Origin of the sequence: Mycobacterium asiaticum, assembly GCF_001673315.1 — a bacterium.
Classification (GTDB): Bacteria; Actinomycetota; Actinomycetes; order Mycobacteriales; family Mycobacteriaceae; genus Mycobacterium; species Mycobacterium asiaticum_B.
The window spans coordinates 1-56,409 of sequence record NZ_LZLQ01000058.1 but is presented as its reverse complement, the minus strand read 5'-3'; the positions used below and the strand labels follow the sequence as shown (position 1 = coordinate 56,409).

58 protein-coding genes and 3 pseudogenes (1 of these 61 only partly in view) are annotated in these 56,409 nt (G+C 65.6%); 34 read left to right on the top strand and 27 right to left on the bottom strand.

The features are described from left to right. On the top strand, window positions 1-712 hold the 3' portion of the coding sequence (locus A5636_RS08835) for an ABC transporter permease (protein ID WP_367592426.1). 80 nt of this gene lie to the left of the window's left edge; 712 of the gene's 792 nt are visible here — the last part of the coding sequence; the start codon falls outside the window, past its left edge; its stop codon occupies window positions 710-712. Window positions 713-739: 27 nt separating this feature from the next. Here the strand turns inward: A5636_RS08835 and A5636_RS08830 are convergent, their stop codons facing one another. Continuing rightward, window positions 740-1,771 carry a fused (3R)-hydroxyacyl-ACP dehydratase subunits HadA/HadB gene (locus A5636_RS08830; protein WP_065158294.1) on the bottom strand — a complete coding sequence of 344 codons (1,032 nt, stop codon included), beginning with the start codon at window positions 1,769-1,771 and terminating at the stop codon, window positions 740-742. A gap of 229 nt (window positions 1,772-2,000) precedes the next feature. On the opposite strand from A5636_RS08830, the gene A5636_RS08825 reads away from it, so the two are divergent. From A5636_RS08825 to A5636_RS08815, 3 genes are read left to right on the top strand one after another with little or no spacing between them, the layout of a single operon-like run. After that, entirely contained in the window at window positions 2,001-2,816 is an 816-nt protein-coding gene (locus A5636_RS08825; protein ID WP_065158293.1) for an SDR family NAD(P)-dependent oxidoreductase, read from the top strand. Between the two features lie 57 nt (window positions 2,817-2,873). Next, the gene (locus tag A5636_RS08820; protein WP_065158330.1) at window positions 2,874-3,215 is read left to right on the top strand and encodes an ArsR/SmtB family transcription factor; all 342 of its coding nucleotides are present in this window, start codon (window positions 2,874-2,876) and stop codon (window positions 3,213-3,215) included. 2 nt (window positions 3,216-3,217) lie between these two features. Beyond that, on the top strand, window positions 3,218-3,703 hold the full coding sequence (locus A5636_RS08815) for an SRPBCC family protein (protein WP_065158292.1): 486 nt from the start codon (window positions 3,218-3,220) through the stop codon (window positions 3,701-3,703). Between the two features lie 54 nt (window positions 3,704-3,757). On the opposite strand, the gene A5636_RS08810 is transcribed toward A5636_RS08815, so the two are convergent. From A5636_RS08810 to A5636_RS08800, 3 genes are all read right to left on the bottom strand, one after another. Further along, a complete protein-coding gene (locus tag A5636_RS08810) occupies window positions 3,758-5,413 on the bottom strand; it encodes a catalase (protein WP_065158291.1) in 1,656 nt (551 codons plus the stop codon). 90 nt (window positions 5,414-5,503) lie between these two features. Beyond that, complete coding sequence (locus A5636_RS08805; protein WP_065158290.1) at window positions 5,504-6,610, bottom strand: glycosyltransferase family 4 protein; 1,107 nt, start codon at window positions 6,608-6,610, stop codon at window positions 5,504-5,506. A gap of 97 nt (window positions 6,611-6,707) precedes the next feature. Further along, window positions 6,708-7,763: an NAD-dependent epimerase/dehydratase family protein gene (locus tag A5636_RS08800; RefSeq protein WP_065158329.1), complete on the bottom strand. Its 1,056-nt coding sequence runs from the start codon at window positions 7,761-7,763 to the stop codon at window positions 6,708-6,710. Window positions 7,764-7,895: 132 nt separating this feature from the next. Here A5636_RS08800 and A5636_RS08795 point away from each other — a divergent pair, with 132 nt between their 5' ends. From A5636_RS08795 to A5636_RS08785, 3 genes are all read left to right on the top strand, one after another. Continuing rightward, on the top strand, window positions 7,896-9,416 hold the full coding sequence (locus A5636_RS08795) for a PucR family transcriptional regulator (protein ID WP_065158289.1): 1,521 nt from the start codon (window positions 7,896-7,898) through the stop codon (window positions 9,414-9,416). 134 nt (window positions 9,417-9,550) lie between these two features. After that, window positions 9,551-10,183, top strand: coding sequence for an Rv1733c family protein (locus A5636_RS08790; RefSeq protein ID WP_065158288.1), 633 nt, complete (start codon window positions 9,551-9,553; stop codon window positions 10,181-10,183). Window positions 10,184-10,297: 114 nt separating this feature from the next. Then, window positions 10,298-10,759 (top strand): GreA/GreB family elongation factor, encoded by a 462-nt coding sequence (locus A5636_RS08785; RefSeq protein ID WP_065158287.1) that lies wholly within the window; start codon window positions 10,298-10,300, stop codon window positions 10,757-10,759. A 1-nt stretch (window position 10,760) separates the two neighbouring features. Here A5636_RS08785 and A5636_RS08780 read toward each other — a convergent pair whose 3' ends face one another. Together A5636_RS08780 and A5636_RS08775 are read right to left on the bottom strand one after the other, a co-directional pair. After that, window positions 10,761-11,330: a DUF2231 domain-containing protein gene (locus A5636_RS08780; protein ID WP_065158286.1), complete on the bottom strand. Its 570-nt coding sequence runs from the start codon at window positions 11,328-11,330 to the stop codon at window positions 10,761-10,763. Between the two features lie 49 nt (window positions 11,331-11,379). Further along, window positions 11,380-12,279, bottom strand: coding sequence for a class I SAM-dependent methyltransferase (locus A5636_RS08775; protein ID WP_065158285.1), 900 nt, complete (start codon window positions 12,277-12,279; stop codon window positions 11,380-11,382). A gap of 162 nt (window positions 12,280-12,441) precedes the next feature. Between A5636_RS08775 and A5636_RS08770 the strand changes: the two genes are divergently transcribed. Continuing rightward, window positions 12,442-13,182, top strand: coding sequence for an SDR family NAD(P)-dependent oxidoreductase (locus A5636_RS08770; protein WP_065158284.1), 741 nt, complete (start codon window positions 12,442-12,444; stop codon window positions 13,180-13,182). Here the strand turns inward: A5636_RS08770 and A5636_RS08765 are convergent. After that, window positions 13,149-13,781, bottom strand: coding sequence for a hypothetical protein (locus A5636_RS08765; protein WP_065158283.1), 633 nt, complete (start codon window positions 13,779-13,781; stop codon window positions 13,149-13,151). The two genes, A5636_RS08770 and A5636_RS08765, sit on opposite strands and share 34 nt — an antisense overlap. Window positions 13,782-13,867: 86 nt before the next feature. On the opposite strand from A5636_RS08765, the gene A5636_RS08760 reads away from it, so the two are divergent. Next, entirely contained in the window at window positions 13,868-14,446 is a 579-nt protein-coding gene (locus A5636_RS08760) for a TetR/AcrR family transcriptional regulator (RefSeq protein WP_065158328.1), read from the top strand. A gap of 4 nt (window positions 14,447-14,450) precedes the next feature. On the opposite strand, the gene A5636_RS26490 is transcribed toward A5636_RS08760, so the two are convergent. Next, the gene (locus A5636_RS26490; RefSeq protein WP_172827190.1) at window positions 14,451-14,618 is read right to left on the bottom strand and encodes a hypothetical protein; all 168 of its coding nucleotides are present in this window, start codon (window positions 14,616-14,618) and stop codon (window positions 14,451-14,453) included. Window positions 14,619-14,731: 113 nt separating this feature from the next. Here A5636_RS26490 and A5636_RS08755 point away from each other — a divergent pair, with 113 nt between their 5' ends. From A5636_RS08755 to A5636_RS08730, 6 genes are all read left to right on the top strand, one after another. Beyond that, entirely contained in the window at window positions 14,732-16,201 is a 1,470-nt protein-coding gene (locus A5636_RS08755; protein ID WP_065158282.1) for an amidase, read from the top strand. Window positions 16,202-16,295: 94 nt separating this feature from the next. Continuing rightward, a complete protein-coding gene (locus tag A5636_RS08750) occupies window positions 16,296-17,513 on the top strand; it encodes a cytochrome P450 (protein WP_065158281.1) in 1,218 nt (405 codons plus the stop codon). A gap of 119 nt (window positions 17,514-17,632) precedes the next feature. Then, on the top strand, window positions 17,633-18,706 hold the full coding sequence (locus A5636_RS08745) for a GGDEF domain-containing protein (protein WP_065158280.1): 1,074 nt from the start codon (window positions 17,633-17,635) through the stop codon (window positions 18,704-18,706). A 22-nt stretch (window positions 18,707-18,728) separates the two neighbouring features. Beyond that, window positions 18,729-19,181 (top strand): PaaI family thioesterase, encoded by a 453-nt coding sequence (locus tag A5636_RS08740; RefSeq protein ID WP_367592419.1) that lies wholly within the window; start codon window positions 18,729-18,731, stop codon window positions 19,179-19,181. 128 nt (window positions 19,182-19,309) lie between these two features. Continuing rightward, complete coding sequence (locus A5636_RS08735; protein WP_155763707.1) at window positions 19,310-19,783, top strand: hypothetical protein; 474 nt, start codon at window positions 19,310-19,312, stop codon at window positions 19,781-19,783. Between the two features lie 96 nt (window positions 19,784-19,879). Continuing rightward, entirely contained in the window at window positions 19,880-20,329 is a 450-nt protein-coding gene (locus tag A5636_RS08730) for an ATP-binding protein (RefSeq protein ID WP_065158326.1), read from the top strand. Here the strand turns inward: A5636_RS08730 and malQ are convergent. Further along, window positions 20,263-22,320: a 4-alpha-glucanotransferase gene (gene malQ, locus A5636_RS08725; RefSeq protein ID WP_253900541.1), complete on the bottom strand. Its 2,058-nt coding sequence runs from the start codon at window positions 22,318-22,320 to the stop codon at window positions 20,263-20,265. The genes A5636_RS08730 and malQ overlap by 67 nt on opposite strands. Before the next feature lie 173 nt (window positions 22,321-22,493). Between malQ and A5636_RS08720 the strand changes: the two genes are divergently transcribed. Then, a complete protein-coding gene (locus A5636_RS08720) occupies window positions 22,494-22,916 on the top strand; it encodes a nitroreductase family deazaflavin-dependent oxidoreductase (RefSeq protein WP_065158278.1) in 423 nt (140 codons plus the stop codon). Between the two features lie 6 nt (window positions 22,917-22,922). On the opposite strand, the gene A5636_RS08715 is transcribed toward A5636_RS08720, so the two are convergent. Then, window positions 22,923-23,699, bottom strand: a complete 777-nt coding sequence (locus tag A5636_RS08715; protein ID WP_065158277.1) for a DUF1684 domain-containing protein — start codon at window positions 23,697-23,699, stop codon at window positions 22,923-22,925. Between the two features lie 135 nt (window positions 23,700-23,834). On the opposite strand from A5636_RS08715, the pseudogene A5636_RS08710 reads away from it, so the two are divergent. Beyond that, a pseudogene (locus tag A5636_RS08710) lies at window positions 23,835-25,037 on the top strand (DNA polymerase); the annotation flags it as partial. Here A5636_RS08710 and A5636_RS08705 read toward each other — a convergent pair. Together A5636_RS08705 and A5636_RS26045 are read right to left on the bottom strand one after the other, a co-directional pair. Then, window positions 25,022-25,825, bottom strand: coding sequence for a DUF1206 domain-containing protein (locus A5636_RS08705; RefSeq protein ID WP_065158275.1), 804 nt, complete (start codon window positions 25,823-25,825; stop codon window positions 25,022-25,024). The pseudogene A5636_RS08710 and the gene A5636_RS08705 overlap by 16 nt on opposite strands. A 30-nt stretch (window positions 25,826-25,855) precedes the next feature. Continuing rightward, the gene (locus A5636_RS26045; RefSeq protein ID WP_155763705.1) at window positions 25,856-26,002 is read right to left on the bottom strand and encodes a hypothetical protein; all 147 of its coding nucleotides are present in this window, start codon (window positions 26,000-26,002) and stop codon (window positions 25,856-25,858) included. Window positions 26,003-26,139: 137 nt separating this feature from the next. On the opposite strand from A5636_RS26045, the gene A5636_RS08700 reads away from it, so the two are divergent. The 5 genes from A5636_RS08700 (at window position 26,140) to A5636_RS08680 (ending at window position 31,637) form a co-directional block, all read left to right on the top strand. Further along, window positions 26,140-27,033 (top strand): alpha/beta fold hydrolase, encoded by an 894-nt coding sequence (locus A5636_RS08700; RefSeq protein WP_065158274.1) that lies wholly within the window; start codon window positions 26,140-26,142, stop codon window positions 27,031-27,033. Window positions 27,034-27,066: 33 nt separating this feature from the next. Next, complete coding sequence (locus A5636_RS08695; RefSeq protein ID WP_065158273.1) at window positions 27,067-28,494, top strand: WS/DGAT/MGAT family O-acyltransferase; 1,428 nt, start codon at window positions 27,067-27,069, stop codon at window positions 28,492-28,494. Between the two features lie 38 nt (window positions 28,495-28,532). Next, a complete protein-coding gene (locus A5636_RS08690; RefSeq protein ID WP_065158272.1) occupies window positions 28,533-29,828 on the top strand; it encodes an alpha/beta hydrolase in 1,296 nt (431 codons plus the stop codon). 67 nt (window positions 29,829-29,895) lie between these two features. After that, on the top strand, window positions 29,896-30,885 hold the full coding sequence (locus A5636_RS08685) for a methylenetetrahydrofolate reductase (protein WP_065158271.1): 990 nt from the start codon (window positions 29,896-29,898) through the stop codon (window positions 30,883-30,885). Next, on the top strand, window positions 30,882-31,637 hold the full coding sequence (locus tag A5636_RS08680) for a class I SAM-dependent methyltransferase (protein WP_065158270.1): 756 nt from the start codon (window positions 30,882-30,884) through the stop codon (window positions 31,635-31,637). The genes A5636_RS08685 and A5636_RS08680 overlap by 4 nt, the downstream gene beginning before the upstream one ends. A gap of 63 nt (window positions 31,638-31,700) precedes the next feature. Here the strand turns inward: A5636_RS08680 and A5636_RS08675 are convergent, their stop codons facing one another. Beyond that, window positions 31,701-32,189: a MarR family winged helix-turn-helix transcriptional regulator gene (locus A5636_RS08675; RefSeq protein ID WP_065158269.1), complete on the bottom strand. Its 489-nt coding sequence runs from the start codon at window positions 32,187-32,189 to the stop codon at window positions 31,701-31,703. A gap of 28 nt (window positions 32,190-32,217) precedes the next feature. After that, window positions 32,218-32,634, bottom strand: coding sequence for a DUF5313 domain-containing protein (locus A5636_RS08670; RefSeq protein WP_065158268.1), 417 nt, complete (start codon window positions 32,632-32,634; stop codon window positions 32,218-32,220). Between the two features lie 197 nt (window positions 32,635-32,831). On the opposite strand from A5636_RS08670, the gene A5636_RS08665 reads away from it, so the two are divergent. Further along, entirely contained in the window at window positions 32,832-33,551 is a 720-nt protein-coding gene (locus A5636_RS08665) for an NUDIX hydrolase (RefSeq protein ID WP_065158267.1), read from the top strand. Between the two features lie 8 nt (window positions 33,552-33,559). On the opposite strand, the gene A5636_RS27570 is transcribed toward A5636_RS08665, so the two are convergent. Further along, window positions 33,560-33,691 (bottom strand): hypothetical protein, encoded by a 132-nt coding sequence (locus A5636_RS27570; protein WP_301336696.1) that lies wholly within the window; start codon window positions 33,689-33,691, stop codon window positions 33,560-33,562. Between the two features lie 153 nt (window positions 33,692-33,844). Between A5636_RS27570 and A5636_RS08660 the strand changes: the two genes are divergently transcribed. Next, the gene (locus tag A5636_RS08660) at window positions 33,845-34,609 is read left to right on the top strand and encodes an acyl-CoA thioesterase domain-containing protein (protein WP_253900544.1); all 765 of its coding nucleotides are present in this window, start codon (window positions 33,845-33,847) and stop codon (window positions 34,607-34,609) included. 1 nt (window position 34,610) lies between these two features. Here A5636_RS08660 and A5636_RS08655 read toward each other — a convergent pair whose 3' ends face one another. Beyond that, window positions 34,611-35,792 (bottom strand): MFS transporter, encoded by a 1,182-nt coding sequence (locus A5636_RS08655; protein WP_065158266.1) that lies wholly within the window; start codon window positions 35,790-35,792, stop codon window positions 34,611-34,613. Between the two features lie 92 nt (window positions 35,793-35,884). On the opposite strand from A5636_RS08655, the gene A5636_RS08650 reads away from it, so the two are divergent. After that, window positions 35,885-36,694 (top strand): crotonase/enoyl-CoA hydratase family protein, encoded by an 810-nt coding sequence (locus A5636_RS08650; RefSeq protein ID WP_065158265.1) that lies wholly within the window; start codon window positions 35,885-35,887, stop codon window positions 36,692-36,694. A gap of 24 nt (window positions 36,695-36,718) precedes the next feature. On the opposite strand, the gene A5636_RS08645 is transcribed toward A5636_RS08650, so the two are convergent. Genes A5636_RS08645 through A5636_RS08620 form a run of 6 tightly spaced genes read right to left on the bottom strand, consistent with a single transcriptional unit; the run spans window position 36,719 to window position 41,880 of the window. Then, a complete protein-coding gene (locus tag A5636_RS08645) occupies window positions 36,719-37,285 on the bottom strand; it encodes a DUF998 domain-containing protein (RefSeq protein WP_253900540.1) in 567 nt (188 codons plus the stop codon). A 29-nt stretch (window positions 37,286-37,314) separates the two neighbouring features. After that, window positions 37,315-37,743 (bottom strand): hypothetical protein, encoded by a 429-nt coding sequence (locus A5636_RS08640; protein ID WP_065158323.1) that lies wholly within the window; start codon window positions 37,741-37,743, stop codon window positions 37,315-37,317. A 36-nt stretch (window positions 37,744-37,779) separates the two neighbouring features. After that, entirely contained in the window at window positions 37,780-38,991 is a 1,212-nt protein-coding gene (locus A5636_RS08635) for an acyl-CoA dehydrogenase family protein (protein ID WP_065158263.1), read from the bottom strand. Next, on the bottom strand, window positions 38,988-39,659 hold the full coding sequence (locus tag A5636_RS08630; RefSeq protein ID WP_065158262.1) for a TetR/AcrR family transcriptional regulator: 672 nt from the start codon (window positions 39,657-39,659) through the stop codon (window positions 38,988-38,990). Before A5636_RS08630 ends, A5636_RS08635 begins: the two co-directional genes overlap by 4 nt. Window positions 39,660-39,718: 59 nt before the next feature. Further along, complete coding sequence (locus A5636_RS08625; RefSeq protein ID WP_065158261.1) at window positions 39,719-40,663, bottom strand: NAD(P)/FAD-dependent oxidoreductase; 945 nt, start codon at window positions 40,661-40,663, stop codon at window positions 39,719-39,721. Window positions 40,664-40,665: 2 nt separating this feature from the next. Next, complete coding sequence (locus tag A5636_RS08620; protein ID WP_065158260.1) at window positions 40,666-41,880, bottom strand: GNAT family N-acetyltransferase; 1,215 nt, start codon at window positions 41,878-41,880, stop codon at window positions 40,666-40,668. Window positions 41,881-42,119: 239 nt separating this feature from the next. On the opposite strand from A5636_RS08620, the gene A5636_RS08615 reads away from it, so the two are divergent. From A5636_RS08615 to A5636_RS25340, 3 genes are read left to right on the top strand one after another with little or no spacing between them, the layout of a single operon-like run. Then, window positions 42,120-43,091, top strand: a complete 972-nt coding sequence (locus tag A5636_RS08615) for a metal-dependent hydrolase (protein WP_081287683.1) — start codon at window positions 42,120-42,122, stop codon at window positions 43,089-43,091. A gap of 8 nt (window positions 43,092-43,099) precedes the next feature. Then, on the top strand, window positions 43,100-43,276 hold the full coding sequence (locus A5636_RS25345) for a ferredoxin (protein ID WP_253900538.1): 177 nt from the start codon (window positions 43,100-43,102) through the stop codon (window positions 43,274-43,276). Window positions 43,277-43,279: 3 nt separating this feature from the next. Continuing rightward, the gene (locus A5636_RS25340) at window positions 43,280-44,482 is read left to right on the top strand and encodes an NAD(P)/FAD-dependent oxidoreductase (RefSeq protein ID WP_081287681.1); all 1,203 of its coding nucleotides are present in this window, start codon (window positions 43,280-43,282) and stop codon (window positions 44,480-44,482) included. Window positions 44,483-44,545: 63 nt separating this feature from the next. Here the strand turns inward: A5636_RS25340 and A5636_RS08595 are convergent. Together A5636_RS08595 and A5636_RS08590 are read right to left on the bottom strand one after the other, a co-directional pair. Next, window positions 44,546-45,970: pseudogene (locus A5636_RS08595) on the bottom strand (FAD-dependent monooxygenase); the annotation flags it as partial. Beyond that, the gene (locus tag A5636_RS08590) at window positions 45,967-46,368 is read right to left on the bottom strand and encodes a hypothetical protein (protein WP_065158255.1); all 402 of its coding nucleotides are present in this window, start codon (window positions 46,366-46,368) and stop codon (window positions 45,967-45,969) included. The pseudogene A5636_RS08595 and the gene A5636_RS08590, both read right to left, overlap by 4 nt. 91 nt (window positions 46,369-46,459) lie before the next feature. On the opposite strand from A5636_RS08590, the gene A5636_RS08585 reads away from it, so the two are divergent. Beyond that, window positions 46,460-47,020 (top strand): TetR/AcrR family transcriptional regulator, encoded by a 561-nt coding sequence (locus A5636_RS08585; RefSeq protein WP_065158254.1) that lies wholly within the window; start codon window positions 46,460-46,462, stop codon window positions 47,018-47,020. Between the two features lie 44 nt (window positions 47,021-47,064). Here the strand turns inward: A5636_RS08585 and A5636_RS08580 are convergent, their stop codons facing one another. Together A5636_RS08580 and A5636_RS08575 are read right to left on the bottom strand one after the other, a co-directional pair. Next, window positions 47,065-48,519 carry a flavin-containing monooxygenase gene (locus tag A5636_RS08580; RefSeq protein ID WP_065158253.1) on the bottom strand — a complete coding sequence of 485 codons (1,455 nt, stop codon included), beginning with the start codon at window positions 48,517-48,519 and terminating at the stop codon, window positions 47,065-47,067. After that, a complete protein-coding gene (locus tag A5636_RS08575) occupies window positions 48,516-49,079 on the bottom strand; it encodes a PadR family transcriptional regulator (protein ID WP_065158322.1) in 564 nt (187 codons plus the stop codon). The genes A5636_RS08580 and A5636_RS08575 overlap by 4 nt, the downstream gene beginning before the upstream one ends. 57 nt (window positions 49,080-49,136) lie before the next feature. On the opposite strand from A5636_RS08575, the gene A5636_RS08570 reads away from it, so the two are divergent. Together A5636_RS08570 and A5636_RS08565 are read left to right on the top strand one after the other, a co-directional pair. Continuing rightward, a complete protein-coding gene (locus A5636_RS08570; protein WP_081287680.1) occupies window positions 49,137-49,631 on the top strand; it encodes a nuclear transport factor 2 family protein in 495 nt (164 codons plus the stop codon). Between the two features lie 2 nt (window positions 49,632-49,633). Next, window positions 49,634-50,674: an LLM class F420-dependent oxidoreductase gene (locus A5636_RS08565; protein ID WP_065158252.1), complete on the top strand. Its 1,041-nt coding sequence runs from the start codon at window positions 49,634-49,636 to the stop codon at window positions 50,672-50,674. A gap of 9 nt (window positions 50,675-50,683) precedes the next feature. Here A5636_RS08565 and A5636_RS08560 read toward each other — a convergent pair whose 3' ends face one another. After that, on the bottom strand, window positions 50,684-51,238 hold the full coding sequence (locus tag A5636_RS08560; RefSeq protein WP_065158251.1) for a TetR/AcrR family transcriptional regulator: 555 nt from the start codon (window positions 51,236-51,238) through the stop codon (window positions 50,684-50,686). Window positions 51,239-51,406: 168 nt separating this feature from the next. Between A5636_RS08560 and A5636_RS08555 the strand changes: the two genes are divergently transcribed. The 3 genes and pseudogenes from A5636_RS08555 to A5636_RS08540 all read left to right on the top strand — a co-directional run. After that, the gene (locus A5636_RS08555; protein WP_065158250.1) at window positions 51,407-52,621 is read left to right on the top strand and encodes a cytochrome P450; all 1,215 of its coding nucleotides are present in this window, start codon (window positions 51,407-51,409) and stop codon (window positions 52,619-52,621) included. Window positions 52,622-52,741: 120 nt separating this feature from the next. Further along, window positions 52,742-56,008, top strand: coding sequence for a formate dehydrogenase (gene fdh / locus A5636_RS08545; protein WP_081287688.1), 3,267 nt, complete (start codon window positions 52,742-52,744; stop codon window positions 56,006-56,008). Then, window positions 56,008-56,349: pseudogene (locus A5636_RS08540) on the top strand (4Fe-4S dicluster domain-containing protein); the annotation flags it as partial. The gene fdh and the pseudogene A5636_RS08540, both read left to right, overlap by 1 nt. Window positions 56,350-56,409: the final 60 nt, after the last annotated feature.

The following is a 56,409-nucleotide window of genomic DNA, read 5'->3' as shown; positions in this document are numbered from 1 at the left end:
TCTCACGTTCTCGATGCCGGCGGTGATCTGTGTGCTGCTCGGTTCGATCTTCTCGACCAAACTGCCCAACAGCGAAACCAGCACCGGTGCGGTGATCGCCGCGAGCATGCTCGCCTACGGGATTGTGTCGACGTCGTTCATCAACCTGGGAATCAGCATCGCCGCCGACCGTGACACCGGCGCTTTGCGACGGCTCCGGGGCACCCCGACAACCGCGTCTTCCTACTTCATCGGCAAGATCATGCTGGTCGCCATCGTCACCTTCGCCGAGGCTGTCATTTTGCTGGCGGTCGGCGTCCTGGTGTTCGAACTGCGCCTGCCGACAGACGTGGCCGGATGGTTCACGCTGGCGTGGGTGTCGCTGCTGGGCATCGTAAGTTGTTCACTGCTGGGCATTTTCATCAGCAACCTTGCCAGCAATGCGGTGTCGGCCGCGGTCATCACGAACGGCCCGGCGGTCGCCTTGCAGTTCGTCTCGGGCACCTATGTGCCGGTGATGGCGCTCCCGACGTGGATGTTGATCGTCGGCTCGGTGTTCCCGGTCAAGTGGATGGCTCAGGGATTCCGCTCTGTGTTGCTGCCGCCCGAAATGGTGATCTTCGAGCCGGCCGGCAGTTGGGAGCACTGGCGGATATTTTTCGTACTGGCGGCATGGAGCATCGGGGGCCTGATCGGATGTCTCGCCGTGTTCCGCTGGTCAGACCAGGATTGAGCCAGGGCTGGCCTGGCTCGCAAAAGGTCAGCGGAAGCGAATGTTCATCGTTGCCAAGCCGAAGATCTTCTTGCCGGCGGACTTCGCGCCGACGACGACAACCCCGGTGCGGGTGGCCGGGTCCAGCGACTTGATCCGGCCACTGAACTCGATGTCTGCGCCCTCGGCCGCCGACACGATGGCCGGTGCGGACAGTCGGACCGCGTAGCGGGTGACCGCGCCGGGGTCACCTGACCATGCCGACACGAAACCGGCACCCAGGCCCATGGTGAGCATGCCGTGTGCGATCACGTCCGGCAATCCGGCCAGTTTTGCCAGGTTCTCATCCCAGTGGATCGGGTTGGCGTCACCGGCTACGCCGGCATAGTTCACCAGGTCACCGCGAGACAGACGGGCGTGGCGTACGGGTAGCTCGTCGCCGACTTGCACGTCCTCCAGCGACGGTGTTCCCGGCGCGCGGGCGGGATCTTGTGCCGAGACCCGAACGTCCCCTTCGGGACGTGTCGTCTTCTCGTATGTCGACTCGGATTCGCTGATTTCGATGATGTTGAAGTCGTGCATCATCGCGTTCTGAACGGCGGACTTGACTGCCGGATCGATATCGTCCGCGGTGACACCGACGACGGTGGTGTGCAGGGTGTGCACGCGCTCACCGGCGGTGTCCGTGAAGGTGTTGGTCACCGTGATCAAATCTCTGCCGGCGATCCGGCGCACCGAGGTCAGTTCGACGTCGACGTGCAACTCATCGCCGGCCACGATCGGGCGGTGCTGCTCGAAAACCTCTTCGGTCTGCACGTAGGTGTCGTAGCCGACGACCACCGATTCGAACATGCGACGGTTGCAGGCCATGCCGGGGACCGAGGTGAACGTCAACGGCGCCACCAGTTCCGGATAACCGAGCGCGGCGGCCGCGGCGACATCCCAATGGGCGGGGTGATAGTCCTGCACTGCGCGGGCATACTCGCGCACCTTTTCCCGGCCGACCAGGTAGGTACCGTCCATCTGGTAGTGGTGGCCGACCCGCGATTCGAGCGCCGACGCTTCTGCTGCTGCGGTCATATTTGCCCCACTTTTCTATCGGCTTGTTCGCTGAGGCCGACCAGAGCACAGTAACGCCAACGGACCGCAGCCCAGCTGCTGTACCCGCTCTGTCGAGACGGTGACAGTGCACTCGGGCCCGCGACACGGATCGGTCGGTGGAGAAATCGCGCCAAGCCGCCAGGCGCGGCAAATGAACGGGTATAAGAGCTATCAGACCGCTTCACCGAGACGCCGAAGGAGAACAGCCATGCAGTCCGTCAAGGGGCTCAATGTTTTAGTCACCGGGGCCGCCATGGGCCTCGGCAAGCTGTTCGCTACCCAGGCCGTCAAAGAGGGCGCCGCCGCGGTTGTCCTGTGGGACGCGAACGAAGCCGCGTTGAAAGAGACCGCCGCCGAGTTAGAGGCGGCCGGCGGCACGATCCACTTCGAGACCGTGGATGTCACCTCGCAGGACGTAGTGGGCGAGGCCGCGGAGCGGGTCCGCGCCAGCGTCGGCACGATTCACGTGCTTTTCAACAACGCCGGCATCGTCCGCGGCAACGGCTACTTCTGGGAGAACGACCCCCGCGACTACATGCTCACCATGCAGGTCAACTCCATTGGCCCGATGGTGGTCACCCGCGAGTTCTTGCCGGCGATGATCGAGTCCAATACTCACTGTCGCGTCGTGAACATTGCATCGTCGGCCGGGCTGAACGCCATCCCCCGCATGGCCGCATACGCCGCCTCTAAATGGGCGGCAATCGGCTTTTCCGATTCGGTGCGGCTAGAACTCGAGCAGGCCGGCTACGAGCAGGTCAAAGTCACCACCGTGTGCCCGACCTACATCAACACCGGCATGTTCGACGGCGCGAAGGGCATCTTGTTCACCCCGATGCTCGAGCAGGAGGACGTCGTCGAGGCGACGTGGACGGCGATGCTGAAGGGCGACCCGTTCGTGGTCATGCCGTGGACGTCGAAGATGAACAAGGTGCTCAGCGCTGTATTGCCGATTCGGTTGCGCGACCTGTACCTGCGACGCGTCGGTGTCTACAACTCCATGGACGATTTCAAGGGGCACTAGGTCCAGGCGGCCGGTGCGGCTTGACAACATACAACCATTTGGTTGTATGTTGTGGCGGTGACCGTGGATACCGAGGACCGGGCGGACGCCCTGTTCCACGCACTTGCCGACCGAACCCGTCGGGACATCATGCGTCGGGTGTTGGCCGGGGAACACTCGGTTTCCACCCTCGCCGCGAAGTACGAAGTGAGCTTTGCCGCGGTGCAAAAGCACGTCGTCGTGCTGGAGAAGGCCGGTCTGCTCACCAAGCGCCGCAGCGGTCGCGAGCAACTGGCCAGTGGTGACGTGGCTGCGGTGCGCTCGGTTGCCTCCCTGCTCAATGAGTTGGAGCAGGTTTGGCGTGATCGCGTCACGCGCATCGACGAACTCATCTCATCCGACGCACCCAAGGAGGACTGATCATGCCCGTAACCGACGTCCGGCAGGACCTGGAGAATTTGACCCTGACCATTACCGCCGACTTCGCTGCGCCGGTCGAGCGGATCTGGCAGGTGTATGCCGACCCTCGCCAACTGGAAAAAGTGTGGGGGCCGCCGAGCTATCCCGCGACCGTCGTCGAACACGATCTGACACCGGGCGGCCGGGTCACGTACTTCATGACGGGACCAGACGGCGACAAGCATGGCGGGTACTGGGAGATCACGGACGTCGACGAACCGAGGAGCTTCTCCTTCCTCGACGGCTTCGCTGATCAGGATCTGAACCCGAACCCGGCGATGCCGGTCTGCAGGAACGTCTTCACCTTCGCAGAGCACGACGGCGGCACCCGGGCGATCTTCGTAAGCACCTACGAATCCGCCGAGGCGCTGCAGCAGGTGCTGGACATGGGCGTCGTCGAAGGCTCCTCCCAGGCGATCAACCAGATCGACGACCTGGTTGCGTCCTGAGACGCGCGGCCGGCGGCACCTCTGCGTCTGCGTACGTCTGCGCCACCCACACTTCTAGGCCACCGACACGCGCTCATTGGGTACGCAGTGGGTCATCGTCAGACCCTCGACGTCACGCGGTCCGTTCTTGCCGAGGTTGGCCCGGCGCTGCTCTTCTTCCTCTGAGAGCGTCTGAGACTTCAGCGGTTCCAGGTGACGCACGTCGTCGGGCGTGATCCCCAGCCCCTCGCCGACCCGGATGCCCAGCTCGTCGTCGCACATCAGGAAGTGCCACACCATGCGTTCCTGTACTTCGCGCACCGCCTCGGAGATGCCGTCCACCAGGTTGAGCACCAGATCGTCCTTCTCCCACTGCTCCAGCAGCTGGTAACGCTGTCCGGCCTGGGTGTAGTCGTTGGTGCGCGGAATTCGCTGCGTGGTCAGGCGGCCGCGAATCTCGGGACCAACCTCGTCCGCGCGCGGACTGCTCGCTTCGCGCAGGCCGCCGGTGATGGAGGGCTCGTAATTCACGTGCGGGTTGGTCCCGTTGTTGTCGACGCCGTATTGCATCGGGCCGCCCTGCTGGTTGGTCGACACTTTGGCGTTCTTGGGCCGGTTCACCGGTAGCTGCAGGTAGTTCGCACCCACCCGGTAGCGCTGGGTGTCGGAGTACGAGAACGTCCGGCCGACCAGCATCTTGTCGTCGGAGAACTCGAGTCCGTCGACCAGCACACCCGTGCCGAAGGCGCTCTGCTCGTTTTCATTGAAGAAATCGGAGACATTGCGGTTGAGCACCATGGTGCCGACCAGCTTCGGCGGGAATTCGTCCTCCGGCCACACCTTGGTGTCGTCGAGTGGGTCGAAGTCCAACTCGGGGTGATCATCGTCGCTCATCAGCTGCACGAGCAGCTGCCATTCCGGGTAGTCGCCGGATTCGATCGCCTCGTAGAGGTCTTTGCTGGCGTGACCCAGGTCCTGAGCCTGGATCTTCGCCGCGTCCGCCTCGGTGAGGCTCTTCACGCCGATCTTCGGCATCCAGTGGTACTTGACCAGGTGGCTCTCCCCGTCGGCGTTGACCCACCGGTAGGTGTTGACCCCGAAGCCCTGCATGGTGCGGTAGTTGGCCGGGATGCCGCGCGGCGAGAAGAGGTTGACCAGCATGTGCATCGCCTCCGGCGTCTGGGACATGAAGTCGAAGATGCGGGCGGGTTCTTGCCGGAAGGTGACCGGATCCGGTTTGAGCGCGTGGATGACGTCCGGGAACTTCACCGCATCGCGAATGAAAAAGACGCCGAGGTTGTTGCCCACCAGATCCCAGTTGCCGTCCTCGGTATAGAACTTCACGGCGAACCCGCGCGGGTCACGTGCCGCCTCCGACGAGTCGCGGCCGCCGATCACTGTCGAGAAGCGGATGGCCACATCGGTGCGCTTGCCGGCGTCGGCGAAGACTTTCGCCCTGGTGTACTTCGCGATCGGCTCGTCGCCCCACTTCCCGGTCGACTCGAAATAGCCGTAGGCGACGAAGCCGCGGGCGTGCACGACACGCTCCGGTATCCGCTCCCGGTCGAAGTGGCTGATCTTTTCGAGGTAGTGGTAATTCTCCAGGGTCGCGGGTCCACGCGCACCGATCGTGCGTTGATTCTGGTTGTCGTAGATCGGGTGACCCTGCCGGTCGGTGAGAATGTCGCGGCTGTCGTCCGGGTCGGGGGAAGTGGCGGACACGTCGGTCATCGCGCTCCTTGATCGTTGGGTGGCTAGGTCGATTAGGGACTATCTAGGGGACTATGTCCGACGGCTTACCCGCGGGCACCGCACTGAAACTCATGCGGATCGCCGGCGGGCCCGTGCGCCGGAGTCGACAAGCAGATTGCGGTAGAGCGCAACGTATTTCGCGGCCATGGCGGCGACACCGTGCCTGGCGATGGCGGACCGGCGGACCTGGGTACGGTCCAGCTTGCTGACGACGGGAATGGCCCGCGCCATGGCAACGACGTCCTGCGGCGCCACCAGACGGCCGCAGTGTTCGTCAACCAGTTCGGGTATGCCGCCACGAGCGAACGCCACCACCGGGGTTCCGCATGACATTGCCTCGGCAGCGACCAAACCGTAGGGCTCCTCCCACAGCGGGGTCACCAGCGCTGCGGCGGCGCCACCCACCAACGAGGCGAGCAGATGCTGGTTCAGGTGACCCGCATAGGTCACCCCGTCACCAAGATGGGGTGTGATCTGGCGACGAAAGAATCCGGCGTCCACGACGGGGCCGGCAAGTACAAGGCGCCAACCGGCCCGCCGCGCCGCCTCGATCGCCAGGTGCGGCCCCTTCTCCGGCACGATCCGGCCTGACCACACGAGGTAACGTCCGCCGCGCCCTGCCGGCCAGCGCGCGAGGTCAATGCCGTTGGGCACCACCGCGAGCCGCTCGATTCCGACGTGAGCCCAGGTCGCGGCAGCCGCTCGGCTCACCGCGGCGAAGGTGAGGCCGTTACCGCGCACCGCGCCGACCGCGGCTTCCAGCAGGGGGAACGGCGGCGTATGCAGCGTGGTGAGCACCGGCGTGCTCAGTCGCGCTGCGGTGATGATCGGGACGTAGTGCAGGCTGTGGTTGTGGATGACGTCGTATTTGGCGGCGTTCTTCCCGGCGAGGCGGGCCATCAGCGTGACGAAGGCTTGGTGGTCGGACTCCTTGACTGCTCCCGGCAGTGGAAACGGAACCGAGGCGGCGGTGCTGCGTTTGAGCGGTTCGACGGTCAACGACGGATGGGCGATCCCGACATCGGATCCCGCCGCCGCGAACAGCGTCACCTGGTGACCCGCGTTTACCAGCGCACGGGTCAGCTGTCCGACGTGTGCCTCCAGCCCTCCGGCGTACGGCTCCCGGATCGGGAAATGATTGTGGGCGATTACGGCGATACGCAGGGGTGGACGCACAGGGTGTACGTACCCGCCGCCGGACCGACCGACTCGCAGGCATCCGAGCGTGCGCGCTGCGCGGGACTTCGGTTGGTCGCGCCCGACAGCCTTCTTCTCACACCTCGACGCCGCTGGACTCCTCCCCGACCTGGCCGCGCGCAAAGGATGCAACGATGGCTTCGACGGGGGAGCGCCACCGCATCCCGAAGTCCTGCAGGGTGCGGGAATCGTCGGTCGGAGTAGCCGCGATCAAGAGCAACGCCGCCTCATAGCTCAATCCGTCGCCAAGGGGCACGATCCCCGACAGCGCGTCGCCGATTCTGCTCAGCGCACGGAAGACCCGGTGGTCCAATGGAATTCGAATGAATCGTCGGCCCGACCCACGTTCCAGTGCGTTGATCATGCCGTCGAACGTGACGAGTTCCCCACCGCACACGTAGCGCCGCGGGCCACGGCCCGGCACCATGGCGGCGGCATGAACTTCAGCCACGTCCCGGACGTCGATCATCTGCATGCCGCCGCGCAATCTGGGCGCTATCCCGAGTCGCACGATCGGTGCCCAACCGCGCTCGGTGACGCCCGGCGCCGTGTGAAAGGCCGGTCCCACGACGCTCGACGGATACGTGATGACCACCGGTGCGCCGTTGTCCTGCAGTTTGCGGGCTACCCGATCGGCATAGCCCTTGGTCTGCGCGTAGGGGCTGCGGCCGGGCGCGGTGGGGGTGTCCGGCCCGATGATGCCGTCCGGCGGTGGGAACAACGCGCTGTAGCTGCTCACCATGACGACGGGGTCCAAACCCGTCCGCACGGCGTGCTGCAGCAGCGACTCCGTTGCGTACGCGTTGACCTCCCACATCAGCTTCGTGCGACGGTTGTCGGTCCCGACGACTCCCGCGGCGTGCAGGACCGCATCGCAACCGTCCAGCAGTGCCTCGATGACGCGCTGCCGCCGAATGTCGCCCGGCATTACCTCGACCTCGCCGAATTCGGGGCTTAATTCGAGGCCCGATTCGGGGTCTAATTTGGCGCCCAATTCGGCGAACTTGCGCAGCACCGGGGCCGTTTCCGCACCGGGTTCGACAAGCAGACGCACGCGGTGGCCCTGGGTCAGCAGAGCCCGGACGCAGTGGGCACCTAGATATCCGGTCCCGCCGGTGACGCCGATCAGCATGGGTCCTCCCATCACGATGGCCGTCGGGGTGACAGCCACCCGGCCATATTATGGCGCCAGTGGCATCGAAATACGAATCTCGTAGCCCCGTTTGCCGATTACGCTGGGACCAATCCGGATGGGGAGCGACTCGTGATCACTTTGGATCGCCTGGTCAACGTACTGGGCAGCTACGGGGTCCGACTGCGATCCACCACGATTCCCAGGTCGACCGAACTAGGTAGCGTCGTCATCCACGAAGCCGCGCCCAAGGGCGCCGTGCTGGGCGATGTATTGCTGGCCATCGATGCCACCTCGTACCAAGAAGCGATGCACTGGGCGGCGTCCGCGCATGCTGTCGTGGTCCTGGCGCGCGCCGGTGCTATGCCGGCCCCTTCGGACGACGAGCAGGCTGGCGCGCTGATGCTGGTCGACGACGCGCTCTCGTGGAGCGAATTGGCAGCGGTCGTCTACGGGTTGGTGCTCGAGGGCCGCGAGACCGCCGCCGGGCGGGGACCGACCGATCTGTTCGCGCTCACCGACAGCCTGGCCGATGCCATCGGTAGCGCGGTGGTCATCCACGATCGCCTCATGCAGGTGCTGGCGTACTCGCGGCGTCAGCAGCACGCCGACCCTGCACGGGTCGAGACCATCCTGGTTCGGCAGACACCCGAACGCTTACGCAAGTTCTTCGAGGCCGACGGAGTTTTCGCCCACTTGGCCGTCTCTGACGATCCCTTGTTCATTCCGCAGGACGCTGAGCAGGGCTTGACGGGCCGCATGGTGGTCGCGGTGCGCTCAGGACGGGAACTGATGGGCTCGGTGTGGGTGGCCTGTTCGGCGCCGTTGGACGGTGCCGCGCGCATCGCGCTGGCTGACGGCGCGCACACCGTTGCCCTGCATCTGCTGCGGTCGCGGGCCAGCGCCGACCTGGAGCGCCAAGTCGAATCCGATCTGGTGATCCGGTTATTGGAGAACACGGCTGATGCCGCAACCGTCGCCAGCAGGTTGGGCCTGCCGTACGGCCCGCTGCGGGTGATCGCGCTGCAAGCCGCGATCGCCGGGGAACGCGATGCGGCCTTGCTGCTGGCGTTCGAACGCGCCACGGCCGGATTCGGCTGGTCACGGCCGGGCCGAAGCGCGTTGGTGGGCAAAACGGTCTACACACTGCTGCCGGGTGATGATGCGGGGACTGCGCGGCGCTGGGTTGCCGGCTTGCGGGCCGCACTGCCGGACGGGGCGACGGTGATCGCCGGCATCAGCGAAGTGGCCGACGTGTCCGACTTGGCCACCGCACGCCAGGAGGCCGACGAGTGCCTGGCCCTGCATGAGTCGGCACCGTCGGCAGTGACACCGGTTTATGACGAATCGTGGGACGACATCCTGCTACAGCGGCTGCGCACCGCGGCGCGCTCGGGTCGAGCCCCGGACCGGGGGCCGGTAGCCGAATTGCGCCGCCACGACCACTCGAATGGCACCGACTACACGGCCACGCTGCGAGCGTGGCTCGAGGCACAGGGTGACCCCACGGAGGCAGGTGAACGCCTGGGAGTGCACGAGAACACCGTGCGGTACCGAATGCGCAAGATGAGCGAGATCACCAATCTGGCGCTCGATGACGCCAAGAAACGCCTGGCCATGATGATTCAGCTCGCCGCCAGCGACGTCGACTGATCGTCCTGTCGAAACAGGACAACGCGCGGGCGTGCGATTGTTCGGCTCCGTCAACGCGGGGGAGGGCCGGCCGGACCACCATTGAATTGGCGGCGAAAGCCGAACCCGATAGCCCTGCGACAGGAAGCCCACCGATGACGAGTCCGCAACCCGATCAGCGTCGGCGTGACCGCCGCCGTCCGGATGCCGGCGCCGTAACGGAAACCTTCACCATGGGCCCGCCGCGGTGGTTCCGTGTGCTGTTCAGTCGCAATCCTCTGATCCGCAGAAGCGACCGCATCGAGGCGCTGGCCCTGGCGTTGGCCGTGGTGGTGACGCTGCTCGCCGCGCCAGTCGCGGCTGCGGTGGGAACCGCGATCTACGACTCGCGTTCTCGCTCGTACGCCGAACAAGCGCAGAGCCGGTTCGCCGTCAGCGCGTCCGTCGTCGCAGGCCCGGCCCGCAGCGACAGCACCTGGGTGCAGGCCCGGTGGTTCGCCGCCGGCGCCGAACACACTGGCCGCGTCCAGTCGGAAGCAGCACCGAAACCCGGTGAGGTGATTGACATCTGGGTGAACAAGGACGGTACCTATGCCGGACCGCCGCACATGCCGGCGGCTCGGGAGGCGGTGCTGGTGGCCCTGGCGATCTGGTTGAACGCGGCGACGGTCGCGTTGGCCCTGTTCGCGGGCACCCGGGCATTGTGCAACCGCAGTCGAGCGGCCGGCTGGCGCCCGGAGCTGGTACACGGCCTCGGCGAAGGCAAGGAGCACCCTAGCCGGCACTAACGAAACTCTGCCCCCGGAAGGGGTGGCCGAGTCGTCAGGGGCGGTTGCCGCCTCCCCGCCCGCCCCTGACGACGACAACTCAGGAGACAACTTGGAGATGAAAGGACACCCCTAGTGACTGCTCAACGCTATGCGCAACCGGTGTGGATCTCGCAGCAAGCCCACGAGCGGCTGCAAAACGAGCTGGCCACCCTGCGCGGACTGTGCCTCGCCAGCGGCAATGACGAAGACCGCGCAGACGAGGTGCAGCGCTGGCAGGCGCGCATCCAGGAAATCCACGATCTGCTGGTCGATGTCAGCGTGGGCCAGGACCCGCCGGATGACGGCATTGCCGAGCCGGGCATGGTTTTGACGATCCGTTATGACGACACCGGGGATGTCGAAACCTTCCTGCTGGGACTGCGAAGTGCCGAACCTCCCAACATCGAGGTCTACTCCGTGCAGTCCCCGCTGGGTGCTGCCCTGGAAGGCGCACGTCCCGGCGAACAGCGAACCTATGTGGCGCCCAACGGCAAGCAACTCACGGTCACGCTGCTCAAATCGGTGCCTTACAGCGTGTACGTAGGCGCGGGGTAGGTTATGCGGCGCGCTGGTATTCGATCGGACCGCGGTGCGTCACCGCGCGTACCGGATCCCACCGGAACATGCCCGCACCCTGGGCATACGACAGGTGGCCACCGAGGGCCACGCCGACACTGATCGCGGTCAGACCGATGAGGGTGTACACCCGTGCCGCCCGAAGCCGATCCTTGCGGTAAGCCCGATAGGACAGTGAGAACATCACCACGCCGACGAAGTTCGACAGCGCATGCACCAAACCCACCCGCTGTTGCCGGCGGTTGAGCAAGGTGTAGTCGGCCCACCCGGCCAGCAATGTGGGCGGTGTGGCAGCCAGGCCCACGGCGACGAGTCGCCGCGCGGTAGCGGCGTCTTTGAACAGGATGTCGAATACTGCCGATGTCATCCAGGTGCCGACGGGGATCGTTATCAGCAGTGGGTGGACCGGGTGGCCAAGCCAGGATCCGCGCAGGATCCGGGACAGACTGCCGCGGCCGACCACCCGGCCGGCAACCCGAGAGGTGACTTCAGCGGGCCCGTCGAGTACCTCGAGACGCTCAACGCTGCCCAAGACATGATGCAGGTTCATTGCGCCTGTCTACCCGGTTGCGCGACGCCGAATCACTGCGGCGAATTTTTCAGGGCAGGATCGCCGACAGGTATCCCGAACCATCTCCGAACGAGGCCAGCTCGTCGTCAGGCACCGCGAATCCATGTGCGGCATAGGCCTGTTCGGTATTGCTGACGTTCACCTGCCACCCGTGTCCGGTCAGATATTCGGCGGCAGTGTTGCGTTCCCCGCTGTAGAACAACTCGGCCAGGTTGATGTTGGAGCCGATCCGCCGAGACCGCTCGGTCAGCTTCTGCGCCCAGTCCGACGGGATCTTGCGCATGTCCATGTGTTCAGTCGCGATCCGACTGCCGGGTGCCGACAGCGCCGAGATGTTGTCCAACAACCGGTCCTGCGCCTCCGGCGGCAGGTAGACCAGGAGACCTTCGGCGATCCAAGCCGTGGGCTGCGCGGGGTTGAATCCCGCGTCTTTGAGGGCAGCCGGCCAGTCCTCGCGCAAATCAATCGCGACGGTACGGCGCTGCGCTGCGGGTTCGGCGCCCAAACCGGTGAGCGTGCGCGTCTTGAATTCGATGACCTCGGGCTGGTCGATCTCGTAGACGACCGTGCCCGTCGGCCACTGCAGCCGGTAGGCACGCGTGTCCAACCCGGAGGCCAGGATCACTACCTGACGGATTCCTGCCTCGGCGGCGGCGTAGAAGAAGTCGTCGAAGAACCGGGTGCGCACGGTGATCTGCTCGTTCATCGCCCGCCGACTCAGCAGCGGATCCTCGGTATCTCCGATCTCACCGTCGAGGAGCTTGATGAACGTATCGATCCCTACCGCACGCACCAGCGGGGCAGCCCAGGGATCGTCGAGCAGCGGCTCCGGTCCTTGTGAAGCGATAGCGCGCGAGGTGGCGACGGCCGTGGCAGTCGCTCCCACGCTGGAGGCCAGATCCCAGGTGTCGTTGTCGGTCCGGGCCACAGCCCACTCCTCTCAGCGGATCCTCCACCGCTTAGTTAGCGTATATAACTTCCCGCTCCACTGTACGCGTGTGGGCGCCGGGCGAACATGGAACGCCAGTCACCCGGGGTGCCTGTGCCACACTGCGCTGGGCAGATGACGGGGATAGCGGGAAGGCCACCAGTGACAGCTATGCAGGGCAAGGTCGCGTTCGTAACCGGCGCATCGTCGGGCCTGGGTGCCGAAACTGTGCGAGTGCTGTCCCGCAGTGGTGCAACGGTTTTCGGTATAGCTCGTGATACCGGCCGGCTGGCCCAGGTGTTCGCGGCCGTGGAGCTCGGCGCCTACGCCGTGGCCGACGTCGGGTCGCCGCAGGCGTGCCAAGACGCAATACAGAAATGCGTCGAACGGTTCGGCGGCCTCGATGTGCTGATCAACATCGCAGGGCGACACCAGATGCGCCGGACCGAGTCGATGACCGACGACGACTGGGCGGAAGACCTCGCAGTCAACCTCAGCGGCCCGTTCTATCTGTGCCGGGCCGCGCTACCCCACCTGCTGGCACGCGGCGGCAATATCGTCAACGTCGCCTCCATCGCCGGTGTCGAGGGCCAGGCCTATTCGGCCGGTTACTGTTCGGCCAAGCACGGGTTGGTCGGGCTGACCCGTGCACTGGCGGTCGAATACACATCGGATCGGTTGCGGGTCAATGCGGTGTGTCCGGGTGGCATGCTGACCCCGCAGATCGAGCAGTTCTCCGCCCCGGAGAACCCCGACTACGCCCTCATCCTGCGCTCGGCGGCGCCGCGCGGCATGATGCAGCCCCACGACGTCGCCAGCGTGATCGCATTCCTTGCCAGCGACGCCGCCGCCGCGATCCACGGCGCTGTCTACCGGGTGGACAACGGCAAAGGCGCCGGCTGAGCCAGTTGCGGCAGCAGATACTCCAACTGACCGACCTCTTCGATGTTGTGCTTGACCCAAGCGTGCAACATGTCGTCGGGGAAGCGCCGGGTGATGATGCGGTTGATCGGCGCGAAGAACGGCGTCCGCGCGCCCACGTCGAGCACCGAGACGTAGTGCGCGCCGTCCGACCCGGCCGACCAGGTGTGCTCGAGCTGAATGACGATGACGCCCGCGTACCTGGTCACCAAGCGAATGCCGGTCTCGTCCAGCTTCTCCACCCGGTCGACGACGTCGACGCGAAACTCCGGCTGGGCACCAAAGGCCTCCACGATGCGGAAGCGGGCACCCTCCGCGGCACCACCGCCGGGCGCCGGACGGGCCAGTTCCCAACGGATGTGGTCGATCGGATGCCAGGCGTGGTAGCGGTCGATGATCTGTCCGCCGTAGGGCATTGTGCCGCCCAACTGGGTGAACCAGTCCAGCAACATCGGCGGGGTGACTCCGGTTAGCACTCTGTGGTCGATGGTGACACGACGACGATGGTGCGGGGCTCGGGTCACACGCACGGTTGCGCTGTCCACCGGCCGCAGCGGATACAGAACGGGGCGAGCCTCCATCACAACCTCCAAGATACGGTAACGTTTCTTGCGCCAAAGGCTAAAGCGGTTGAGCAAGAAACGCAAGCGTTTCCTTGGAGGTGGTGATGGCGCGGCGGTACGGCGCGGAACTCGACGCGGCGATCAGGAACGCGGTGTTGCGGCTGGTCGCCGAAGACGGGCTGACCGGAGTAACCATGGAGGCCGTCGCCGGTGCTGCGGGAACCAGCAAGGCCGTGCTGTACCGGCGGTGGGCCGATAGCCGGGCGTTGCTACGGGACACGCTGCTGGGAACGGCCGTCGCCGCGATTCCGCATCGGGATACCGGCAGCTATCGCGAGGACATGCTGGCAGTCCTCCGGGGGTGGGCCGAGTTGTTCACCGGTCCGCAGGCCCCCGTCATCCGGGCTGGGATCACTGCCGCCGCAACCGATCCCGAACTCGCCGAAGCCTTTCGGGACGAGGTCATCGGCTGGCGCAAAAAAGAGATGGCAGATCTGCTCGCCCGGGGAATCGCACGCGGCGATGTCCGAGCCGACGTGCCCGTCGAGATCGCCCGCGAACTGGGTCAGAGCGTGCTGTGGCATCGCCTGCTAGTAACCGGGGATCCGATCACCGACGAGTTGATCGTCCAACTTGTCGACGAGGTGCTGGTCCCGTTCGCCGCTCCGCGTGCTCGGATGTGAGCGGTTACCGCCGGCTTTCGTCGGCGACCTGGTCCGCCGATTGCTGTGCACCCGGGGCGTCCGGGTCTGCATTCTGGTGCTCCAGCAGCGCTTCTTCGGCCCGTTGCTCTTCCGTCGCCTCTCGGGCGTCTGCCGGCACGGCGTTCGACCCGGCGTCGTTGTGCTGATCCACGCGAGACCTCTCTAAGTGGCTGGAATTACCGCACTCTGGCATTACCGCACTCTGGACTTACCGCACTAAGGATCTCCCGATTCAGTCCGGTCGAAACCCGCTACGGTCCAATCATGAACTTCGAGGAATACCGGAAATACGACGCCACCGGGCTGGCGAAGCTGGTCGCAGACAAGGAAGTGTCCGCCGACGAGCTACTGTCGCTGGCCCGGGACCGGGCGTCGGCGGTGAATCCGCGGATCAACGCCATCGTGCGTGACGTCCCCGCGACTACCACCGACCAGCCCACCGGTCCGTTCGCCGGGGTTCCGTTCCTCATCAAGGACATCGCGCAGGACTACGCCGGTCTGCCGACCTCGCAGGGGTCCCGCGCGCTGATGACAACGCCCGTCCCCGAGCACGCGACCGTCGTCCAGCACTGGATCGATGCGGGGCTGGTCATCTTCGGGAAGACCAACCTGCCGGAGTTCGGAGCCAAGGGCATCACCGAATCCGACGCTTGGGGCCCGGCGCGCAACCCATGGAATCTGCAGCGGACGCCCGGTGGCTCGTCGGGCGGGTCGGCGGCGGCCGTGGCGGCCGGGATCGTGCCATGCGCGGGCGCGAATGACGGTGGGGGCTCGATACGCATCCCCGCCGCGTGTTGCGGTCTGGTAGGGCTGAAACCGGGACGCGGGCTAACGCCGCTCGGCCCGGCCGTAGGTGAGGCAATGCACGGTGCCGCGGTGCAGGGCGTCGTTTCCCGAACGGTGCGTGACACGGCCGCGATGCTCGACGTGATCAGCGGCGGTGAGCCTTTCGGGCCTTACCTGCCGGAACTGCCGTCAGAACCCTTCGCTTCATGGGTGGGCCAAGATCCGCCGAAACTGCGGATCGGGGTCCGGGTGCCGTCGGCGATCACCCCGAAGCCGCATGCCGAGGCTTTCGCAGCGGTCGATGCGACCGTGCGAGCCCTCACCGAATTGGGACACCACGTCGACGAACTGCCCCAAGCGCCGTACGACGACGCCGCGCTCGCGCGCGACTTTCTGTTGACCTGGTTCGTCCACTTGGCATGGGACGTCGACCGGGCCAAGAAGCTCACCGGCGCAGGCAACGAGTCGTTCGAGCGGGACACCCTCATCATGGCCGCAATCGGCCGCGCCACCAGCGGAGTCGACTATGTGGACGCCGTCGAACGGCGCCACGAGCACACCCGCCGACTGACCACCTTCTTCGATTCCTACGACCTGTTGCTGACCCCGACGCTGGCCACACCGCCGCCCAGGATCGGTGAGTTCGACCTACCCGCTGCGCTTCAACGGGCATCCGATGCGTTGATCAAGACGCGCACCGCCAGTCTGCTGCGGTACACCAAGATCGTCGACGATTTGGTGGACAAGAACCTGGGCTGGGTGCCCTATACCCAGCTGGCGAATCTCACTGGCCGCCCGGCGATCTCACTGCCGCTGCACTGGACCGCGGACGGTATTCCGCTCGGTGTGCAATTCGTTGCGCCGCTAGGTGGCGAAGCGCTACTGATCCGATTGGCCGCCCAACTCGAGCAGGCGGTCCCGTGGGACGGGCGGGTAGCGCCGATGTAACTGCGGCCGTCAAAAGTGGCTGCCTTTCCAGCGGGGCATACTGTAATGTCTACGGTAAAGGGCAGTGGCCCGGCGCGTCCGAAGGGTTTGAGCGTTGCCAGAACTTGTTGTGCCGCAGCGGAAATCACGTCCTGACGTCGATCTGACCGACGGTGAGTTCTACGCCGGCGAGTCACGATCGTTCTACAAGTGGATGCGTGAGCACGAACCGGTGTTTCGCGACAGCAAAGGCTTGGCTGCCGCGGCCAGTTACCAAGCGGTGATCGAGGCTGAGCGGACCCCGGAATTGTTCTCCAACGCCGGCGGAATCCGACCCGACCAGGCCGCGCCACCGATGATGATCGCAATGGACGACCCGGAACATCTGTTGCGGCGCAAACTCGTCAACGCGGGCTTCACCCGCAAACGCGTGAAAGACCGGGCACAGTCGATCGGTGGGCTGTGCGACACACTGATCGACGCGGTGTGTGAACGGGGCGAGTGCGACTTCGTCCGGGACCTCGCGGCACCGCTGCCGATGGCCGTCATCGGCGACATGCTGGGGGTGCTGCCGGAGGAACGTGAGATGTTCCTGCGTTGGTCCGACGACATGGTCAGCTTCCTCAGCAGCACCACCGCCGAACAGGATTTTCAGGTATCGGTGGACGCGTTCGCCGCCTACACCGAGTACATGACCAGCATGATCGCGGCGCGCCAGGCCGAGCCGACCAACGACCTGGTCAGCGTGTTGGTGCATGCGAAAGTGGACGGGCAGAAACTGGCCGACCACGAAATCGTCACCGAGGTGCTGTTGCTGCTGATCGGCGGCGACGAGACCACGCGGCACACCTTGTCCGGTGGTACCGCGCAACTACTGCGAGAACCGGAGCAGCATCAGCGACTCGTAGCGGACCCGGGGCTGTTGCCCGGAGCGATCGAAGAGATGCTGCGCTGGACTTCACCGGTGAAGAACATGGCGCGAACGGTCACCGCCGACATCGACTTCCATGGAGCGCAGCTCAAGACGGGGGAGAAAATCATCCTGCTGTTCGAGTCGGCGAACTTCGACGAGAAGGTGTTCGGCGACCCCGAGAACTTCCGGATCGAAAGGCAGCCGAACCAGCACATGGCATTCGGCTTCGGGACCCACTTCTGCCTGGGCAATCAATTGGCGCGCCTGGAGCTGTCGATGATGCAGGAACGGTTGTTGCGGCGACTTCCCGATCTGCGGTTGGCCTCGGACGACCCGCTGCCGTTGCGGCCGGCCAATTTCGTCAGTGGTCTGGAGAGCATGCCGGTCGTATTCACGCCGTCGGCGCCGGTCGGTACGTAGGCCCCGTTTTCGGAGGATGCCGGCCCAGGGCGGATGACCAGCGGTTAAGCTCCTCGGTAGCCTCGGGACAGCCTCGACGGGTCAGCACCACCGAGTGTGGTGGCGATGGGGAATCAAAGATGACTGCGATCTTTAGCCGCTGGCAACGGGGTGATCAGTATGACTGGCTCTCCGGTTACCTGGCTGCGCGGGGAATCAGCGGTGCCACCCGGGCCCTGATGGCGTTCATCTCCGCGTCGATGGTGTTGTGCCTCTTCGCGTTGATGGCCGGGTCCGACGGTCCGGCCGGGCCGGCGGGGATCGCGATGACCTGGACCGCGGTCGCGGGAGGCGTCGCGGCGACATTGCTCTGGATCTGGCGTTGGCCGACGCGCACCCAATCGGTGGTTTACGCGGTCACGTGCAACACCGCGGTCGCGCTGGCGTGTCTGGCGCACCCCAACCCGTTGGCAGCGCTGATCGGTTGCATCGCCTTCGCTACCTTCGGCGCTTACATCGCGTTCTTCCACACGACGGCCTTCGTGCTGTACAACTTCGCCGTCGCCGCCGCGGTCGCCGGCTACGAAGCAGTGCAATTGGCGGCATCGGGGCACCCCTCCCTGGCGGGCGTGGACTTGTGGCTGGTGCTCGAGGTGAACATCGCCTTGCCGCTAGCCATTCGCATCCTGGTCCGCGCGCTGGCGGGTGATCTGCTGCGAGCCGATCGCGACCCGCTGACCGGGCTGCTGAATCGGCGGGCGTTCCAGCACAATGCGCTAGGCATGATGCTGGCCCGCCGGGGCATCGACGCGCATCTGGTGGTGCTGGTGATCGACTTGGACAACTTCAAAGGCCTCAACGACAACCGTGGCCACGCCGCCGGTGACTACGCGCTGGTCCAGGTCGGCCAGGCGCTGCTGGCGGCCGCTGACGACCAGGCTGTGGTGGCGCGAAGCGGCGGCGAAGAGTTTCTGGTCGCCGGCACGTCGGTGAAGTGCAACGCCGAGTCATTGGCTACCCAGATGTGCTTCGCCATCTCCGACTCGACCGCGGAAGTCACCGCCAGCATCGGCACCGCGTGTGCCCTGTTGGACGAAGCCCCGGCGGGTGAACACCAGGCGCTGCTCGCGCGCCTGATCACTGCCTCCGATGCCGCGATGTACCAGGCGAAGCGCCTTGGCGGGAACCAGTGGTACCACCACGATCTGTGCTGAACCGTATGCAACGATCAACGCTGTGGCGGATCAGCTGGTCGAAATGATGAATGCGAGTCTGGCGTCGACAATTCCGATCGCCGACCGTATGGGTGTACGGGTACTAGAGGCTGGGCGGGGTTTCGCCGCGACGAGTGTTCCGGCCGAAGGAAACGGCAACCACTTCGGCGTGATCTACGCCGGCGTGCAGTTCACCGTCGCTGAGATTCTCGGCGGAATCGTCGCACTGTCCACGTTCGATGCGGGCAAGTATTTCCCGTTGGTGAAGAACGTCGACATTTCGTTTGTCGGAATGGCCAGCACGCCGCTGCGCGCCGAAGCAAAGCTGGACGAGGACACCATTGCCCGGGTCGAAGCCGAGGCCGAGTCCAACGGCAAAGCCGACTACACGCTCGAAGCGGTGGTCACCGACGCCGCAGGCGCAGTCGTAGCCGTCACCAAGGGGCTCTATCAATTGCGTGCCCACCGTCGCTGACGGGATGCTCCCCGGTTACTCAAGCCGTTTATCGGTCTCGCACATCGGGTAACAACGTTTGCAACGACTTGACTCGACGGCGGGCGAAGAGTTGTCGGACGTGTAACCGGAGCAATTAAGGAATTACCGTGAGCGCCAGACACCGCCTCATCGAGCAATCGAATTTCAGATTGCCCGGTGTGGGCGCGGCATTCTCCGCGTCACTGCTGGCAGTGGCATTGTTCGCCGTCATTTTCAGCGGGACGTTATTCACTCCTACCGGCCCGGACAACGGGCCGGATGCCGCCCCGCCGAATGCGGTGCCCCCCGCCACCGAACAGGTGAGTCAAGAGGGAACGCTGGTGGCCGTCTCGTCCGCCTCGTTAACGGCGCGCAGTGCCGACGGTTACACCCGAACCTATGTCGTTACCCCCGACACACTCGCCATCACCAAGGGCGGCAGCGCGCCGATCACCAACGCTCCGATGTTTTCGATCAACGACGAAGTCGCAATCGTCGGGACCATCAGCAACGGGACCGCGATGGTTACGGCCGTCGCGCATCGGGGCTTGGGGCATGGGGACGCGCGCCCCATGGATTACCTCGCCGCGGCCGCGAATTGATTGTGGCCAAATAGAAACGCCGCCAACGTTATCCCCCGCCCCCCTGATGGGTATGCCGTAAACATGAGCGTCCTGACATCCACTGCCACCGAACCCATTCGGTTGACATGCGCGGGTGCGGCCGACGCGACGACTGCGGCCGCCTGGCGCCGCTCCCTGGATCGCTGGTTGCAACAGCGGGTCGGGGGAGCGGCGGAGATTCGCGACGACATCGTCCTGAGCGTGAACGAGGCCTTGGCCAACTGCGTGGAGCACGCCTACCGGGACCGGCACGCAGCCGGAGCCATGCGGTTGTATGCCGACTTCGATCCTGCGTCGCAAACCATGCGTGTGAGAATCAGCGACCGTGGCACCTGGCACCGTCCGGTGCGCCGTCGACCAGAGGACCCGTTCGCATCCCGGGGCATAATGCTGATGCACACACTGGCGGACCACTGCACCATCAATGCCCGCTCCACCGGCACCACGGTCTGTCTGAACTACACCATCCCAGTCGAAATCCCAGTCGAAATCCCGGTCGAATCCGTTGGTGCCGGCGAAGATTGAGCAGAGCCGCCGAACAGCGCGGTGATCGCGGCCACCCTGGGGTCGTCACGAAGCTCTTCCAGAGTCTCCGGCAGCGGAAGCCGCCAGTTCGGGTATTCGTCAACCGTGCCAGGCAAATTCGGCTGCCGCGTCTCCCCGAGCACGTCGTAGGGTGAGATCAACTTCAGTCGGCTCGGGGTAGCCGCGAGGAAGCGGTGCATCGCCACGATGATTTCTGTCTCGTCGGGTTCCGCAGCGGTGTTCTCAGCGGGCAACAGGTTTTCCGAACGCAGCAGGGCAAGCCATTCGGTGCGTTCTCGCTCTGCCGCGGCCTGTTCGGCCGGCACATCGTTGAGCAGTCCCAGGTCTGCGCGCGTCCGTACGTGCTCCGCGCGTAGAAAGCCGGCCGCGGTGGGCAGGTCGTGGGTGGAAAGGCTGGCGGCCGCCCGCGATGGCCACTTCCCCGGCGGCAGCAGTGGTTCACCGGGGGCTGACTCGTCGCGGGTGAACCACGCCACCGCGCAACCGAGCATCCCGTTGCCCGCCAGCGCCTCGGTGACCACCGGTTCGACGGTGCCGAGGTCCTCGCCGACCACCGTGGCCCCGGCCCGGTGGGCTTCCACGGCCAGGACGGCCAACATGACGTCGGCGTCGTAGTGCACGTAGGTGCCGCGATCGGGACCGTCGCCGGGCGGAATCCACCACAACCGCCACAGGCCCGCCACGTGATCGATCCGCAGGCCGTCGGCATGGACCAGCACGGCGCGCACCATGTCCCGCAACGCGACGTACCCGGTTTTGGCGAGGCGATCGGGCCGCCACGGCGGGAGCCCCCAGTCCTGCCCGCGGGGCGTGAAATTGTCCGGCGGCGCCCCCACGCTGACACCCGTCGCCAGCACGTCAGCCAGCGCCCAGGCGTCGGCGCCGGCCGGGTCGACACCTACTGCGAGGTCGTGCAGCACACCGAGTGCCATCCCGGCATCACGCGCGGTATTGCGTACCGCCATGAGCTGCTCGGCGCAGCGCTGCTGCACCCAGGCGTGGAATGCCACCCGCGGCGCCAACTCTGCGCGTGCCGCCGCCACGGCCGACCCGCCGACATCCCGTAACGGCTCAGGCCACCGGGTCCAGTTACCGCCGTGCACCTCGGCCAGCGCGCAGTAGGTCGCGAAGTCCCGCAGGCCCTGCGCGGCAGAGGGGTCGTCCAGCGGAGTGGGCCGGCCACCGGCACGCCAGAGCAACTCCAACGCCGAACGCTTGGCGGCCCAGACCAGGTCGTGATCGATCCGCGGGGTGCTCGCCGACACCCGTAGGGCGTCTACCTCGGCGCGCGTGACGGGATCGGCCCGCCGGTAGCTGTCGAGGTCTTCGATGCGGAGTGCCAGCGGGTTTGCGAAGCGCCGGCTCGACGGGGTGTACGGCGAAGGCTGCACGGGATGTGTCGGGCCGGGGGCATGCAGGGGATTGAGCAGAATCGCGCCGGCGCCGTGCTCGGTGGCAGACCACTGCACGAAGTCCTTGAGGTCGCCCAAATCGCCGATCCCCCACGAGCGGGCCGAGCGCAATGCGTAGAGCTGCAACATCCATCCCCAGGTGGCCGGGGTGGGCGGCACCTGTGGTGGGGCGGCGACCACGGTGACCTGCTGCCCGTCCCGGGTGTGCAGCCGGTACCAGCCCGGCGACAATTCGGCGGGCAGCTCATCGCGCAACTCGGTCTGGCTGCCGTCCTCGCCGACCAGCAAGGCGGCTCCGGGGACCGGACGCGGACGCCCGGTGTTGCGCACGGCGATGGTGGGTGGCACCACACCGGCGCGGTCGTGTTCGGCGAGCCTGGCCAGCTCGCGGCGGCGATCGGCTTCGGTGAACGCCTCGACATCGAGCAGCCCGAGCACTCGGATCACCACATCGGCGTCGACGTGCACAGGTTCGCGTCGCTCGTTGCGGTAGGAGGTGGCGACCCCGTGCGCGGCGGCCAGCCGCCGCAGGTCGTCGGGTATCGAGTTGCGGGACACGGCGCTTATATACCCGCGCCCAGTAACCTCACACCGATTTGCTTGCCGCCGTGGTGTTTTGCCACTTGAGAGCACTGCGAGGGTGGTTCCCGTCGGCGCACCCACAGCCGCGGCTCCGCACCAATACCGCCGCCGGGGAATGGACCAGCAGTGCCGGGTTGTTGCCAATCGGTATGGCTGACCAGATCGAGCTGAGCCCCACCGAGTGGGTACGTAAGCAGACCGAACAGATCCTGAAACAAGGCACCACCGATGGCGTCGAGATTTTCGACAAGCCGGTCGTCCTGGTGACGATGACTGGTGCGAAGTCCGGAAAGCAACGGTATGTGCCCCTCATGCGCGTCGAGAAGGACGGCAGTTACGCGATCGTGGCGTCCAAGGGCGGCGCACCCGAGCACCCGTCCTGGTACTTCAACCTCAAAGCCAACCCTGCTGTGACCCTGCAGGACGGTACGAAGGTTGTCACCCTGACGGCGCGCGAGGTTGAGGGAGCCGAACGTGAGCAGTGGTGGCGGCTGGCTGTAGAGGCCTACCCGCCATATGCCGAGTATCAGACGAAGACGGATCGGCTCATCCCGGTCTTCGTGCTGGAGTAGACCCGCTCAGCGGGGGTTCTTTTCACCGGCTTCAACAGCGATCGGCAGCCGGTTCTCCGGCGGCGCGACCGGGCAGGTCGCGTAGTCGGTGAACGAGCACGGCAGGTTGGATGCCCGGTTGAAGTCCAGCGTCACTCTCCCTTCGGCGTCCGGCTGGCTGACCGAAAGTGACCGAGCGCCAGGGTATGTCGTGACTCCGCTGGTGGCGTCGGTGAACAACACCTGCAGTGTGCCGTCTTTGGCGCTGAACGCGACGAGTTGCAGCGACTCACCGGCCAGCTGGAAATCGATGACCCCGACCGCACTCAAGTGGTGTTGAAGGCCTGCCACGACGGCACCGGCGGTCACCGTCTCCGCCTGCTCGTACTTGGTGAAAGTGCCTGTGATGCACCATTGTTCGTTCGGCGGATAGGTAGGTATGCCGCGGTACTTGGCGAGGTGCGGCGATTTAGGGTCGTGGACGCGCAACGCCGCCGAACCGGTGCGGCGAATCACTTCGATGCGGCGCTCCCCGACATCGACCAGCAACCCCGGCGCCCCTTCGATGGGTTCGAGCCGGTCGGTTCCCTCGATGCCCTGGACGTACACAGCCTCGGCATCGGCGCGCCAGCGACCCGGCAGGTCGGCGACCGTCGTGAATTCGTCGGTGAGCCAGTACAAGCCGGTCAAACTCACCCAACCCAGCGGGTCGCGGTAGTAGCTTTCCCGCTCTTGGTGCCACCGCTCCCACGCCGTATGAAAGGTGTCCGCTGTCGCATCTGCGGTATTCGTTGTCGTGGTCATGGGTTCCAGGCTACGAGCTTGCGGGACCGGGTACGACGTTAACCTTGTGCCCGAAGCTGAACGGACCAGGGAGGCGGCGTTGAGCATGGCGACGGCAGGCCTGATTCGGGTTGCCGGATGAGCCTGTCCAGAGATTTCGACGTACGAGGGCGGGTGTTGCAGGTCGGTGAACTTGCCGCCTGGCTCTCCGAACACAGTCTGGGCAATCGGTTCGGTCTGGCCGTCATCGGCACCGGTCCCGGCTATGACGCCCAGGCCGTCGCGTTGGCCATCGTGGCGGCCGACGGGGACGGCCGCTACATCGACGCCGGCGCACTCACCCCGGATGACCAAGAGGCATTGGCATCCTGGTTCGCCGACCCGGGTCCGCCCAAGGCTGTGCACGACGCGAAGCCGGCGCTGCATGCGCTCCGGGGTCGTGGCTGGACCTTGCGCGGAGTTACCTCCGACACAGTGCTGGCGGCGTACCTATTGCGTTCCGAGCGCCAATCTTGTTCGCTCAACGACCTTTTGGTGCGGCACATGCGCTGCGCGTTGCCCTCGGAAGCTGTCCAGGGAGACACACCGCACACACCGCACACACCGAAGGGGTTGATCCTGCAGGCTTGTGCGGTGCTTGATCTGGCGGACGTGCTGGATGAGGAGTTGGCGCGGATCGACTCCTCGTCGCTGCTGGGCCGGCTGGAGTTGCCCGCCCAGCGGGTGCTCGCCGAGACCGAGTCCGTAGGTATAGCCGTGGACCGGCGTCTGCTGGGTCAAGGCGCCGGCGAATTGGTGAACGCCATTGCACCGGACGGGCGCATCCACGCCGCACTCCCCGCAGGTGTCGGACCCGACGAGCGCGGCGCGTTCGTCGCGGGCGAAGACTACGCCGAGTTGATGACCGCGCACTATGACCAGCTGGAGACCCGAATCCTGGCCCACCGGAACGGCGAGCGCGGTGTGCTCGACGAGGCTCGTGAGGCCGGATACGCGTCCACTCTGCTCGGCCGGCGACGCTATCTGGCGGATCTGGGCAGCGACGACGCCTGGGCGCGCCAGAGCGCCGAGCGCGCCGCCCTCGCCATGGCGATCGACGGGAGCGCCGCTGACATCCTCAAGGTCGCGATGATCGATGTTGCCCAGGTGATCAAAGCGGCCGGCCTGAGGTCGCGGCTGGTGCTACAGGCTGCCGATCAGCTGGTGTTCGAAGTTGCCTCTGGCGAACGCGACGGATTGGCCGCATATGTCCAAGAAAGTATGTGCGGCGCTTATCCGCTGGACGTGCCGTTGGAGGTGTCGATCGGTTGCGGCCCTACCTGGGGCGCGGCGGCATCGGCGAGTCACATCCGCGAGTAACGGGTCAGCGCAAGGCTGTACAAGCCATAGGCAGCAAACCCGAACGATGCGAAAACCAGCAACACCATCCCGATGCGGGTTGCGGCAAGCGTTTTCACGGCAGCGTCCAGACCCGCCGCCTTCGCGGGATCGACTTCGATCGATGCCGTCACCAGCAGGACTCCGGCGATAGCCAGCACCAAGCCTTCCACGACGTAACCGCATCCGCCGAGGACCGTCACCGCCTTCGGCCGATCAGTCAGGTCGGAAAGGAATTTCTTCGACGCCCCCTTGTATGCGTGGTAGCCGCCGACCACGACGATGGCCACACCACCGAGAATCAGGGCCACCCGACCCGGTCCTGATTGCATCAATCGCGCGCTGAGGCCGGCGGTCTGCTGACCGCTCGGCTGGCGGTCGCCGAGCGCGAAACGCACCGCGGTCAGGCCCACTCCGCAATAGACCGCCATCAATCCCAACGCTTTCAAGCGATTACCCGCGCTCGTGTCCTGCGGGTCGGCATCGAAGCCCTCGGCCGGGTGCAGCCCAATCAACGCCTCGACGAGCCGCCACAGCGTCAACGGGACCAGAGCCAACGCAAGGCCCCACAACGCCGCCTCCCCGCCGCCGCTCGACGCAACCGTCGCCAGGGCGCCGGACGGGTCGGCGTTCGCGGAACTGCCGCACGCGATGCGTGCGATCAGGTAAGCGATAAGCAGATGAATGACGCCACTGACGATGAATCCTGTTCTGGCGGCGAACCGTAAGCCATCGTGCCGAGTCGCATCGTGCAGGAGCTGTAACCGCATGATCTCACTCAGGGTCGGCTCTCACTCGGCTTACTTGTCGGGACCGCTACCTCCGCCATCGGCGGCCGAGGCGGGGTCAGCGGCGAATTCTTTGGAGGTGTCGTCCAACCCCTGGCCCTCGGCGGCCTGGGGTGGTTGCTCGGAGCCTTCCGGGGGCGGTTGTTCCGCAGTCGTCACGATTTCTCCGTTTCCAGGGGTGGGTGTTCCTCTCAGCTACCCCGCTCCACTTCGCCGGAAACCCGGCCCGGCCGTGAGCGCCTGTCGTCCCGCACGTGTTTGAATAGCCCATCGACAGCTTCCGGCGAGGTCTTTCCATGATGCGGTTACCGAGGGTGCCCGCACTGGCTTCGGTCGCAAACGTCCCGTCCGGCGAAGTGGTGGACCTTCCGGGTCGGGGCAGCACCTACGTCTTCGACTCGGGCCCGTCCGCGGACTTTGACGGGCCGACGTACGTCCTGCTGCACTCGCTGGCCTGCACCGGGTTGATGACCTGGTATCCCGCGTTGGACGCGATACGCGAGTTCGGCCGCGTGGTCGTCTTCGACCAGCGCTGCCACGGCCAGGGCATATCACCGCCGCGGATGCTGCTCGAGGACTGCGCCGACGACGTCGCCGCACTGGCCGACGTCCTGGGTATCGATACGTTCGTGCCGGTCGGCTACTCGATGGGATCGCTGATCGCGCAGTTGGTGTGGCGGCGGCACCGTGAACGGGTGGACGGGTTGGTGCTGTGCGCCGCCGCGGCGGCGGTGAGTCGCGCTCAGTACGAGCGGGTGGCCACCGGCTTGTTCGCGGCCCTCATCGAGTCACTTACCCCGGCGCCGCGTCGCTGCCAGCCCGCCGGGTTGGTGCCAAACGGTGGGTTCCTGCCCGACCACCAGTGGGTTCTGGGTCAGTTTCGCGCCACGTCGCCGGGCGGCATCACGCGCGCGGTTGCCGAAGTGGTCCGGTTCGACTCGACATCGTGGGTCGGGGACATCGACGTGCCGACGGCCGTGGTCGTCACGATGAAAGATCGCGCCTTCGGAGTGAGACGCCAGCAGTGGCTGGCAGAGCAAATCCCGGGCGCCGAGATGGTAGCCATCGACGCGGGCCACGCTGGGTGCACGTTCACGCCGTCGGCATTCGTTCCGGGGGTTACCCGGGCTATCGAATCGGTGCACCGTCGGCTGCCTGCGTGCCAACATGGCAGGCGGGCGGTCCCTTAGCTCGAGGGTGTCGATGCGCTGAGAGGAGCGGCGGTGAAGCGACTCAGTGGGTGGGATGTGCTGATGCTTGCCAGCGAGACGCCCAACGTCCACCAGCACACCCTCAAGGTGGCGGTGGTCGACACCTCCAATTTCCAGGGTTCGGAGGGCCGGGCGACGTTCGAGGCGTTCCGGGATGTGTTCCGGGACCGCCTGCCGGGCCTTGAACCGATGCGCTATCAACTGGTGGACACTCCGTGGCGGCTACATCGTCCGATCTGGCGTGAGGACGCCGAACTCGATCTCGACTACCACCTGCAGCACGTCGAAATCCCCGCGCCCGGCGGGCGACGTGAACTCGACGCCGTGATCGGTGCGATCGCCAGCACACCGCTTGACCGGAGTCGTCCCCTCTGGCAGTTCTATTACGCGGAGGGGCTCAGCGACCAGCGCGTCGCAGTGATCGGCAAGGTGCATCACGTGCTCGCCGACGGCGTCGCCTCGGCGAATCTGATGGCGCGAACCCTGGACGTTGGCGATCCCGAATATACACAGCAGCAACACAATTCGGCTTCTGTTGCCCCGTCGACCGGTGAGGTGCTGCGCTTCGCGGCGCGCGACCATGCGGCGCGGATTCGGACTTTGCCGTCGGCGGTCCGGGACGGAGTGGTCGGCGCCTATCGGTTGCAACGCCGTGCGCGGCAACGGCTGAGCCATCCCGGGCTAGCCGAGCGATTCGACCCGGCGCCCACCTTCCTCAATCACAAGCTCTCGCCGGGAAGGACTTTCGCGAGTGCGGCCCTGCCGTTGGCTGACGTGAAATCGGTCAGCAAGAGACTCGAAGTCACCCTCAACGACCTGGTGCTGACCGTGGCGGCGGGGGCCTTGCGGCGGCTGCTGCTCGATTACGGCGAAGCCACCGATAGACCGCTCGTCGCCTCGGTACCGACCGCTACCGATACTTCACCGGACCGGATCACCGGCAACGCACTGGCCACCATGTTGGTGTCGCTCCCAGTGCAGGTTGCCGATCCGATGGGGCGGCTCGGTTTGATCCGAACGTCGACACGCATCGCCAAAGAGGATCACCAGCTACTCGGACCCACCCTGGTGGGCCGCTGGCTGGAGTTTGTGCCGCCCACCGTCACCCGTGCCACGTTCGGCTGGATGTCGCGGCGTGCGGCACCCAATCAGCTGTTCAACCTGATCGTCTCCAACGTTCCGGGTCCGCGGGATCGCGGCGAGGTCGCGGGAGCGGTGGTCAGCGAATTCTATTCAGTGGGACCGCTGGCCGCCGGAGCCGCGCTGAACATCACCGTCTGGAGCTACGTCGACCAGCTGAGTGTCTCAGTGCTGGCCGACGACGCAACGTTGAACGACACGCACGAGGTGACCGAGGCCTTCGCCGCCGCGTTCACCGAATTGCGGGAATTGGCGGGATTTCCGGGGGCTGCCGACGTCGCGCCGGCGCCGACGGGCTGATTACGTGGCGCGGCAGCAGGAGTGGGTACCCACCCGGCATGTTGGAACGCGCCTCGCTGATGCATGGCGTCATCCCGGCGATGGTGCAGGCTCTGGCGGCCGCGGCATTGCTCTACGCGGTCGGGTGGCGCGGACGGCGCTGGCGCACGCGGTGGGTGCCGCTGGCCTTCGCGGTGGCAGCGATCACCGGCGGGCTGGCGTACCGCTATTACGGGACGTTGGGCCTGGCCAGTGAGCCGGCACCGTGGACGATGTGGCTATGGGTGTCGCTGGTGGGGCTGGCTGCCGCGCTGGCCGTCTTCGGCTGGCGGGCCGCCGGATGGTGGCGACGGAACGTGCTGGTCTTCGCCACGTCGTTCTGCCTGCTCAGCACCGGATTGATCATCAACGGTTGGCTCGGTTACTTCGCGACCGTTCACTCCGCATGGAGCCAGCTGACCAACCGGCCGCTGCCCCACCAGATCGACGTCCAGACCATGCGGGTGATGCAGCGCGAAGGTGTTGCACCACCGCACGGAGCGCTGGTGCCGGTACACACGAGCGCACGCGTGTCGGGGTTTGCGCACCGCACCGAATGGGTCTACCTGCCGCCCGCCTGGTTCACCAGCACGCCGCCCCCGGCGCTGCCCGCGGTGTTGATGATCGGCGGTGAATTCAACACCCCGGCGGACTGGGTGCGCGCCGGCGCCGCCGGGACGGCCCTCGATGCCTATGCCGCAGCGCACTCCGGTAATGCTCCCGTAGCCGTCTTCGCCGACGCCACTGGCGGATTCACGTCCGACACCGAGTGTGTGAACGGCCCACGCGGTAACGCCGCCGACCATTTGACCGCAGAGGTGATCCCGGAGATCACCGAGCAGTTCGCGCTGGGCGGGCAGAGCAAGTGGGGCGTCGCGGGTTTTTCCTCCGGTGGCACGTGCGCCGTTGATCTGGCCGTCATGCACCCCGGGACATTCAGTGCGTTCGTCGACATCGGCGGCGACATCGCCCCGAATGCGGGCACCCGACAGCAGACGATCGACCGGTTATTCGGCGGTGACGCCGCGGCGTACCGCTGGTTTGACCCGCGAACAGCGATTACCCGCCATGGTGATTACCACGACCTGTCCGGCCTGTTCGCGGTCCCGGGCGCTTCCCCACACCGCAAGGCGGTGGGCCAGCAGGCGGCTGAGGAACTGTGCGAAATCGGTACCGCCAACGGCATCTCCTGCAAGGTCGTCGCACTCCCCGGCAAACACGACTGGCCGTCGGCGGCCACGGCTTTCTCGCTCACCCTGCCCTGGCTCGCCGAGCGACTGGACACGCCGAACGTGGCACCGGCGGCCGCGCCATAGTTCCTCGCGCTTGCGCCTGCGGTCCGCTGGGTATCCGCCTGCAGGTACCGATCAGGAAGGGGCGCCTATGCCGGCGGAGCTGGGTTGTCCGAAACGAATGGAGTTCGGGCCCTGCGGCGGAGTGCGTCCCGACGGTCAATGCGAAATGCGTGCCGGTGCATGCGCATTCGATGACGTCGTGCCCTGGGCGGGACCTGTGTCAGACGAGCGACTCACCGCCCGGCCGCACCTGCCTCCGTTGGTGCTCACCGACTTCAGCTGCACGCCCTTCGACCGCGCTGACGTCGCGGCGACCGCGTCGATCCTGGCGCCCGCCTGTGATGCCGTTCTGGTGGGTGAGCATCAGAACAAACCGGACTTTCCGCCGACGCTGATGGGGGCCTTGCTGCTCGACGTGGGGGTGGCACCGTGGATCACGTTGTCCTGCCGTGATCGCAACCGCGTCGTGCTCGAGCAGGAACTTCGCGGCTTGAAGAGCATTGGCGTGGACACGGTGCTGTGCGTGACCGGTGACGGGCGGGGATACGACGTACGCCCGGACGTGACGCAGACCTTCGACCTCGACGGGCCACGCCTGGTGTCGCTGGCGGCTTCCGTCGGGGTCACACCGGCGGTGCCGGAGACTCCCACAGCACCGCCCGTGCACGGCCGACCTATGCGATTGGTGGAGAAGCAGCGGGCCGGAGCCGGCGTGGCGGTGCTCAACCACGTCCCGTTTCCCAAGATGATCCAGGACTTCATGACCACGGCGCGATCAGCGGGCTTGTCGATCCCGGTCATCGCCGCGGTAGCAGTGTTCACCGACAGCGTGTCCGCGGCCGTCTTGCAGGGATTGCCCGGCCTCGAACTCGACCCGGCCGTCACGGAGGAGGTCTTGACCGCGGCGGATCCGGTGTCGGCGGGTATCTCGGCCGCGGTCGCCGAGGCCCGCGCGTTGCTGTCGATCGAAGGTGTTGAGGGCGTGAATGTTTCCGGACTCGCCTCGGCGTCCGGTGCCCATATCGGTGCAGAGATCAAGGCCGAGGTCGGCCGTCGGGTACGGGAGGAGGCGCGATGACCGACGCGATGCAGGCGGAGTTCGACACGGTGGCGGAATGGACTGCGCGAGTGGCGGCCGACCTGGGACCGGACTATCACATCCCGGCCGGTTGCCGCGGCAGCGGCAGTCCAGCCGCGCTGGACTGGCTCATCGAGCACATGCAATTGCAGCCAGGCAGTTCGTTCTTGGACTGCGGCGCGGGTGTCGGCGGTCCGGCCGCGTACGCCGCACAGTCACGCGAACTGCGTCCAGTGCTGTTAGAGCCGGAGGCCGGCGCCTGTCGCGCCGCAAGACGACTGTTCGGCTATCCGGTGCTGTGCGCGTCGGGATCCCAATTGCCGCTAGCTGACCGCACGTTCGATGCCGCCTGGTCGCTGGGAGTGTTGTGTACGACTCCGGATCAACATGAATTGATGGAGGAACTTCGCCGCACCGTGCGGCCCGGCGGATACATTGGCCTGCTCGCCTTCGTCGCCCACGACGAGATACCGGGCGATCAGCTTGAGGGCAACCACTTTCCGAGCCCGGACAACCTCGCCGAACTGATACGCAGGTCCTCGTTGCGGGCCGAGGAGTGGCTGAGGACCGCGGACCTGCCCGCCATACCCGAGACGTGGAATGAGCGGGTCGACACCGTGACGCAGGCGCTCACCGACCGGTACGGCCATACCGAGGCGTGGCAACTGGCCGAACGGCAAAGCGGGCGGATAGGGCAGTTGCTCGAGGACGGCATATTGACGGGCGAGTTGTTGGTGCTCCGCCACGCCTGAGCCGTCAGCGCTGCGGCAGGTCATCGAGTCCGGCGAACCGGCCCATTGCCGAGGCAGGCGGACTCACTGCTGTGCGTCGAGGGCGCCTGCGGCCACCGCGGCCGTGTTGACCTTGGTCAGCACCTCCCGCAGATGCTCGAGTTCGGCGAGGTCGACGCCGAGGCGCTCGACAACAGCCAACGGAACCTTCAACGCTCGACGGCGTAGGTTACGGCCCCGCGCGGTCAATTCGATGTGGGTGGTGCGCTCGTCGGTGACACTGCGGGTCCGCGTGACCAAGTCCTGGGCCTGCAGCCGTTTCAACATCGGCGACAGGGTCGCCGAATCGATCTGCAGCATTCCGGCAATCTCCTTGACCGACAAGGCTTTTCTGTCGGATCGCGCATTATCCCAGAGGGCCAGCATCACCAGATACTGGGGATGGGTCAGGCCGAGCGGCTCCAGCAGCGGCCGGTATACGGCCAGCACGGCACGATTGGTGACGGCCAGCGCGAAACACACCTGCTGTTCCAGTGACAGTGGGTCGACTTCCGCAGCGATTCCAGTTCGCATGGCGTCCTCTGAGGTCTGGGGGTGGTGCTCAGAAGGGGCTGCTGTTCGCCTGCCACTCGGCCGATTCGGGACGCGGCCCGAAGCGTCGCGCGTAATCCTCGTGGATGTGCGCCTGCTTCTGGCGCGTGATCACGTCGACCAGGTTCGGATCGAGGCCGTGCTGGGCCAAACGGTGCCGTCGCCACACTTTGTTCAATGCCATCGCGACCAATAGCGACCAAATGTAGATCGGTGCCGTCATCTCCAAATGCACATAGAACGATGCCGGCAACAACCAGAACGGGGCCAGCACCAACAGCGGCGGTATACCGACACGGATCATGTGACGACGGATGGCGCCCTCGCCGGCAAGGTCGTTGGCGACCCATTCGTGCATCGAATCGGGCAGGCGGCGCCCATACGAATAGGCGATGTATTGCCAAAAGTTTGGGCGATCGGCGGCCATTTCTGCTCCCTGGAGGCTCGGCATCGCTTACCACCGTAGCCTAGTAGTTAGTGCGCTAACTATGTATGTTTGGTCACTATCGCCATCCCACGCCTGGGTTCGACGTGCCACGACCGATGCCTTGACTCTGGGCCAGTGGCAGTGGACCCGACGGAGGTCCACCGGGATCGTCGGACGGCCCCGCCTATGGTCGAGCGGTGACCATCGCATATGACGACGCGCTGCGTGACCAGATCCGCGCGCGATTGGCCGATCACCACCGCCGCACGGTGACCGACTCGACGAAACGCCGTGCGGCTGTCGCGGTCGTATTAGTCGACTCCGAGGTCGGGGAAGACCGCATCGACCCGGCGCCGGTGGACGAATGGATCGGGGGACGCCCGATGCCGGAGGCCGGCTTGGACGGCCATATGGTCGACGTTGCCGGCGGCGCCGCTTTCCTGTTGTGCCGCAGGGCTACTCGAATGACGTCACACCCCGCGCAGTGGGCCCTGCCCGGTGGCCGGCTGGATCCGGGCGAGAGTGTTGTCGACGCGGCGCTGCGCGAACTGGACGAAGAGTTGGGCATCGCGTTGCCGGAGTCCACGGTTCTGGGATTACTGGACGACTACCCGACCAGATCGGGATATGTCATTACGCCGGTGGTCATCTGGGGCAGCGGTCGGCTGGATCCGCGCCCTGCGCCAGACGAGGTGATGGCCGTCTACCGGGTGGGGCTGCACCAGCTGCAGCGTGCCGATTCACCGCGCTACATCAGCATCCCGGAGAGTCCGCGCCCGGTCGTCCAGATTCCATTGGGGCATGACTTGATTCACGCACCGACGGGTGCCGTGCTGTTGCAGTTGCGGTGGCTGGGTCTGGAAGGCCGGGACGACCCGGTAGACGAACTCGAACAACCGCCGTTCGCTTGGAAGTAGGGCCAGTACTAGCCGTCCTGGTCGTTGTTGTCTGATTTGCGACGGGATGCGAACTTGGCATACCCCACCAATCCGATGAAGAAGATCACCATTGCCCCCAAGGCAATCAGCACCATATTCGTTGGATCAGCGCCGCCCATGCGCCAAGGTTACGCTGCACGGACCCTCGGCAGCTGGATCCCTGTGCGCCGGGACAACCCGCGGTGCTGTACAAACACGGGGTGCACGCCAATTCCGACGACGATGTCACGGCGGACTCGCCGCCCTACTTCCGGTACGAGGAAAACCGCTACGTGCCAACCACAATTGCGCGCGGCGGTTGGGGGCCGTCGCTGAGTGGGCACGTCGTGGGTGGTCTGTTGGGCTGGGCGGTGGAGCGCGCGGTGGACGACCCGCATTTTCAGCCAGCCCGCCTCACCGTAGACCTGCCCCGTCCTACAGCGCTGAAACCGCTCGAGGTCCGCACCCACGTACGACAGGACCGGCGGCGGCTGCGTCTCGTCGAGGCCGCTGTCATTCAGGACGGGAACACCGTGGCACAGGCGAGCGCGTTGTTCCTGCGACGTGGCGCCCAGCCCGGCGGGCGGATCTGGTCGCAGCCCGTGCAGATGCCGCCGCTGCCGGCCGCGCAGGATGCCGAGTCGCTATTCATCCGAACCTACGGGTGGGGCGCGGAGTTACAGAATCCAGATCCCGACTGGGCGCAGACGTTCGGCCCGAAATACACCTGGCTGCAGGAAACCCGGCCGCTGATCGACGCCCAGCCGATGACGGCCTTCACCCGCGCTGCGATGGCGGGTGACATCACAGCCTCCATCGCCAACTGGGGCACCGAGGGTCTGCAGTTCATCAACGTCGACTACACGCTCACCCTGAGCCGATTGCCCATCGGCCCGCACCTCGGGTTGGCGTCCCTCACCCATTACAGCGACGACGGTATTGCGACTGGCTCAGCGGTCCTGGTCGACCACAACGGTCCGATCGGCAACGCCGTATCCGCCGCCATAGCCCAATCCGGATTTCTGCCGACCACGGGACGGTCGCCGCGCCCGAGCTGATTCAGTTCTGGCGGTGGGCATTACGCCGCAGCCGCACCGCGCGGCTAACCGCAGCCATCGTCGCCACACCCGCCAAGGCGGCAAAGGTCAGCACAAATTCCCGGGAGGGTCCGAGCACGGTCAAGAGCAACGGCAGACCGAAACCGACATAGGTCACGGCATAGAAGACCCCGGTAAGGGTTCCTCGAATATGCTGGGGCGCTGCGGCTTCCACGTCGATCAAGCCCTCGCGCAAGCACAGGCCGGACGCACAACCGAGCAGCAGCACCAGCGCAAAGCCAAGTCCCAGCGGGATCTTCGCCGGTGCGACCGCGATCGCGGCATACCCGAGCGCGGCCAGCAACGCGCCGACGGTGCCGGTTTGCGGACCCCACCGGCGCGCCCGGGCCAGGAGTTGAACCAGACCACTGACGCCGTTGGTGATCAATGCGGCAACCCCGGCCGCCAGCGGCGCCGCAACAGCGGTGTGCACCCGGGTGGGGATGGTCACGAACGCTACGGATGCCGAAGCGAACACCCACGGGGCCAGCGGCATGGCCCAACCTAACGCCTGCCCCAGGCCTTGTCCCACCGACGGTTCCGCGGTGCGGGCAGGGCCGGCGAGCGGATGCGTCGTCCGTCGGGAGATGCTGAGCGCGATGATCATCGCCACCGCGACCAACCCGGCTGCGACGGCGAAGGACAACCGCACGCCGGACCCTCCCAGCGAGGCGATCACCCCCGAAGCAAAGGGCCCCACAGCGAAACCGGCCATCAACACCGCGCCGGCCAGGGCGGCACCGGCGGGACCGTGCAGATCCGAGGCCCACGACGTGCACGCGCTGACGGCAAGGCCGACACCCAGGCCAACAACCAGCCGTCCCACCAACAGGACGGCGGAGTGCTGCGACGGCAACATGGCCAGGGTCCCGGCGAGCGCCGTCATCGACCCCACCAGCGCGATCGGCGCGCGCCCGAACGTGTCCGATGCCCGGCCGCCGATGAGCAGACCAGGCAACAGGCCGATTGCGTAGATACCGAATATCGCATCGAGGGTGGCCACGCTGAGGTGTTCGCCAGCCCTGATTGCCGGCATCAGCGCCGTGAAGTGGCTGGCGGCCCACCCCATTGCCAGCAGGGTCGCCAGCACACCGGCGAACAGCGCCCTGGTCGCTTCTTCCCGGGTTTCCAGCGTTGTGGTCACCGGTCAACAGACGACGGCAGCCCGGTGCGTTATTCCCCGCCGAGACCTTCCTCACTTTCTCGGCGAGACGCTTTCGTGCTAGACACCAGTACGTGGCAGAACCGGCAGTCCTGGTCGAGCGCGACCAACACATCCTGACCATCACCATCAACCGCCCGGAAAAGCGAAACGCATTCAACCCGGAAGTGCTGTGCCGGCTCGCCGATGCGTGGGACCTTCTCGACGACGATCCCGACTTGCGGGTTGCGATCATGACCGGGGCGGCCGGGCACTTCTCCGCCGGAGCGGATCTGGATCGGCTGGTAAGCGCGTTGATCGCCGGCGAGCCCCCGCAGAACGAGTTCGAGGCGCGGGTCAAGGACGACTTCTCGCTGATCTACAAGGGGTTTCTGAAAGATCATTACGTTCAGAAGCCGATCATCGCCGCGGTCGAGGGCTACTGCTACGCCGGCGGAATGGAGATCCTGCAGGCATTCGACATCCGGGTCGCCGCCGATAATGCGCAGTTGGCGATCAGCGAGGTGCAGCGCGGCCTGTTTCCGATGAGCGCGTCGACCATCCGGTTGCCCCGCCAGATTCCTTACACCGTCGCGATGGAGATGCTCCTGGCCGGAACGCCGATCTCCGGTCAACGTGCTTACGAAGTGGGATTGGTCGGGCACGTCACACCCGCGGGAGGCGCGCTGGCCAAGGCGCGGGAGATTGCCCAGCAGGTGGCGGCGAACGGCCCGCTCGCCGTGCGCAACATCAAAGCGTCAGTTGTGGAGAATCTGGAAAAGACGGAGGCCGAAGCCTTCCCGCGGGAACTCGAACTCGGCATGGCCGTGATGGCATCTGCCGACGCCAAGGAGGGACCGCGCGCGTTTCTCGAGAAGAGGGCGCCGCACTTCACGGGGAAGTGATCACCGCACTTCACGGGGAACTGATCACCGCGCCACATCGCGGTCGGCGAGCAGGCAAACGGCTGTCAGCAATTGCCAGCAGGTGATCGAATAAACGCTGCCGCGTTCCCACACGCCGTCGGGGAGCAGCTGAATGTCCGCTACCGCCGAATCCACCAGCAGCATGAGTAGCGACGACAACCCCACGGCCGCAATGAGATTGGACACCGGGCCATACCACGTGTGCCGGCACTTGTCCCCGTACCCGACAAGTGGGGCGCCGGCCAGAATGGCGGCATTGCCCCCTACAATCGCCATCGCCGCACCGATGACGTGCACCCCTCCGGCAGGCACGATTCCGACCACCACGTTGCCCGCCGCGTTCACCGCGGCCAGGCCCAGGAACAAACGCGCCCGGCGATCGCCGGGGACACCCACCACGAACACCGCGCCCAGCAGGAAAAAGATCCCGTGCAGGAAGAACGCCGCGTGCATGACACCCGTGCGGGGGCCAACGGCCCCGAGATCACTGATGTAGTTGCCGGCGTAGCTGTAGTGGGGGTTCCCGGCGGCGGCGAACGCTTCCAGGCTCAAGTACCCGACAGCCCCCACGATCCAAAGGGCTGCGCCTCTTGTACCGGTCAAGCAGCGGTGTCCAGATGAATGTTTCTGGCACCCACGGCATTCCGTAGACCCGAGCAGTTCACACATCCGATGCACCCAACGCAGTCGGTGCAGCGCACGCACGCGATACAGCCCACGCACCGGGTACACGCGATACACCCCAGGCATGCCACGCATTCCCGCACGGCAACGCAGACCACCGTCAACAGGCTGGCGATCACGCCGACGCTGCCGGCGGTGCCTGCCGACCCGGCCACGGCGACACTGCCCGCGGTCGCGACAGATCCGGCGACGGCGACGCTGCCGGCGGTCGTCGCCGACCCGGCAACGGCGACGCTACCGGCGGACACGGCCGAACCTGCTACACCGAGGCTTTCGATCACGGCTATTGACCCCACCGCGTTTTCGTTGTCGCCGGTCAGGGCCCCGTCCACCAGAATTGCCATGCGCCCCATCATGTCATCCCGGCAGGGCGTTGCCCCCTAGCGGATTGCCAGCCCGGTCAGCGCACGCGAAATGACCAGGCGCTGAATCTCGCTGGTCCCTTCGAAGATGGTGAAAATCTTCGCGTCGCGGTGCATCCGCTCCACTGGATAGTCACGCGTGTAACCGTTGCCACCGAGAATCTGGATGGCCTCGTCGGTTACGTAGACCGCGGTCTCGCTTGCCACGAGCTTGGCCATCGAGCCTTCGGCGCTGTCGAAGTTCTGGTTGTTGCGCGCCATCCAGCCGGCCCGCCACACCAGCAACCGAGCGGAGTCGATCCGGCTCTTCATGTCCGCCAGCTTGAACGCGACGGCCTGGAATTCACCGATCTTGCGGCCGAATTGCTCCCGCTGGCAGGCGTAGTCGAGGGCGTATTCATAAGCGGCCCGGGCAACGCCGACCGCCATCGCACCCACGGTTGGGCGGGTGCGCTCGAACGTCTTCATCGCCGCCTGGCCGCGCGTGGACGCTCCGGACTTGACCCGAGCTACCCGGGCTTCGAACTTCTCCCGCCCACCCAGGATCGCGTCCTCGGGCAGTCGGACGTTGTCCAACACCACTTCGGCGGTGTGGGACGCGCGAATCCCGTGCTTCTTGAATTTCTGACCTTGGGCCAACCCCTTGGTGTCGGGCCCGATCACGAAACTCGCCTGCCCGCGACTGCCGAGTTCGGGGTAGACGGAAGCAACCACGATGTGCACGTTGGCGATACCGCCGTTGGTGGCCCAGGTCTTGGTGCCGTTGAGCACCCATTCGCGGCTGGCTTCGTCAAAGCGCGCCCGGGTACGGATGCCGCCGACGTCGGAGCCCGCGTCCGGCTCCGACGAGCAGAACGCGGCGAGCTTGGGGTCCTCGGCGGTGCCGAACATCCCGGGTAGCCACTGGCCCAGCTGCTCGGGGGTTCCGTTGCCCGCCAACGCCGCTGCGGCAAGACCGGTACCCATGATCGACAGTGCGATGCCCGCGTCGCCCCAGAACATCTCCTCGAACGCGGTAATCATGCCCAGGCCGGTGGGCTCGGCGGCTTGCTGGGCGAAGAAGTCGGGGGAGTACAGGCCCACCTTGGCGGCTTCCTGGATCACCGGCCACGGCGTTTCCTCGCGCTCGTCCCATTCGGCGGCGGCCGGCCGGATGACGTCGGCGGCGAATTTGTGTACCCAGTCGCGGACCTCGACCACGTCGTCGCTGAGTTGCATGGAAAATGTCATGGTTGCGCTCCTGAAATTCGTTCCTGTGTTTGTGAAATAAGTTCCGGTTTCTGATTTTTGGATTTGCGGTAGTTCGCGAGGACGCTGACTGTCTGATTCACCCAGGCTTCGAAGTAGCGGTCTTCCTCGATGTTGCCGGGTAGACGGCCGGTAAGTGCCCGCAGCGTGGCGGCATAGGACAACGACCCGATGGCTGCGGCCGCGGCCGCGTCGGGGTCCGGGATATCGGTGCGGCCGGAGCGGTTGGATGCGGCCAATTCGTCAGCGAACCGCTGGTAGGCGTTGTCGGTGATCACCTGCCAGGTCTTCTCGTCGAGATCACCGAGTTCGTCGGGTTCGCGCAGCATGACCTTGAGCAGGTCCTCGCTCTGGTTGAAGTTGCTCCAGATCAGCTGTCCCGCCGTGCGCACTGCGTGCTCGACGCTGTTCGGTTCCCCAGCGTCGTATTGCTCGCGCGCTGCGACGATGCTGTCGATCCGGTGCTCCACCGCCGCTTCCAGCAATTCCCGCTTCGAGCCGAAGTGTTTGTAGAGCGCGCCCGACCCCGGTGCCAGCCCAGCGGCCCGCTGGATGTCAGCCACCGACGTCGCCGCGTAACCCTTTGCGGCGAACAGCTTCAGCGCCTCGGCCAGCAGCCGATCGCGTCCTCGACCGGGTTCGGCGACCATGGTGAGAGAGTACTCACTCACCAGTCGGGGCGCCAAATCGACGGGTCCTCGGCAGGCGGTCAGACATCCAGGGCGCAGGAGTTCGGGGCATCCAGCACACAATCGGCAAGGAGCTCACCGAGCAGCGGCCCGAACTTCATCAGGTTGGCTCCGACGAACGCGACGACGCGGCCGCGGCGACCTACTGTCCAACCGTCACCGCCGGCGTCCAGCCACGGCGCACGCGCGGTGACGCAGTCCACCTGACCTACCGGCGTCAGGGTGGGAAACAACTTGCGCACCGCCGCCGGATCGGCGACATCCTGACCGAAAGCCCATTGCCCAGTGCTGCCGATCGGCAGACCGTAGCCCTCGGGCGCGGACAGGCACGCGGCCCCGACCGCGTCACCGCCCCGGTAGGTGTACCGGGTGTGCGGGCCGAACTCGATGCCGAGCGGGCCGAACAGCGGTTGCGTCTGAACTCCCGCACAGATCAACACCCGTTCGGCGTGCAGCACGGTTTCGTCCGCGAGGGCGACCGAGCCGTCGTCGCCGATTGAGACAACTTCGGCGTGCCGAAGGTCTGCCCGCTGCGCGAGGACGGCCAGCGCTCGACGGATCCGTAGACTGCCGCCGAGCGGGTCGAAAAGGCCTGCCTCCCAGGGCGCATCGAGAAAGGGGATCCGGCCGGCGATGTCACCCCGGTCGAGCCGGGAGAACTCGGCGCCCGCGTCCTGCATGGCCGCCGCCGTCGCATCGACAGCACCCGCGGTGATGAATCCTTCGGATCCCAGCAGGCGTCCCGCACCGAACTCCGATTCCCAACGCTGCCAACCGGTCCGGGCTCGCAGCGCGAGTCGGCACAACTCCGGGCGGCGGTGCGCGATGCGGAAAATCCGCGCCAGCCCCACCGACTGCCCGGCGAACGGTTCACCCCGCTCGATCACCAGCACGCGTTCCCCGCGCCGGGACAGCTCGTGGGCGGCCGCGAGCCCGCAGATACCGGCACCCACAACGACAATCATCGTCAGAAGTAGAAGCCGGCGTAGGGGACATCGGGCACCGCGAACAACCGGTCGGCCGCGACGAGCGCCGCGGGATCCTCGGCGTGCGCCAGTCCAGCGAGCGCCAGTGCGCGCCAAGTCGCACCGCCGAGCAGGACAGCACCCAGGCCCTCGACGTCGACGTGCACATCCGGGCGCTGTTCGGTGCGGCCCGCGCCGTCGCCCGTGATCGAGAAAATAGCTGTATTGCTCTGCAGCAGAACATCATTGACCGCGACCACGACCGATTCGGCGCTCGCATATCGGCGCGCGGCCAGCGCCCGCTCGACGTCGATGACGCGCAGCCAGGTTTCATCGTGGACCGCGGTGACCTTCGCGGCGCGCCTATCCAGGAGCAGCGAGGGCAGCGGGTCGTCAAGCGGCAGCATCCAGAAGATCACCCGGTCGACGAGGTCCAATCCGAACAGGAAACGCAACAGCCCGAGATAGGCCGCAGGTCTGGGGGCAAAGAAATCCTCCACGACGATGGTGCGCTGGTCGCTGACAAACCACTTCTCGGTGTCGATGGGACGGTAGCGGGCAAAGCCCGACTCCGATCCAGGTTCGCCGTGCACTGCGATATATGAAGGGCCAGGCCCGGATTCGGCGCGCAGCCGTACCGACTGCCACCACACCGGGGGCCGGTCGATCGTCCCCGGCCGCGACGGTCGGTGTGCGGCGTAGATGTGCGGCAGCACCTCCCAGGCCTCGGGGCTATCCAGTAATCGCACCGAAGCACCAGTCCCGACGCCCGGTCGAAACGCCGCCCGGGCGGTCTGAACTTCCACGCTCTGCGTGCAACTCGCCACGCCATAGCCGTACCGGCCGTAGATCGTCGCCTCGGAGGCCCGCAACGTCGCAACCACCTCGCCCCGTGCGGCGGAGTCACGCAACTGGTTGCGCACCAGATCGGAGGCAATGCCTCGCCGCGTGTATGACGGCAGCACACCGATGTGCGTCACAGCGGCATGGCCCACTACTGCGCCGCCGGGAAGGGTCAATCCGCTTGTCACCGCGTCGGCGGTGCCGACCAGCCGGTCGTCGACGAATGCTCCGAGGGTGCGGCCGGGTTCGAGCATCGTGGCGATTTGACCCGCCGCCAGATTCAGCGGGGGGAATCCCACCATGGCCGTGCGAAACACGTTCGACGCGGCAAGCAGATCGTCTTCGCGGTCCAGGACGCGGATGTCGGTGGCCACCTAGCCATCATGCCCGTGGCTAACCGGGCGTCGCGCTTCACCAGTGGTGTCGGACGCCGAGCAGCCGCCGCTCAACCGCCCTGTTGGACCCGCATCGACTGATCTGACAGGAAATCCACAGAAATGTGGTGAGCCCGGCACGTTACGACGCCGTGGGTGTGGGTACTAGAAGAGTGAACAGTTGTTCGCGGGGTAGCGCGGTGCAACCCGAGTTCCCCTCGTTCAGTGGAAGGGGATTTATGCCGCAGGTCGCACTTCATCACGATGGACACCCCAAATATCGCCGCATGGTCCGCTTCGATTGGTCGGACACGCCCCTGCACTGGGTGCCGGACGACCCGTTCTCGACCCACATGATCAACGTCCTGCACTTGCTGCTGCCCGAAGGTGAGCGGCACTTCATCAAGGCCGTGCTGGAAGCATCATCGCTGGTCGACGACCCAGAGTTGGAGGCGGCGATCAAACCGTTCATCCAACAGGAGTCCTGGCACGCCTGGGCGCATCAGGTAGTGCTGGACCACCTCGCCGAACAGGGCATCGACACCAAGCCGTATACCGAGCGGCTCCGCAAAATGTTGTCGGCGGCGCTGGGGGACCCACCAAAATTCTTTCCGCCGGTGCTGGAGCGGTGGTGGTTGTATCGGCGGCTGGCCGATGTGGCCGCATTGGAGCATTTCACCGCGATGCTGGGCGAATGGGTGCTGACCAACAAAGGGCTGGACTACGCGCGTGCCGACCCGATGATGCTAGATCTGCTGCGCTGGCACGGCGCAGAAGAAGTCGAGCACCGGTCGTTGGTCTTCGACGTCTACCAGCACGTATGCGGAAACTACTTCATCAGAGCGTTCTCCATGTTGACGACCGCGCCGTTGTTTATCGGCTGGTGGGTCGCCGGAGCCCGCTACCTGATGAGCAATGACCCGACGATCGACGGAAAGTGGCGCTGGCGTGACTGGTGGCGCGCGGCGCGGGAGTACAAGCTACCCGGTCCATGGAAGCTGATCGTGACGACGCCCGTGCGGTATATGCGACCCAGCCATCACCCCAGTACCGAAGCGTCCACGCAGATGGCGGTCGACTACCTGAATTACTCGCCGGTGGCCAAAGCCGCCCGCGAGCGCGCGCGCTCCCAGGCAAGCTCCGGTGGGCCCGAAAACCCAGATGGCATCCAGAGTTCCGAGGCGGGAACGGAAAGGGCTGCAGTTCGATGAGGGTCTCAGTGGATCTTGACACCTGCGACGGTAACGGCGTCTGCATGAGCCTCTGCCACGAGGTTTTCGACGTGCAAGAAGATGGACTCCATCTGCTCCAGGAGCAGCCGCGGGCCGATCTGCGCAGAGAGGTGATAGCCGCCGAAGTGTCCTGCCCCACCCAGGCGATCACGGTGAAGGACTGACCGATGCCGACCGCTCTCAAACAGGTGGTGGTGGTCGGCGCGGGTGTCGCCGGCACGAGAGCCGCCGAGACACTCAGGCAGGACGGTTTTGATGGCGAGCTCACCATCGTGGGCGCCGAACGCCACGCGCCGTATCACCGTCCGCCGCTATCGAAGAAGTTGCTCAGCGGAAAAGTGCATCGCGCCGGAATCGACATGGCGCCGCAGTTCGAAATGGAGGCCACGGTGTTGCGCGGCGCGGCCGCGCTCGCGTTGGACTTGTCCTCGCGTACTGTCCAGGTCCGCGACGGTGACGACGAATTAGCCTTGCATTTCGACGGTTTGGTGATCGCCAGCGGTGCGGTTCCCCGCGAATGGCCCGATGGGCCCGTGCCCGACGGGGTGCTCTTGCTCCGCACCGTCGAGGATTGTCTGGCCATCCGGGAACGGCTCGGTTCGCGTCCGCGGGTCGTTATCGTCGGTGGCGGATTCATCGGTGCCGAGGTCGCTGCGACCTGCCGGGAGGTCGGGCTCGACGTCGTGTTGGTCGAGCGTTCCGCCAACCTACTGCTAGGTGCGCTGGGCGAAGAGTTGGCACCACGCTGGGCCGACCTGCACCGCCAGCACGGCGTGGATCTGCGGATCGATGTCGGTGTTGACGGATTCGTGGGTAATGGGCGGGTCGAAGCGGTCCGCCTCAGCGACGGCTCGCAGGTGCCTGCAGATCTTGTCGTCGTCGGACTGGGCGTCACCCCGGCCACCGACTGGCTGGACGGTTCGGGACTGGGTGTCGAAGACGGAGTCGTCTGCGATGCCACCGGGACGGTAGAAGGGGGAACCGGCATCGTCGCCGCGGGCGACGTCGCCTCCTGGTGGCACCCGCTGTACGAGCGGCACCTTCGCATCGAACACTGGGACCACGCGGCCCGGCAGGGCGCGGCTGCGGCTCGAACGCTGTTGGCCGGTCGCGAGCATGCGCAGGAGTACCGGGAAGTGCCCTACTTCTGGTCCGACCAGTATGACGTCAAGGTCCAAATGTTAGGTGTGCCAACCGATTACGATGCGTTGGAAATCGTCGAAGGCGACCTGGACAGCTGGGAGTTCGTTGCCGCATACGGACGCGGCGGACAGACGATAGCGGTATTGGGGACGATTCCGGGGCGGGTGCACGACTATCGGGACGTCATCACCGAACGCGCGGCCTTCCCCCCGAAGCCGCCGGCGTAGCTGACGGACGACAAACCCCAGCGCTGGCCCACGTCGACCCACGTCGATCCGCGCCGGACCAGCCCACCGGGCCAGCGCCGCGTCCCAGCCAGACCGCTCAGTCGAATCACCGGCCCAGGTGATGTAGCCGTCTGGGCGCACCAACACAGCCGGACCGTCGTCAGCGCGTTCGGCCTGTTGTAGTCCGTTCGCATCGATCGGACCGGCACCGCGTTCGCGAATCAGCACGAATCCGGGTGCTGTCCGCTGAAGCTGGGTCAGCCGGCCCTGGGTCAACGGGATCTGGGTGGCGCGAGTGCCCACCAGCGGGTGGCCGCCACGGCCCCGGGCATAGCGCAAGGTGGTTCCCGCGAAGCTGCCCGCGACCGCGTCGCGGACCCGTGGGATGCCAAGTAGCCTCGGCGCGAGGAGGTTTCGCAGTCCCCGTGCGGTTCGCGGATGCAGTGTGACAGCCCTGGCCAGCATGCCGGACTGGAAAAGCACCCGCTTGGCGATCGGATGCCGTTCGTCGTGGTAGGTGTCCAGGACGGTGTCAGGGGCGCCGGCCAGGACCGCGTCGAGTTTCCACGCCAGGTTCGCCGCGTCCTGAATTCCGGTGTTCATGCCTTGCCCGCCCATCGGGGAGTGTACGTGTGCGGCGTCGCCGGCCAGGAACACCCGTCCATGCCGGTAACGGGTAACTTGTCTTTCCTCGCAATGGAATCGGGACTTCCAGCGCACCTCCAGCACGGTCGGGCCGGTATCCATGGCCTGGTTGAGGACAGTGACGATCTCGTCATCGGTGACAGGCTGGCTGTCGGATACCTGGTAGCCGCGGTCCCACGTCATGGCGCGATACCACGAGCCCGCGTCGTCGCGTCGCTGGTAAGGAGCCATGAACGCGAACGAGTTTCGGGTGCTGCCGACCTTCAAGCCGTCGCCCGCGGGCGGGTGCGCCACTTTTACATCGGCCAACACGATGGACGACAGAATGGTCTTGCCGGGAAAGTCGGCACCCACCAGCGCGCGAATGGTGCTGTGTGCTCCGTCGGCGCCGATCAAATACTTTGCGCGCCAGGAATCTCCGGCATTGGTGAGCACGCTGACACCGTCGCCGTCCTGTTGCAATCCGGTGACCTCGACGCCGCGTCGGATATCAGCGCCCTGCGCGACTGCGTACTCGCGCAGCGCAGCATCGACGTTGGTCTGAGGTGTGACCATCACGAACCTATAGGGCGAGTCGAGGTGGGTGAGGTCGATGCGTGCACCACCGAAAATCGTGACGCCAGGCGCCCGATGCGCATGGACCAACAGGTTCTCGGTGAGCCCACGGGCGTCTAGCACTTCGAGCGTGCGTGCCATGACGGCGAACGCGCGACTCGCGGGGTTGACGCTGGGCCAACGTTCCAACACGGTGACTGATCGACCGGCCCGGGCTATGTCACCCGCCGCGGTGAGCCCGGTGGGTCCGGCGCCCACGATCAGCACGTCGACGTCACGTGTGCTCATTTCGCTACCGCCTCGGGGTACCAGCGGCGGATGTCGTCGGGAGTGGACTGGGCCGCGTAGTTGAAGACGAAACGACAGTCGGGTTGCGTGACGTGCGCGGCGTTGACGATCGCCTCGAACAGCAACGTGTTGCTCGCGACCAGTCGTACTCCGGCGCCGATGAGCACCGCGTCGTACCGGTTTGCCTGCAGCCATTGACTGGCCTTTTCGGCGCCGTCTTCGCCGAAGCCGATCAGGCAGTTGTCCACGTGGTAGCCCGCAGCACGCAGGCCCGCCACGTTCTGGTCGTTGGCGGCACGCAATGCCTCCCTGGTCAGTCCGGGGAACTGCGCGAAGTCCGGTGATGAGTAGTCGATCACCTCGGGGTCGAGACCGATCTGGATGGCGGTGATGGGCATGGCCGACCTCCCTGACGAGTTCAACAACTGTTGAAGTCGACGGTAGACCCGGTGGCTGGCTGTGTCAACAGTTGTTGAATACACTGCTGGGATGCCAGCGAAAACACGTGACGGCGAGGCCACTCGAGCGACCATCCTGGCGACGGCGCGCGCGCAATTCGGCGACCACGGCTTCGAACGCACGACCATCCGGTCGGTCGCATCGGCCGCGGGGGTGGACCCGGCGCTGGTCATGCATTACTTCGGCAGCAAAGCCGAATTGTTCGCTGCGGCCTCACGATTCGACATCACATTCCCGGACCTACGCGGCATCGCACCCGACCGGCTGGCCGACCTGCTGCTGCCGATGTTCGTCTCGGTTTGGGGATCGGACGGGCCGTTCCTGCCGCTGCTGCGCGCTGCTGCGACCAATCGCGCCGCCGCGGACGCCATGCTCGAGGTATTCGTCGACCGGGTCGCGCCGGCCCTGGCCGCCGCAGTCCCCGATCGGCCGGCCGAGCGGGCCGCCCTGTTGGGATCGCAGGTGCTGGGATTGGCGACGGCGCGCTACATACTGCGCATCCCCGCGCTCGCCGACATGGACGATGCGACACTCACCGAATGGCTGCGCCCGGTGTTCGCGCACTACCTCACCGGTCCGGTCGGACTTTGATGCCGATGTGCTCGTGCACGCACCGAATGAAAGCGTCCCGACCCCTACCGGATGTGAAAATCCGTCAGTTCCGGTGACGCCAACATGGCGGTGAGCGTCGCACGACCATACGGCCACAAATCGATCGTCTTGTCGTCGGTGAGGTACCACGAGTTGCAGCCGGTGTTCCACACCGTGGGCGTCATGGCAACTGCCACAGCGTCATTGAACGCGTCGGTCGCCTCCTGGGTCACCTCGATCGAGGTGGCCGTGCCATCGCTCAGCATGCCGAGGAATCGTGCGACGTAGTCGGCGGATCGTTCCGCCGAATACTGCAAGGAGATGGATCCGGTGGGCGAGTTCGGGCCCAGGATGGTGAAAAGATTGGGAAAGCCTGGAATTGCCGTCATCCGATAAGCCTTCGGCCCATCCGTCCACGCCTCGTCGAGGGTAAGACCGTTTCGGCCGGTGATCTTCATCGGCCGCATGTAGTTGTGCGGCTGGAAGCCGGTGGCCAGCACGATGACATCGGCAGGGCGATGACGACCGTCCGCGGTCCGAATCCCACTCGGAGTCACTTCGCCAATCGCGTCCGTGACCAACTCCGCGTTGGCGGATTGGATTGCACGATAATATGTTTCGGACACAACCTGGCGTTTGCACAGCGGTTCGTAATCCGGCGTCAGCTTCTGGCGGAGCGCGGGATCTCGAACCTGCAGACGCAGGCACAGCCGGGCATAACCTTGCACGGCGCGGCGCCGCCAGGATGGCCGAGTCGTGACGTCGGCAAGCAGCCCGGATGCCCGCAGCAGTATCTGGTACAGCCGGTCATGAGCACCCGGGAAGCGCTGCAGCGCCGAACCGACAACGGCGCTCTGGCGCAACGACATCGGCGCCCACAGAATCCACTGTGGGGAACGAACGTAGTGGGTGATCGACGCGGCACGGGGCTGCAGGGCAGACACGATCTGCACGCCGGTGGAGCCCGTGCCGATGACGGCGATGTGCTTGACGTCGGTGACCACGCCGTCGTCCCAACGTGCGGTGTGCACCGTCGCGCCGGCGAACTCACCGAGACCGGGGATGTCGGGTACCGCTGGATGATGCAGCACGCCGGTGGCGCAGACGACGACGTCCGCGCCGAGGTGCTGCCCGGTTGCGGTAGTAAGCGTCCAGTCAGATGTGCCCTCGTCCCACTGCGCCGCAACGACTTCGGTGTTCAGCCGAATCCGTTTGTCGAGTCCGAGCGATTCGACCACGGCCCGGTGGTAACGCTGAATGTCGCGCCCGTTGGCGAAAATGTGGGACCAGTCGGGTTTCGGAGCGAACCCGAACTGATAAAGCTGCGACGGTACGTCACAGGTCAGCCCGGGGTAGCGGTTCCAGTGCCACACCCCGCCCACGTCTGTGGCCTTCTCCAACACCGTCACGTCGGAAAAGCCACGGCGGGTGAAGACGTGCAGGGCGGTTATCCCGGCGAGGCCGGCGCCGATGATGACGACGCGTGGCTCTCGCCTCATGCGCGCGCCGGTAGGCGGCGTTCGATGATCGTCAACGCGTGCTCGGCCCAACGGATGTTCTCCTGTTCGAACGAAATGCCGCGCAGCAGCGTCAGGTACGGACCCACCCGTTCAGCTTGAGCCACGTAGGCGTCCTCGGTACGACCGTCGAGCAGGCGATTGCGCAGTCGCTCGTAGCGTTCGAGTTTGACCGTGGCCCACTGCAGGCGTTCGGTGATGTAGTCACGAACGGCGTGGGCGTCCCCCGCGTCGGCGGCGGCAACCTTGACCATCAGCTCATCGCGGATCGCCGAAGGTCTCGGCGGTTGGGCGGTGAATTGCTGGATCGCGTCGCGGCCCGCGGCGGTCAGCGAGTACATCCGCTTGTTCGGCCGACGCTCCTGGTGCACCACCCGTGCTTGGATCAGACCCTGCTCGGAAAGCCGGTCGAGTTCGCGATACAGCTGCTGGGGGGTGGCCATCCAGAAGTTGGCGACCGACGCGTCGAACTCTTTGGCCAGGTCGTATCCGGAGTACTCACCCTCTAAAAGTGCGGCCAGCACGGCGTCACGGAGCGACATCGGCCGATCGTACAACGACACACCTATTCAACAAAGTGATTATTTGCCTATGGACATATGCCCAGGCACGCTCTAGCGTCGATCGCGACCACTCACCTTATTGACCATGCGAGGTTTTTCGTGAGCTCCAAGCATCCCTTCCGGAAAGCGGTGGAAGAGCAGGACGAGGCGACCATCCAGGCGATGCTTGCCGAGGACGTCGTCTTCACCAGTCCGGTGGCGTTCAAGCCGTATGAAGGCAAGCCGATCACCGCGGCGATCCTGCGCGGCGTGCTGCGCGTGTTCGAAGACTTCCGGTATATCCGCGAAATCCATGACGAGAACGGTCGCGACCACGCGTTCTTGTTCGAAACAATGGTTGCCGGAAAGAAGATCACCGGCTGTGACTTCCTGCACTTCAACGAGGACGGGTTGATCGACGACTTCATGGTGATGGTGCGTCCGTTGTCCGGCGCCACGGCGTTGTCGGAGGCGATGGGCGCTCAATTCGAGCGCATCCAGCAGGAGGCGGCCGAGTTCGCCGCTGCCGCAGCGCAAGTGCAGGTGGGCTGATCATGCGAATCGGTTTGGGAATCAACTACGCCGGTGGCTTCAGGGAAGTGGCTGCCGAGGTGGCCGACCTGGAACGTGCCGGGTTAGACATCGTTTTCGTCCCCGAGGCGTACTCGTTCGATGCGGTCAGCGCACTGGGTTATCTGGCGGCCAGCACCGAAGCCGTCGAGCTGGCCTCGGGAATTCTGCAGCTCTACACCCGAACGCCCACCCTCACCGCGATGACGGCCGCCGGTCTCGACTACGTCTCCGACGGCCGGTTCACCCTCGGCTTGGGCGCGTCGGGGCCACAAGTCATCGAGGGTTTCCATGGGGTGCCCTACGGCGCCCCGATCGCGCGCACCCGGGAAGTCATCGAGATCTGCCGTCAGGTGTGGCGCCGCGAGACGGTGCAGTACCAGGGGTCGCACTACACGATCCCGTTGCCCGCCGCGCGCGGCACCGGTTTGGGAAAACCGCTCAAACTGATCAATCACCCAGTCCGGCAACGCATTCCAATTCTCGTTGCGGCGCTCGGCCCGAAGAATGTGGAACTGGCCGCCGAGTTGGCCGAGGGCTGGCAGCCGATCTTCTTTCTGCCGGAGAAGGCGCAAGAAGTGTGGGGCGACGCCTTGGCCAGCGGCCGGGCCAAGCGCGATGTGGCACTTGGTGAGCTGGAGGTCTACGCCGGTCCGACGCTGGCCATCGGTGAAAACGTCGAGCCGCTACGCGAATTCGTCAAGCCGCATCTGGCGTTGTACATCGGCGGCATGGGTGCCAAGGGCAAGAACTTCTATCACACGCTGGCCACCAAGTACGGGTACGGTCCGCAAGCCGACCGGATCCAGGAGCTATACCTGGCCGGAGACAAAGACGGTGCGGCCAAGGTGGTTCCGGACGATTTGGTGCGGGACGTCAACCTGATTGGATCCCGCGAGTTCGTCAAAGAGCGGATCGCGGCCTACCGCGAGGCCGGTGTCACCACGTTGAACGTGGTGCCCATCGCCGGCACGGCCGGTGAGCGGATCAAGCTGGTCGAAACGCTGCGCGAACTGGTCGACTGACACCGGGATTCATAGCTTGCCGATGTAGGAAGGGCCAAGAAAGCGTTCCACGAGAGCGCGTTCGGCCGCGGGGTCCTTGAGCGGCCAGCACCACAACGCCAGGAAAACCCGGATCAGCCACTGCGTGGCCAGCGGATCGGGGTCGTCTTCACCGAGCATTTCCGCCGCCAGGCGGGTGACGACTGGCGAGGTGGTCAGCCATTCGTTGCCCGGCCCCATCTGCATCGGCCGCATGAGATGCGACAACGGATCGGAGTGGATGCGTCGCAGCGCCTCGATGGTTGCGGTCACCACCCGGTCCGGACCCGTCAGATCCTGGATGGCGTTGCGCACTTCTTCGAGGATTCGCGCGGCCTGAATGCTGACAACGGCGTCGCGGATTGCCGACTTGCCCCCGGCATGGCGGTAGATAGTCGCAGGCGAGCAGTGCACCTTGGCCGCGAGCGACTCGATGGTGAACGCGTCGTATCCGCGTTGGGAGATGAGGTCGAGCGCTGCGGCATGAATTCGTTCAGCGGCTTCATCGCGACGGTCCCGTCCCAATAACCAGTCGTTCTGCGCCATCTGATCGGGTTCCTCGCAGCGTGAGAATTCTAGTCACCTTTTTCTCAGACTAATCCGCTGGTGAAGGTGTGTACACGAATTCGAGCACGCCTGACGTAGCCGCGAGCCGCTCATCAACTTGGCGGCGGAGTATTGACGCTGGTCGCGACCCCCTTCAGCCTGGGTTCCATGGCAGTCCTGACACGTCCGAATGTCTTCTTCGGCCCCGAGGCACTGCAGGATCCCTACCCGCTGTACGACCGGATGCGCGCCGAGGCGGCGGTGCACCGGATCGGCGATTCGACGTTTTACGCCGTGTGCGGCTGGGACGCTTTGATCGATGCCGTCAACCGGGTGGAGGACTTTTCGTCGAACCTCACCGCGACCATGGTCTATCACCAGGACGGAACGGTCACAGCGTTCGACCTGTTCGAGGCGGGCAGTCCAAGCAACGCATTGGCCACCGCCGACGATCCAGCTCACGCGGTGCACCGAAAATTGTTGCTGCCGCACCTATCCGCCAAGCGCATCCGCACCATCGAAGATTTCGCCTCGCACACCGCGGGTCGCTTGTGGCAGGAGAACCTGCGCGACGGACAGATCGAGTGGATGAGCGCGATCGCCAACCGGTTGCCCATGATGGTGGTCGCCAAACTGCTGGGTCTGCCGGCCGCTGATGTCGACGATCTGATTCGGCTCGGGTTCGCCACCACCACACTGTTGGACGGACTAGTGACGCCGGAACAGCTAGCCGAGGCCGGTGCCGCGGCATTCGAGCTGGCGAGTTACGTTCTGAAACATTTCGAAACCACTTGTGCCACAGAAGAAACCGGGCTAATCGCCGACATGGCCGAGCGGTGTGCGTCTGGCGAGGTGGATCAGTCGGTGGCGATGAACATCATGCTCACGCTGTTCAGCGCCGCCGGTGAATCCACCGCTTCACTACTGGGAAGCGCCGCGTGGATTCTTGCCGAACGTCCCGAAATTCAAGAACAGTTGCGCGCCGACCCCACACTGTTGAACGCCTTCATCGAGGAAGTGCTGCGCTTCGAACCGCCGTTTCGTGGCCACTATCGCCACGTGTGGCGGGACACGACGCTGGGTGGCGTGCACGTGCCGGCCGACGCGCACCTGTTGCTGATGTGGGGCGCGGCGAACCGCGATCCCGCACATTTCGACGCACCAGAGGAATTCCGCCTCGATCGCAGTGGCGGCAAGACGCACGTGGCTTTCGGCAGGGGCGCACACTTTTGCGTCGGTGCCGCGCTCGCCCGGTTGGAGGCCCGAATTGCGTTGCGGATGTTGCTAGAACGCACCCAGTGGATCGAGGCAAAGGCGGTCGGGGATTGGCTGCCCAGCATTCTGGTCCGGCGACTGGACCGCCTGCAGCTGGCCGTCGCATAACTAGCGGCAAGCGTCCGTTCAGCTCGTGCAGGTATCGAATTCAATGGAGACAGAAACGAACCACACGCGTCGTTGGCGCGGGCCAGGCACCCACGGCATCGCCCCGCTAGGCTCGTGATCATGGGAATCGCCAGACTTTTCCTGGAATGGCCCGTGGTCCGGCAGTTGCGTTCCGGCGATGTGCTGGGTCGTGGACCTGCCGTCACCTCTAAACAGACCCGCGCTCTTGCCCCGCGCACGACGACAGCCGACCGGGTGGTGCAGAGCATCTGCCCGTACTGCGCGGTGGGTTGCGGGCAGCGGGTGTACGTCAAGGACGGCCGCGTCGTGCAGATCGAGGGTGACCCCGATTCGCCGGTGTCGCGCGGGCGGCTGTGCCCGAAAGGCTCGGCCAGCGAGCAGTTGGTCAACTCGCCGGGGCGACAAACCAAGATGCTCTACCGCGCGCCCCACGCCACCGAATGGCAGTCGCTGGACCTCGACACCGCCATCGACATGGTGGCCGATCGCTTCGTCGAAGCTCGCCGGCACGCCTGGCAGGACATTGACAACAAGGGCCATCCGCTACGGCGCACCTTGAAAATCGCCGCGCTGGGCGGAGCGACGCTGGACAACGAAGAGAACTACGTCATCAAGAAGCTGTTCACCGCCGCGGGCGCTATCCAGATCGAGAACCAAGCCCGCATTTGACACTCCTCCACAGTTCCCGGTCTGGGAACTTCCTTCGGGCGCGGCGGCGCCACCCAATCACTGCAAGACATGGCCAACGCGGACTGCATCGTTATCCAGGGCTCCAACATGGCCGAATGTCACCCCGTCGGCTATCAGTGGGTGGAAGAGGCTAGAGCCAAGGGCGCCAAGGTTATTCACGTCGACCCGCGGTTCACCCGTACGTCGGCGGTGTCCGACAGGCACATCGCGATCCGGGCCGGCTCGGACGTGGTGCTGCTGGGCGCACTGATCAATTACGTGATCAGCAACGAGCTGTGGTTCTCCGAATATGTGGTCGCCTATACCAACGCGGCAACCCTGATCAATGAGGACTTCCGCGACACTGAGGATCTGGGCGGGCTGTTCTCGGGCTTCGACCCTGAGACGGGACATTACGACCCGTCGACATGGGCCTACGCCGAACACGAGACCGACGGCGAACACGGCGCGAGTGCATCGGCCCGCGCCGCGGGTGACGACCACGGCAGTGGAGGTCCCCCACTCCTGCACGCGAACGTGCAGCGCGACGACACGCTGCAACACCCGCGGACGGTGTTCCAGATCGTCAAACGGCACTACGCCCGCTACACCCCGGAGATGGTGCGCGACGTGTGCGGCATCAGCGTCGAGGACTTCGACTACCTAGCCCGGGCCGTCACCCAGAACTCCAACCGCGAACGCACCACCTGTTTCGCCTACGCCGTCGGCTGGACCCAGCACACGCTCGGCGCCCAGTTCATCCGCGCCGCAACCATTTTGCAGTTGCTGCTGGGCAACATCGGCCGCCCGGGGGGCGGCATCATGGCGTTGCGCGGCCACGCCACCATCCAGGGCTCCACCGATATCCCGACGCTGTTCAACCTGCTGCCCGGTTATCTGCCGATGCCCAAAGCCGGCAGCCACGACACATTCGACGAGTATGTCGAGGCGGTTGGGCCTAAGCAACAGAAAGGATTCTGGGCCAACGCCGACGCATATCTGGTCAGCCTGCTCAAGGCGTGGTGGGGCGATGTGGCGCGGGAAGACAACAACTGGGCGTACGACTATCTGCCACGGTTGTCCGGTCCGCACGGCACCTATCAGACGGTGATGGCGATGCTTGAGGACGAGGTCGACGGGTACTTCCTGCTGGGGCAGAACCCGGCCGTCGGATCGGCGCACGGCCGGATGCAGCGGTTGGGCATGTCTCATCTGAAGTGGTTGGTGGTTCGCGACCTCAACTTGATCGAGTCGGCCACGTTCTGGAAGGACGGTCCTGAAATCGCGTCGGGAGAGTTGAAAACCGAGGACATCGCGACCGAGGTGTTCTTCTTCCCGGCCGCCACCCACGTCGAGAAGGCCGGCTCGTTCACCCAGACGCAACGGATGGTCCAATGGCGGCACCAGGCCGTAGACCCGCCGGGCGACTGCCAGAGCGAACTCCAATTCTTTGTGGAGTTGGGCCATCAAATCCGCCAACGACTGGCAGATTCAACCGACGAACGGGACCGCCCGCTGCTCGATCTCACCTGGGACTATCCCACCAACGAGCACGGCGAACCCGATTCTGAGGCGGTGCTGGCCGAGATCAACGGTTTTCAGCTCACCGGACCCGAAGCGGGCCGTCCGCTGTCCGGCTACCACGAACTGCGTGCCGACGGTTCGACGGCGTGCGGCTGCTGGATCTACTCGGGGGTGCGCGCCGACGGCGTCAACCAGGCCGCCCGCCGCGCCCCGCAGGGCGGACCGAGGCCGAACCAGTCCGAATGGGGTTGGGCGTGGCCGGCCGACCGGCGGATCCTGTACAACCGCGCGTCGGCCGACCCCGACGGCAAGCCGTGGAGCGAGCGCAAGCGCTATGTGTGGTGGGACCCCGAGGCGGGTCGGTGGCTCGGACATGATGTGCCCGACTTCCCGCCCGACCGCGCCCCGGACGCGCGACCCGACCCCGACGTCGGCGGACCCGAAGCTCTTGCCGGTGACGACCCGTTCATCATGCAAGCCGACGGAAAAGGCTGGCTGTTCGCGCCCAAGGGTCTGGTGGACGGTCCACTCCCCACTCACTACGAGCCGCAGGAGTCGCCGGTCGCGAACGCGCTCTACCCGCAGCAGCAGAGCCCGTCGCGAATCATGTTCCCGCGCAAGGACAATCTGTGGGCGCCGAGTGCCGGCGACCCGGGTGCCGGCGTATATCCGTACATCTTCACCACCTACCGGCTCACCGAGCACCACACGGCCGGCGGGATGAGCCGGTGGCTGCCCTACCTGTCCGAACTGCAGCCCGAGATGTTCTGTGAGGTATCGCCGGAACTCGCCGCCGAACGCGGCCTGGAGCCGTACGGGTGGGCCACGATCGTCTCGCCGCGAGCAGCGATCGAAGCCAAAGTGCTTGTCACCGAACGGATGACACCCCTGACGGTCGGCGGGCGCACCGTGCACCAGATCGGTCTGCCCTACCACTGGGGGGTGGGAAGCGACGCAGTGGTCAGCGGGGATGCGGCCAACGACCTGCTCGGCGTGGTGCTCGACCCCAATGTGCAGATCCAGGAATCCAAGGCCGGATCCTGTGACATCCGTCCCGGCCGGCGGCCCCAGGGTGAGGCGCTACTGCGCCTGATCGACGAGTATCAGTCACGGGCGGGTGTGACCGTCGAGACGGACAATATTCGGGTCACCGATCCGGAACGGGAGGGCTGATGGGTCAACTGACCGGACCTACCGACCCGACCTCGGACGCGCGGTGGCCACAGCCGCAGTCGCGGAAGGGCTTCTTCACCGACACCTCGATCTGTATCGGTTGCAAGGCCTGCGAGGTGGCGTGCAAGGAATGGAACCGCAACCCGCTGGACGGTGACTTAAGGATCCTGGGCTCGTCCTACGACAACACCGGGCACCTGGGCGCCAGCACCTGGCGCCACGTCGCGTTCATCGAACAAGGACGGGAGCGAATCGAGCAGGCCCGCGAATCCGGCCGGGCGCTGGTGAATTTGGGAATGCCGGGGCTGCCCGCGCCGCGGGACACGACCCCGCCCACCCCAAGGCATCATTAGGGGATAGCGCGTTAGGGGAATGTCAGGGTTACGGGGTTAAGGGGGCTA

Bases quoted from the DNA above. Each gene is read 5' to 3' on its own strand.
- A5636_RS08830 (WP_065158294.1), bottom strand. From the start codon at position 1,771: ATGACCGCAGCAGCAGAAGCGTCGGCGCTCGAATCGCGGGTCGGCCAC.
- A5636_RS08825 (WP_065158293.1), top strand. From the start codon at position 2,001: ATGCAGTCCGTCAAGGGGCTCAATGTTTTAGTCACCGGGGCCGCCATG.
- A5636_RS08815 (WP_065158292.1), top strand. From the start codon at position 3,218: ATGCCCGTAACCGACGTCCGGCAGGACCTGGAGAATTTGACCCTGACC.
- A5636_RS08810 (WP_065158291.1), bottom strand. From the start codon at position 5,413: ATGACCGACGTGTCCGCCACTTCCCCCGACCCGGACGACAGCCGCGAC.
- A5636_RS08800 (WP_065158329.1), bottom strand. From the start codon at position 7,763: ATGCTGATCGGCGTCACCGGCGGGACCGGATATCTAGGTGCCCACTGC.
- A5636_RS08790 (WP_065158288.1), top strand. From the start codon at position 9,551: ATGACGAGTCCGCAACCCGATCAGCGTCGGCGTGACCGCCGCCGTCCG.
- A5636_RS08780 (WP_065158286.1), bottom strand. From the start codon at position 11,330: ATGAACCTGCATCATGTCTTGGGCAGCGTTGAGCGTCTCGAGGTACTC.
- A5636_RS08765 (WP_065158283.1), bottom strand. From the start codon at position 13,781: ATGGAGGCTCGCCCCGTTCTGTATCCGCTGCGGCCGGTGGACAGCGCA.
- A5636_RS08760 (WP_065158328.1), top strand. From the start codon at position 13,868: ATGGCGCGGCGGTACGGCGCGGAACTCGACGCGGCGATCAGGAACGCG.
- A5636_RS08755 (WP_065158282.1), top strand. From the start codon at position 14,732: ATGAACTTCGAGGAATACCGGAAATACGACGCCACCGGGCTGGCGAAG.
- A5636_RS08745 (WP_065158280.1), top strand. From the start codon at position 17,633: ATGACTGCGATCTTTAGCCGCTGGCAACGGGGTGATCAGTATGACTGG.
- A5636_RS08720 (WP_065158278.1), top strand. From the start codon at position 22,494: ATGGCTGACCAGATCGAGCTGAGCCCCACCGAGTGGGTACGTAAGCAG.
- A5636_RS08715 (WP_065158277.1), bottom strand. From the start codon at position 23,699: ATGACCACGACAACGAATACCGCAGATGCGACAGCGGACACCTTTCAT.
- A5636_RS08705 (WP_065158275.1), bottom strand. From the start codon at position 25,825: ATGCGGTTACAGCTCCTGCACGATGCGACTCGGCACGATGGCTTACGG.
- A5636_RS08700 (WP_065158274.1), top strand. From the start codon at position 26,140: ATGATGCGGTTACCGAGGGTGCCCGCACTGGCTTCGGTCGCAAACGTC.
- A5636_RS08690 (WP_065158272.1), top strand. From the start codon at position 28,533: ATGTTGGAACGCGCCTCGCTGATGCATGGCGTCATCCCGGCGATGGTG.
- A5636_RS08685 (WP_065158271.1), top strand. From the start codon at position 29,896: ATGCCGGCGGAGCTGGGTTGTCCGAAACGAATGGAGTTCGGGCCCTGC.
- A5636_RS08680 (WP_065158270.1), top strand. From the start codon at position 30,882: ATGACCGACGCGATGCAGGCGGAGTTCGACACGGTGGCGGAATGGACT.
- A5636_RS08675 (WP_065158269.1), bottom strand. From the start codon at position 32,189: ATGCGAACTGGAATCGCTGCGGAAGTCGACCCACTGTCACTGGAACAG.
- A5636_RS08670 (WP_065158268.1), bottom strand. From the start codon at position 32,634: ATGGCCGCCGATCGCCCAAACTTTTGGCAATACATCGCCTATTCGTAT.
- A5636_RS27570 (WP_301336696.1), bottom strand. From the start codon at position 33,691: ATGGGCGGCGCTGATCCAACGAATATGGTGCTGATTGCCTTGGGGGCA.
- A5636_RS08640 (WP_065158323.1), bottom strand. From the start codon at position 37,743: ATGGCAATTCTGGTGGACGGGGCCCTGACCGGCGACAACGAAAACGCG.
- A5636_RS08635 (WP_065158263.1), bottom strand. From the start codon at position 38,991: ATGACATTTTCCATGCAACTCAGCGACGACGTGGTCGAGGTCCGCGAC.
- A5636_RS08630 (WP_065158262.1), bottom strand. From the start codon at position 39,659: ATGGTCGCCGAACCCGGTCGAGGACGCGATCGGCTGCTGGCCGAGGCG.
- A5636_RS08625 (WP_065158261.1), bottom strand. From the start codon at position 40,663: ATGATTGTCGTTGTGGGTGCCGGTATCTGCGGGCTCGCGGCCGCCCAC.
- A5636_RS08615 (WP_081287683.1), top strand. From the start codon at position 42,120: ATGCCGCAGGTCGCACTTCATCACGATGGACACCCCAAATATCGCCGC.
- A5636_RS25340 (WP_081287681.1), top strand. From the start codon at position 43,280: ATGCCGACCGCTCTCAAACAGGTGGTGGTGGTCGGCGCGGGTGTCGCC.
- A5636_RS08590 (WP_065158255.1), bottom strand. From the start codon at position 46,368: ATGCCCATCACCGCCATCCAGATCGGTCTCGACCCCGAGGTGATCGAC.
- A5636_RS08585 (WP_065158254.1), top strand. From the start codon at position 46,460: ATGCCAGCGAAAACACGTGACGGCGAGGCCACTCGAGCGACCATCCTG.
- A5636_RS08580 (WP_065158253.1), bottom strand. From the start codon at position 48,519: ATGAGGCGAGAGCCACGCGTCGTCATCATCGGCGCCGGCCTCGCCGGG.
- A5636_RS08575 (WP_065158322.1), bottom strand. From the start codon at position 49,079: ATGTCGCTCCGTGACGCCGTGCTGGCCGCACTTTTAGAGGGTGAGTAC.
- A5636_RS08570 (WP_081287680.1), top strand. From the start codon at position 49,137: ATGCCCAGGCACGCTCTAGCGTCGATCGCGACCACTCACCTTATTGAC.
- A5636_RS08565 (WP_065158252.1), top strand. From the start codon at position 49,634: ATGCGAATCGGTTTGGGAATCAACTACGCCGGTGGCTTCAGGGAAGTG.
- A5636_RS08560 (WP_065158251.1), bottom strand. From the start codon at position 51,238: ATGGCGCAGAACGACTGGTTATTGGGACGGGACCGTCGCGATGAAGCC.
- A5636_RS08555 (WP_065158250.1), top strand. From the start codon at position 51,407: ATGGCAGTCCTGACACGTCCGAATGTCTTCTTCGGCCCCGAGGCACTG.